At 70.1% G+C, this 42,147-nt stretch carries 35 protein-coding genes (1 of these 35 running past the window's edge); 7 read left to right on the top strand and 28 right to left on the bottom strand.

The genetic code is table 11. The features are described 5' to 3' along the window. Positions 1 to 134 precede the first annotated feature (134 nt). From G5B31_RS16875 to G5B31_RS16800, 16 genes are all read right to left on the bottom strand, one after another. Positions 135 to 3,212 carry an efflux RND transporter permease subunit gene (locus G5B31_RS16875; RefSeq protein ID WP_165019374.1) on the bottom strand — a complete coding sequence of 1,026 codons (3,078 nt, stop codon included), beginning with the start codon at positions 3,210 to 3,212 and terminating at the stop codon, positions 135 to 137. 6 nt (positions 3,213 to 3,218) lie between these two features. Next, the gene (locus tag G5B31_RS16870; RefSeq protein WP_165019373.1) at positions 3,219 to 4,406 is read right to left on the bottom strand and encodes an efflux RND transporter periplasmic adaptor subunit; all 1,188 of its coding nucleotides are present in this window, start codon (positions 4,404 to 4,406) and stop codon (positions 3,219 to 3,221) included. 186 nt (positions 4,407 to 4,592) lie between these two features. After that, the gene (locus G5B31_RS16865; protein ID WP_165019372.1) at positions 4,593 to 5,618 is read right to left on the bottom strand and encodes a siderophore-interacting protein; all 1,026 of its coding nucleotides are present in this window, start codon (positions 5,616 to 5,618) and stop codon (positions 4,593 to 4,595) included. A 3-nt stretch (positions 5,619 to 5,621) separates the two neighbouring features. Further along, on the bottom strand, positions 5,622 to 7,322 hold the full coding sequence (locus tag G5B31_RS16860) for an ABC transporter ATP-binding protein (RefSeq protein WP_165019371.1): 1,701 nt from the start codon (positions 7,320 to 7,322) through the stop codon (positions 5,622 to 5,624). Between the two features lie 31 nt (positions 7,323 to 7,353). Further along, complete coding sequence (locus tag G5B31_RS16855; RefSeq protein WP_165019370.1) at positions 7,354 to 8,133, bottom strand: ABC transporter ATP-binding protein; 780 nt, start codon at positions 8,131 to 8,133, stop codon at positions 7,354 to 7,356. Continuing rightward, complete coding sequence (gene fhuB / locus G5B31_RS16850; RefSeq protein ID WP_165019369.1) at positions 8,130 to 10,094, bottom strand: Fe(3+)-hydroxamate ABC transporter permease FhuB; 1,965 nt, start codon at positions 10,092 to 10,094, stop codon at positions 8,130 to 8,132. Before fhuB ends, G5B31_RS16855 begins: the two co-directional genes overlap by 4 nt. Then, entirely contained in the window at positions 10,091 to 10,939 is an 849-nt protein-coding gene (locus G5B31_RS16845) for an ABC transporter substrate-binding protein (RefSeq protein WP_165019368.1), read from the bottom strand. Before G5B31_RS16845 ends, fhuB begins: the two co-directional genes overlap by 4 nt. Next, entirely contained in the window at positions 10,933 to 13,032 is a 2,100-nt protein-coding gene (locus G5B31_RS16840) for a TonB-dependent siderophore receptor (protein ID WP_165019367.1), read from the bottom strand. Before G5B31_RS16840 ends, G5B31_RS16845 begins: the two co-directional genes overlap by 7 nt. A 54-nt stretch (positions 13,033 to 13,086) precedes the next feature. After that, complete coding sequence (locus G5B31_RS16835) at positions 13,087 to 14,007, bottom strand: helix-turn-helix domain-containing protein (RefSeq protein ID WP_165019366.1); 921 nt, start codon at positions 14,005 to 14,007, stop codon at positions 13,087 to 13,089. Positions 14,008 to 14,128: 121 nt separating this feature from the next. Next, positions 14,129 to 15,028, bottom strand: coding sequence for an RDD family protein (locus tag G5B31_RS16830; protein ID WP_165019365.1), 900 nt, complete (start codon positions 15,026 to 15,028; stop codon positions 14,129 to 14,131). Continuing rightward, entirely contained in the window at positions 15,025 to 16,053 is a 1,029-nt protein-coding gene (locus tag G5B31_RS16825) for a stage II sporulation protein M (RefSeq protein ID WP_165019364.1), read from the bottom strand. Before G5B31_RS16825 ends, G5B31_RS16830 begins: the two co-directional genes overlap by 4 nt. Next, complete coding sequence (locus G5B31_RS16820) at positions 16,050 to 17,357, bottom strand: DUF58 domain-containing protein (RefSeq protein ID WP_165019363.1); 1,308 nt, start codon at positions 17,355 to 17,357, stop codon at positions 16,050 to 16,052. Before G5B31_RS16820 ends, G5B31_RS16825 begins: the two co-directional genes overlap by 4 nt. Next, a complete protein-coding gene (locus G5B31_RS16815) occupies positions 17,357 to 18,346 on the bottom strand; it encodes a MoxR family ATPase (protein WP_240904467.1) in 990 nt (329 codons plus the stop codon). Before G5B31_RS16815 ends, G5B31_RS16820 begins: the two co-directional genes overlap by 1 nt. Further along, a complete protein-coding gene (locus G5B31_RS16810) occupies positions 18,336 to 19,652 on the bottom strand; it encodes a hypothetical protein (RefSeq protein ID WP_165019362.1) in 1,317 nt (438 codons plus the stop codon). Before G5B31_RS16810 ends, G5B31_RS16815 begins: the two co-directional genes overlap by 11 nt. After that, positions 19,645 to 20,409, bottom strand: a complete 765-nt coding sequence (locus G5B31_RS16805) for a hypothetical protein (protein ID WP_165019361.1) — start codon at positions 20,407 to 20,409, stop codon at positions 19,645 to 19,647. The genes G5B31_RS16810 and G5B31_RS16805 overlap by 8 nt, the downstream gene beginning before the upstream one ends. A gap of 134 nt (positions 20,410 to 20,543) precedes the next feature. After that, a complete protein-coding gene (locus G5B31_RS16800) occupies positions 20,544 to 20,984 on the bottom strand; it encodes a DUF805 domain-containing protein (RefSeq protein ID WP_165019360.1) in 441 nt (146 codons plus the stop codon). A gap of 732 nt (positions 20,985 to 21,716) precedes the next feature. On the opposite strand from G5B31_RS16800, the gene G5B31_RS16795 reads away from it, so the two are divergent. The 5 genes from G5B31_RS16795 (at position 21,717) to G5B31_RS16775 (ending at position 29,979) form a co-directional block, all read left to right on the top strand. Next, positions 21,717 to 24,035: a cache domain-containing protein gene (locus G5B31_RS16795; protein WP_165019359.1), complete on the top strand. Its 2,319-nt coding sequence runs from the start codon at positions 21,717 to 21,719 to the stop codon at positions 24,033 to 24,035. 358 nt (positions 24,036 to 24,393) lie between these two features. Beyond that, positions 24,394 to 25,005 carry a response regulator transcription factor gene (locus G5B31_RS16790; RefSeq protein WP_165019358.1) on the top strand — a complete coding sequence of 204 codons (612 nt, stop codon included), beginning with the start codon at positions 24,394 to 24,396 and terminating at the stop codon, positions 25,003 to 25,005. Between the two features lie 370 nt (positions 25,006 to 25,375). Then, the gene (gene acs / locus G5B31_RS16785; RefSeq protein ID WP_240904469.1) at positions 25,376 to 27,313 is read left to right on the top strand and encodes an acetate--CoA ligase; all 1,938 of its coding nucleotides are present in this window, start codon (positions 25,376 to 25,378) and stop codon (positions 27,311 to 27,313) included. A 4-nt stretch (positions 27,314 to 27,317) separates the two neighbouring features. Continuing rightward, entirely contained in the window at positions 27,318 to 27,989 is a 672-nt protein-coding gene (locus G5B31_RS16780) for an adenylate kinase (protein ID WP_165019357.1), read from the top strand. A gap of 211 nt (positions 27,990 to 28,200) precedes the next feature. Beyond that, on the top strand, positions 28,201 to 29,979 hold the full coding sequence (locus G5B31_RS16775; RefSeq protein ID WP_205911992.1) for an MFS transporter: 1,779 nt from the start codon (positions 28,201 to 28,203) through the stop codon (positions 29,977 to 29,979). A gap of 52 nt (positions 29,980 to 30,031) precedes the next feature. On the opposite strand, the gene G5B31_RS16770 is transcribed toward G5B31_RS16775, so the two are convergent. Further along, on the bottom strand, positions 30,032 to 30,316 hold the full coding sequence (locus G5B31_RS16770; RefSeq protein WP_165019356.1) for a hypothetical protein: 285 nt from the start codon (positions 30,314 to 30,316) through the stop codon (positions 30,032 to 30,034). A gap of 81 nt (positions 30,317 to 30,397) precedes the next feature. Here G5B31_RS16770 and G5B31_RS16765 point away from each other — a divergent pair, with 81 nt between their 5' ends. Then, positions 30,398 to 30,781, top strand: coding sequence for a response regulator transcription factor (locus G5B31_RS16765; RefSeq protein ID WP_394352139.1), 384 nt, complete (start codon positions 30,398 to 30,400; stop codon positions 30,779 to 30,781). A 325-nt stretch (positions 30,782 to 31,106) separates the two neighbouring features. On the opposite strand, the gene modC is transcribed toward G5B31_RS16765, so the two are convergent. The 4 genes from modC to G5B31_RS16745 form a co-directional block, all read right to left on the bottom strand. Continuing rightward, complete coding sequence (gene modC, locus G5B31_RS16760; RefSeq protein WP_165019355.1) at positions 31,107 to 32,189, bottom strand: molybdenum ABC transporter ATP-binding protein; 1,083 nt, start codon at positions 32,187 to 32,189, stop codon at positions 31,107 to 31,109. After that, on the bottom strand, positions 32,186 to 32,884 hold the full coding sequence (gene modB, locus G5B31_RS16755; protein WP_165019354.1) for a molybdate ABC transporter permease subunit: 699 nt from the start codon (positions 32,882 to 32,884) through the stop codon (positions 32,186 to 32,188). The genes modC and modB overlap by 4 nt, the downstream gene beginning before the upstream one ends. A gap of 17 nt (positions 32,885 to 32,901) precedes the next feature. After that, entirely contained in the window at positions 32,902 to 33,654 is a 753-nt protein-coding gene (gene modA / locus G5B31_RS16750) for a molybdate ABC transporter substrate-binding protein (RefSeq protein WP_165019353.1), read from the bottom strand. A gap of 64 nt (positions 33,655 to 33,718) precedes the next feature. Further along, positions 33,719 to 34,075 (bottom strand): winged helix-turn-helix domain-containing protein, encoded by a 357-nt coding sequence (locus G5B31_RS16745; protein WP_205911991.1) that lies wholly within the window; start codon positions 34,073 to 34,075, stop codon positions 33,719 to 33,721. Between the two features lie 118 nt (positions 34,076 to 34,193). On the opposite strand from G5B31_RS16745, the gene G5B31_RS16740 reads away from it, so the two are divergent. Beyond that, complete coding sequence (locus G5B31_RS16740) at positions 34,194 to 34,826, top strand: DUF1345 domain-containing protein (RefSeq protein WP_165019352.1); 633 nt, start codon at positions 34,194 to 34,196, stop codon at positions 34,824 to 34,826. Between the two features lie 229 nt (positions 34,827 to 35,055). On the opposite strand, the gene G5B31_RS16735 is transcribed toward G5B31_RS16740, so the two are convergent. The 7 genes from G5B31_RS16735 to G5B31_RS16705 all read right to left on the bottom strand — a co-directional run. After that, a complete protein-coding gene (locus G5B31_RS16735; protein WP_165019351.1) occupies positions 35,056 to 36,198 on the bottom strand; it encodes an iron-containing alcohol dehydrogenase in 1,143 nt (380 codons plus the stop codon). Further along, positions 36,195 to 37,679: a glycerol kinase GlpK gene (glpK, locus tag G5B31_RS16730; protein WP_165019350.1), complete on the bottom strand. Its 1,485-nt coding sequence runs from the start codon at positions 37,677 to 37,679 to the stop codon at positions 36,195 to 36,197. The genes G5B31_RS16735 and glpK overlap by 4 nt, the downstream gene beginning before the upstream one ends. 111 nt (positions 37,680 to 37,790) lie before the next feature. After that, complete coding sequence (locus G5B31_RS16725) at positions 37,791 to 39,512, bottom strand: ABC transporter substrate-binding protein (protein ID WP_165019349.1); 1,722 nt, start codon at positions 39,510 to 39,512, stop codon at positions 37,791 to 37,793. Between the two features lie 104 nt (positions 39,513 to 39,616). Then, positions 39,617 to 40,042, bottom strand: coding sequence for a DUF2160 domain-containing protein (locus G5B31_RS16720; RefSeq protein ID WP_165019348.1), 426 nt, complete (start codon positions 40,040 to 40,042; stop codon positions 39,617 to 39,619). Beyond that, positions 40,042 to 40,845: a carbohydrate ABC transporter permease gene (locus G5B31_RS16715; RefSeq protein WP_165019347.1), complete on the bottom strand. Its 804-nt coding sequence runs from the start codon at positions 40,843 to 40,845 to the stop codon at positions 40,042 to 40,044. Before G5B31_RS16715 ends, G5B31_RS16720 begins: the two co-directional genes overlap by 1 nt. Continuing rightward, positions 40,842 to 41,714, bottom strand: a complete 873-nt coding sequence (locus G5B31_RS16710) for a carbohydrate ABC transporter permease (protein ID WP_165019346.1) — start codon at positions 41,712 to 41,714, stop codon at positions 40,842 to 40,844. Before G5B31_RS16710 ends, G5B31_RS16715 begins: the two co-directional genes overlap by 4 nt. Continuing rightward, positions 41,714 to 42,147: the 3' portion of an ABC transporter ATP-binding protein gene (locus G5B31_RS16705; protein WP_165019345.1), read on the bottom strand. It continues 637 nt past the right edge of the window; only the last 434 of its 1,071 coding nucleotides appear in the window; its start codon lies beyond the right edge, outside the window; it ends in the stop codon at positions 41,714 to 41,716. Before G5B31_RS16705 ends, G5B31_RS16710 begins: the two co-directional genes overlap by 1 nt.

Genomic DNA, 42,147 nt, shown 5'->3' with positions numbered 1-42,147 from the left:
CGAGTTTCCACCCCGCCACGATCATCGCAAGCCTCAGCTTTTCGCGGAGATGCGGGCCGGTGCGCAGCACCACCGCCCGGCCAAAAGAAAAGGGGGCGGAAACCGCCCCCTTTTCCGCCGCCCTTTCCAGACCCTCACGCCGGGCCGAATTCCTTCTCCACCGCCTTGCGGTGCAGGAGCAGCGAGGCGTCGCTGCGGGAGATCAGGGTGTAGAACATCGGCACCACGAAGAGGGTGAAGACCGTCCCGATCAGCAGGCCGGTGAAGATCACCAGACCCATCGCCTGACGCGCGGCGGCGCCGGCGCCCTCGGCCAGGATCAGCGGCACCACCGCCAGCGCCATGGCGGCGGTGGTCATCAGGATCGGCCGCAGCCGGGTCTTCGCCGCCGCGACGATGGCGGCGCGGCGGTTCAGGCCCTTTTCCTCGCGCTGCTGGTTGGCGAATTCCACCATCAGGATGCCGTGCTTGGTGATCAGCCCGATCAGCGTGATCAGCCCGACCTGGGTGTAGATGTTCAGCGTCGACATGCCGAAGAACAGCGGCAGCACCGCGCCGAAGATCGACAGCGGCACCGACATCATGATGATGAACGGGTCGCGGAAGCTTTCGAACTGCGCCGCCAGCACCAGGTAGATCACCACCAGCGCCGCGCCGAAGGCCAGCAGGATGGTGTTGCCTTCCGTCTTCTCCAGCCGCGACTGGCCGGAATAGTCGATGAAGAAGCCGTCGGGCAGGGTTTCCGCGGTGATCCGCTCCAGCTCGGCCAAGGCCTCGCCGGTGGACAGGCCGATCATCGGCATCCCCGACAGGGTGGCGGCGTTCAGCTGGTTGAACTGGCCGATGGAGGCGGCGTTGACGCCCGGGTCGATGGCGACCACCGACGACAGCGGCACCATCTGGCCGGTGGCCGAGCGGACGAAGAACTCGGTCAGCTTCTCGGGATTGTTGCGCCACTCCTGCGGCACCTGGGTGATCACGTCGTAGCTGTTGGAATCGCGGTCGAACTGGGCGACGGCGCCGCCGCCGACCAGGATGCCCAGGGTGGCGCCGATGTCCGACACCGCCACCCCCAGCTCGGCCGCGCGGTCGCGGTCGATGGTGATGGCGACCTGCGGCGCGTCGAAGGCCAGGTCGTTCTGCACCACGATGAACTTGCCCGACTGCATCGCCTTCAGCCGGATCTCCTCGGCCACCTCGAACACCCGGTCGGGCGAGTGGATGGATTGCAGCACCATCGAGATCGGCAGCCCGCCGCCGGCGCCCGGCAGCGAGGGCGGGGCGAAGACATAGCCCTGCAACCCGGGGGAGCCGTCGAGGATGCCCTGCACCTCGGCCTGGATCTCGGCCTGGCTGCGGTCGCGCTCGGCCCAGTCCTTCAGCGCCCAGATGTAGAAGCCGGTCGCTGCCGAGCCGCCCATGCCCGCCACCGAGAACGAGGTCTGCACCTCGGCGATGTCGGCGGTGCGCTTGCCGATCTCGGCCGTGAAGGCGTCGGTATAGTCCAGCGAGGCGTAGCGCGGCGCGTTCAGGATGGCGAAAAGCGCGCCCTGGTCCTCTTCCGGCGCCAGTTCCGACGAGGTGTTGACGAACATGAAGCCGGTGACGCCCAGAAGGACGGCGACCATCAGCAGGGTGACGGGCCGGTAGTCCAGCGAGGACGACACCCGGCGCTCATACCAGTTCGACACGCCGGTCAGCACGCGGTCGACGGTGCGCTGGAACCGGCCGGGCGCGTCGTGGGTCAGCAGGCGCGCCGACATCGTCGGGGTGATGGTCAGCGCCACGATGCCGGAGATGATCACCGATCCCGCCAGCGTCAGCGCGAATTCGGTGAACAGCGATCCGGTCAGGCCGCCGGTGAAGGCCAAGGGCGACAGCACCGCGGCCAGGGTGATGGTCATGGCGACGACCGGGCCGGTGATCTCCTTCATGCCGGCGATGGCGGCGCGGGCGGGCTTCTCGCCATGGTCGATGTGGCGGTGGATGTTCTCCACCACCACGATGGCGTCGTCCACCACCAGGCCGATGGCCAGAACCATCGCCAAGAGCGTCAGCAGGTTGATCGAATAGCCCAAGGCCAGCATGATCGCGCAGACGCCGATCAGCGACAGCGGGATGGTGACGACCGGCATCACCACCGACCGGAAGGAGCCCAGGAACAGAAGGATCACCACCACCACGATGGCGACGGCCTCGGCGATGGTCTTGAACACCTCCTCGATCGAGGCGGCGATGGTCTCGGTCGAGTCGTAGACCAGGGTGATGGTCATGCCCTCGGGCAGGGTGTCGCGCAGGGCGGGCAGGGCGTTCAGCACGTTCTCGGCCACGTCCAGCTGGTTCTCGCCGGGGGCGGGGATGATGCCGATGAAGGTGCCGGGCTGGCCGGCGAAGGTGACGATGGCCTCGGCCGAGCCGGAGGCCAGCTCGATCCGCGCCACGTCGCGCAGCCGCACGGTGCCGTTCGCGCCCTGCACCAGCGGCAGCGCGCCGAAGGCCTCGGCCGATTGCACGGTGGAATCGAGCGTCAGCGAGTAGACGAAATATTCGTTCTCGGTCTTGCCGGGGGCCGAGAGGAAGTTCGACGACCGGATCGCCGCCAGCACGTCCGAGGCGGTCACCCCGCGCGCCGCCATCTGCAGCGGGTCCAGCCAGACCCGCATGGCATATTCGGCGGCGCCCATGATCTGCATCTGCGCCACGCCGCCGATGTTGGTCACCCGCGGGCTGACCACCCGTTCCAGGTATTCGGTCAGCTGCTCGGGCGTCATGTTGGGGTTCTGCACCGCCAGATACATCAGCGCGAAGGTCATGCCGGTGCCCTTGACGATCACCGGGTCCTCGGCATCCGCAGGCAGCTGCCCGCGCACCTGCTGCACCTTGGACATCACTTCGGTCAGGGCGATGTCGGGATCGGCGCCCAGCTTCATCTGCACCGTCACCACCGAGGCCGAGGGGCTGGAGGAGGAGGTGACGTATTCGATGTCCTCGGTCGTCGAGACCGCGGCGGCGATGGGCGAGGTGACGAAGCCCTGGATCAGCTCGGGCGCGGCGCCGGGGTAGATCGTGGTGACGGTCACCACGGTCTCGTCCACTTCCGGGTATTGCCGCACCGGCAGGTTCACCACCGAGGCGAGGCCGAGGAACAGGATCAGCGCCGCAAGCACGGTCGACAGGACCGGCCGGCGGATGAAGATTTCCGAGATGTTCATCCGCGTCTACTCCTTGGCCTCGTCGCCGGGGGCCGGCGCGCCTTCGGCCGGCGCTGCGGGGGCTTCCGGGGCGGCCGCCTCCGGCGCCGTGGCGTTGTCGTCGGGCACCTCGCCGATGGCGACCGAATTGTCGACCTGGACCCGGGCGCCGGGCGTCAGCCGGTTCTGGCCCGAGGTGACGATCTGGTCGCCGGCGGCCAGCCCTTCCACCACCTCGATCCGCCCGCCCGAGCGGCGGCCGACGGTGACGAAGACCTGCTCCACCTTCAGCTCGTCCTCGGCCTCGCCGGGGCGCACGACATAGATCGAATCGCCGTAGAGGGTGGAGCTGACGGCGGTCTGCGGCACCGCGATCACGCCTTCCTCTATCGGCAGGGCGATGCGGACGCGCAGGAACTGGCCGGGGTAAAGCACGCCCGAGGGGTTCTCCACCTCGGCCCGGACCGAGACCATGCGCGAATTGGCGTCCACCCGCGGCTCGATGGCGATGATGCGGCCGGTGGCCGAGAAGCTGCCGACCTCGGTCGCCACGGTGACCGGGCCGCCGAGCGCCAGCGCCTCGATCTGCTGTTCGGGGACCGAGAAGTCGACCCGCATGTTCGACAGGTCCTGCAGGGTGGCATAGATCGTGCCGGCCACGACATATTGGCCGATCTCGATCTGCGGGATGCCGATCACCCCGGCGAAGGGCGCGGTCAGCTTCTTGTGGTCCAGCGCGGTCTGCAGCTGCGCCACCTGGGCCCGGGCGCTTTCCACCTGCGCCTCGGCGGTCTCCACCGTGTTGGCCGCGCCAACGCCGCGTTCGGACAGGGTCTTGGCCCGGTTCGCCTCGGCCACCGCGACCGAGAGCGCGGCCTTGGCGGCCTCCAGCGCGGCGACCTCGCTGGCGTCGTCGATCTGCACCAGTTGCTGGCCCTCGGCGATCTGGTCGTTGCCGGCGAAGGTGATCGCCTGCACCAGCCCGCCGGATTCGATGGCCAGGTCCACGCCCCGCGCCGACAGCGCGGTGCCGATGGCCTCGATCCCGGGCTCCCAGGTCACGGCTTCCAGCGTCTCGGTGGTGACGGGGGTGGGCGGCGGCACCATGCCGCCCAGATACTGGGCGATCATATCGTCGCGGAAATACTTGAACCAGACGATGCCACCGCCGATCAGGCCCAGAAGGATGATTGCGATGATAAGCCGCTTGAACATGGACAGCTCCGGTCGGACGGAAAGGGGAAGGAGCCGGCTCGGCCCCGGATGACCTTGCCTGCGGCAAGAGGAGGGGATCGTCAACACCCGATAGGGTGCGCAGACGGGCAGAGGCTGCGGATTCATGCACGGAAGACGCAGCTTTACGTGGCGTCAGCCCGAAACGGCGGCCGGAGGGCGGTTCGGTCAGGCCGCGGTCCAGTAGGCGCAGATCGCCACGCCGGCCCCGGGGCCGGCCTTCAGCACCGGCCGGATCGCCTGCGCCTCGATCTTCTCGCCGCCGAACAGCACCTCGGCGCCGGGTCCCGCGGCGATGACCGCCTGCGCCGCTTCGGTGAAGGCGGCGCGCAGCGCGGGGGCCTTGCCGCGCAGGTGCCAGTCCAGCCGGACGCCCGGCGGATGGCGGATCGGCTGGATCTCGGCGGCATCGCCCACCTCGATCAGTGCGGCGCCGGTGGTGTCCTCCGCGGCGGTCTCCAGGATGCGGGCGATGACGGGCAGGGCGGTCTCGTCGCCGCCGAGGCAGAGCCGGCGCGACGCCGGCAGCCAGCCGCCGCCGGGGCCGGAGATGCCGACCGGATCGCCGGGCCGCGCCGCCGCGGCCCAGGCACAGGTGGGGCCGCGGCCGTGCAGGTAGACATCCACGTCCAGCCGGCCCGCCGCGGCGTCGATGGCGCGGATGGTGTAGACCGGCATGTGCAGCCGCCCCGGCGCCGGCCAGACCGTGCGGCCGGCGGCCGAGAGCCGCGGCCAGTCCGGGTTCGCCGGGTCGGCGGGCTGCAGGAGCCGCAGGTGCAGCCCGGTGCGGGCCATGAAGCCCAGGTCCTCGGCCAAGAGCCGCAGCCGCAGGAAGCGCGGCGAAAGCCGGGTGACCTCGCCCACCCGCGCCAGCCGGAAGTTCGGCGGCAGCCGGCCCTCCAGCCCGCCCGCGGCCTGCCAGCTCAGCCCCGCGGCCAGTCCCTCCACCGCGCTGTCCAGCAGATGCCCCAGCGTGTCGCGCAGGTTCTGCAACGCTTCCTCGCTGCGCGCCTCCAGCCGCAGGTCGGCCGCGCCGCCGTTGAAGCGCAGCTCGATCGCGCCCGCCTCCATCCGCGTGGTGACCACCCGGTCGGGGGTGACATGCACCTTGCAGAAATCGGACAACAGCCGCGCGAAGGCTTCCAGCGCCGGCCAGTCCACCGGCGCCAGCCGGCCAAGCGCCACCGCCGCCATCGCTCAGCCCGCCAGACGGGTGTAGAGCCCGCCCTTCGACAGCAGCGCCGCATGGCTGCCGGTCTCGCGCACCTCGCCGGCCTCCATGACCACGATGCGGTCGGCGTTGCGGATGGTGCCCAGCCGATGGGCGATCACCAGCGTGGTGCGGCCCTCGGACAAGGCCTCCAGCGCCGCCTGGATCTCGCGTTCCGTCTCTGAGTCCAGCGCCGAGGTGGCCTCGTCCAGGATCAGGATCGGCGGGTTCTTCAGGAAGGCCCGGGCGATGGCGACGCGCTGTTTCTGCCCGCCCGACAGCATCACCCCGCGTTCGCCGCACATCGTGTCCAGCCCCTCGGGCAGGCTGCGGATCAGCGGCCCGAGCTGCGCCTTCTCGGCCGCCGCCATGATCTCGTCGTCGCTGGTGCCGAGCCGGCCGTAACCGATGTTCTCGCGCAGCGAGGTGCCGAACAGGAACACGTCCTGGCTGACGATGCCGATCTGGTTGCGCAGCGATTCCAATGTCATGTCCGCCAGAGGCACCCCGTCCACGGTGATCCGCCCGGCGTCGGGGTCGTAGAACCGCGGCACCAGCGCCAGCAGGGTGGACTTGCCCGCGCCGGAGGGGCCGACGAAGGCCACCGTCTCGCCGGGTTCGACCCGCAGCGAGACATGGCGCAGCACCGGGCGGCTGGCGTCATAGGCGAAGGACACGTCCTCGAAGGCGATCCGGCCCTTCAGCGCCGGCGCGGGCCGGGCGCCGGGGGCATCGGCGATCTCGGGCTCGGTCGCCAGCAGTTCCTGGTAGCGGCGGAAGCCGGCGATGCCGCGGGGATAGGTCTCGATCACCGCGGCGATCTTGTCGAGCGGGCGAAAGAACACGTTCACCAGCAGCAGGAAGCCGACGAAGGCGCCGGTGGTCAGGCTGCCCTGCATCACGAAGCCGGCGCCGAAGACCATCACCACCACCTGCACGAAGCGCAGGCCCATGTAGTGGATGGCCGAGGATTTCGCCATGATCCGATAGGCGTCCAGCTTCGTCGCGCGATAGGCCCGATTGTCCTTTTCGAACAATTTCGCCTCATGCGCCTCGTTGGCGAAGGCCTGCACCACGCGGATGCCGCCGACGGTTTCCTCCAGCCGGACGTTGAAATGGCCGACGCGGGAATAGATCTCCTGCCAGGCCCGGGTCATCCGGGTGCCGTAGACCACCACCAGCCAGACCGTGACCGGCACGATCACCGCCGTGGTCACCGCCAGCAGCGGATGCAGCCAGAGCATCAGCAGGAAGGCCCCGACGAAGGTCATCACCGCGATGAACAGGTCCTCGGGGCCGTGGTGGGCGACCTCGCCGATCTCCTCCAGGTCGCGGGTCACCCGCGCCACCAGCTTGCCGGTGCGGGCATGGTCGAACCAGCGCCAGCTGAGCCGGGTCAGGTGGGCGAAGGCGCGGCGGCGCATCTCGGTCTCGATGTTGATGCCCAGCATGTGACCCCAGTAGATCACCACGATCATCAGCCCGGTGTTCAGCGCGTAGATCGCCAGCAGGCCGAAGGCGGCGGCGATGGTCAGCGACCAGTCGCCGAGCGGCAGCAGGTGGTCGATGAAGGCGGTGATCGCCAGCGGGAAGGACAGCTCCAAGAGGCCCGAGGCGACGGCGCAGCCGAAATCCAGCCAGAACAGGCGCAGGTGCGGGCGGTAATAGGCGAAGAACTGGCGCAGCATCTCTCGTCCTCTGGGTCTTCCTTGGGCGTGGCTATTCGGGCAGGGCGTAAAGCCGTGTGCCCGCCTTGCCTCCTTGTGCCGCAACCTGCATCGGCAGGCCATAGACACGGGCCAGCGCCTCGGGCGTCATCAGCGCGGCCATCGGGCCTTGCAGCACCAGACGGCCGTTGTCCAGCGCCACCACCCGGTCGCAGAAGCGCGCGGCCATGTTCACGTCATGCAGCACGATCACCGCGGACAGGCCGGTCTGGCGGCACATCTGCTGCACCAGCCCCAGCACCTCGACCTGATGCGCCACGTCCAGCGCCGATGTGGGCTCGTCCAGCAGCAGCGTCCGCGCCCCCTGCGCCAGCATCATCGCGATCCATCCGCGCTGGCGTTCCCCGCCCGAGAGGGTGTCGACCAGCCTTTCGGCGAAGGGGCGCAGCCCGCAGCGGTCCAGCGCGATCTCGACGGCGGCATGGTCCTCGGGCCGGAACCGGCCGAGCGCGCCGCGCCAGGGGTAGCGGCCGAGCGCGACCAGCTCGGCCAGCCGCATCCCCTCGGCCGGCGGGGTGACCTGCGGCAGATAGGCGATGGAGCGGGCAAGCTCGCGCGGCGTCCAGTCCTGCAGCGGCCGGCCGGCGTGGGCGATGCTGCCGCTGTCGGGGCGCAGCTGGCCGGCGATCAGCTTCAGCAGGGTGGACTTGCTGGAGCCGTTGCGGCCGACCAGCGCGGTGACCGCGCCCTCGGCGATCTCCAGCGTCAGCCCGTCGATCAGGCGGCGGCCCGGCACGGTCAGGGTCACGCCGTTCAGGGTGAAAAGCGTCATGCTGCGGTTCTCTTCATCAGGGTCAGGAACAGCCAGGGCGCGCCGACCAGCGTGGCGACGAGGCCGAGCGGCAGGTCGTAGGGGAAGGTCGCGGTGCGGGCACCGAAGGCGGCCAGCACCATGAGGAGCGCGCCGATCAGCCAGGTGCCGGCGACGAAGGGCAGGGCGCGGGTCAGGCCCAGGCTGCGGGCGATCTGCGGCGCCATCAGCCCGACGAAGCTGACCGGGCCGACCAGCAGCGTGGCCGCGCCGGTGGCGAGACCGGCGAGCAGGATCAGCGCCAGCCGCGCCTGCGCCATCGGCAGGCCGAGCGCGCGGGCGGTGGCGGGGCCGAGCGGCAGGATCTCCAGCCACCGCGCGGCGGCCAGCAGGGCGGCCAGCAGCGCCAGCGCCAGCGCGGCAAGCGCGGCGGCACCGGCGGGGGTGACGTTGGTGGCGCTGCCCGCCAGCCAGCCGAGGATCACCCAGGCCCGGCGGTCGTCTGAGGCCATGATCGCGCCGAGCACGGCCGAGGCCAGCGCGCCGATGGCGAGGCCGGCCAGCAGCAGCCGCGCCGGGGCGAGGTCGGCGCGCAGGGCATGGGCGGACAGCGCCGCCAGCGCCAAAGCGCCTCCGGCGGCGGTGCAGAGCGCCAGCTCCAGCGGGCCGGGGGCGGGGAACAGGAACACCGCCGCGGCATAGCCGAGCGCCGCGCCGCCGGTGACGCCAAGGACCTCGGGCGCGGCCATCGGGTTGGCGGTCAGCCGTTGCAGCAGCGCGCCCGATCCGGCCAGCAGCGCGCCGGCAGAGAGGGCGGCGAGGATCGCGGTGGCGCGCAGCGGCAGGAAGGTCTCGCGCAGCTCGGGGGCGATCCAGCCCCAGCCCTCCGGCCCCCGCCCGCCGAACAGGGTGAGGGCGGAGAGGGCCAGCACCAGCGCCGCCAGCACCGCCAGAACCCGCGCCGGGCGGCGGGCACGGCGGGCCAGGCCGTCGCCGGCCTCGGCCCGCTGCGGCACATGGGTGGTCATCCGGGGCAGCAGCCACAAGAGCAGCGGCCCGCCGATCAGCCCGGTCAGCGCCCCGGTGGGCAGCGAGGGGCCTTCCATCGCCGCAATGGCCAGCAGCGCGCCATCGGCCAGCGACAGCAGCAGCGCCCCCGCCAGCGGGGCGAGCAGCAGCCGCTGCCGCATCGTCCGCGCGCCGAGGCTGCGGGCGATGGCGGGGGCGGCGAGGCCGACGAAGCCGACCAGCCCGACCTCGGCCGAGACCAGCGCCGACAGGCAGACCGCCAGCAGCAGCGTCCCCATCCGCAAGGGCGCAAGGCCGAGACCGAGGCCGCGCGCGCCCTCCGTCCCCAGCGACAGCACCATCAGCGGCCGGGCCAGCAGGGCGGCCAGCGCCAGCCCCGCCGCCAGCGCCAGCGCCAGATGCGCGGCACCGCTCCAGTCCTGTTGGGTCAGGGACCCGCCGTTCCAGATCACCAGCGACAAGAGGTAATGCCCCTGCGCCAGCGTCAGCGCGGTGGCGACGGCGGAGCACAGCATCCCGGCCAGCATCCCGGCGATGGTGACGGTGACCGGGGCGAAGCCCCTGCGCGCGCCGAGCGCCAGCACCGGCAGGGTGACCGCCGCCGCCCCGGCCAGCGCCACCGGCAGCGCCCCGCCCGCAAGCCAGCCGGGGGCGAAGATGGTGGCCGCCACCAGCGCCAGCTGCGCGCCGGAGGCGGTGCCCAGCGTGGTCGGGTCGGCCAGCGGGTTGCGCAGCACCGCCTGCATCAGCGCCCCGGCGAGGCCGAGGCAGGCCCCCGCCAGCAGCGCCACCGCCCCCCGCGGCATCAGCCCGAAGGCCAGCAGAATCTGCCCGGTCTCCATCCCTTCGGCGCGCCAGGGCAGGGCCGGCCAGGCGGCGAAGGGCAGGGCGGTCAGCGCGGCGAAGGCCCAGAGGGCAAGCGCCAGCAGGGCGGCGGCAAGGATCGGTCTCATGTCGTCTCCAGCGCCGCGACCAGTTCGCGCGCGAAGCGCAGGGCGGAGGGCAGGCCGCCGAAGGCGTTGATCCCGGGCAGGCGGCGGACGTTGCCGCGGCGCACCGGCAGCAGGCCGTTCCACAGCGCGCCGCGGTCCAGCGCGCGCTGCGCCTGCGGGGGGACTTCGCCGATCAGGATCAGCCTTGCCTCGGGGAAGGCGGCCAGCCGCTCGATGGGGACGGGGGCGTAGAAGGCGAAGCGGGTGCCCTCGGCCCAGGGGTTCTCCAGCCCCAGCTTTTCGAGCGCGCCGCCGTAGAGGCTGTCGTGGCCGAAGATGCGGACATGGCGGGCGTCGCCGATCTCCAAGAGCAGGCAGGGGCGGCGGTCCTGCACCCGGCCGGCCAGCGCGGCGAACTCCGCCTCGGCGGAGGCCAGCACCGGGGCGGCGGCCTCGGGAATGCCGAGCGCGGCCGCCAGCTCGGCCAGCAGCTCGGTCACCTTCGGCAGCGGCGGCTCGCCGGGGACATAGAGCGCGCGGCTGAACACCGGGGCGATGCGGGCAAGCTGCGGCTCGGCGAAGGCGTAGTAGCTGGAGGAGAGGATCAGCCCGGGGGCGGAGAGGCTGAGCGCCTCGAGGTTCGGCGCCCCGCGCAGGCCGAGGTCGGCGGTGCTTCCGGGCGGCGGAAGCGGCGCGACCCGGCGGAAGGCGACCAGCTCGGCCAGCGCCTGCGGCGGATGGCCGAGGGCCATGGCGGTTTCGGCCATGGCCCAGTCGATGGCGGCGATCCGGGGCGCGCCGGCCCCGAGCACGGGCCGTGCCCAACCCGCCGCCATGGCGGCAAGAAGGGCGCGCCGCGTCACCATTTGTAAGAGAGGTTCGCCTGGAGGTTGCGGCCGTCGCCGATGTAGCTGGACAAGTAGCCGATCGAGGAGACATAGGCCTCGTCGGTGACGTTGTTCAGGTTCACCCGCAGTTCCATCCCGTTGTCCCATGCGTAGGCCGCGCCGAGGTCGAGCAGCGTCACCGCTTCCAGCTCCTGGGTGTTGGCATCCGAGGACCAGCGCTTGCCGATGTGGCGCAGGCCGCCCGACAGCGTCAAGCCCTGCAGCGCGCCGGCCTGGAATTCATGGGCAAGCCAGAGGCTGGCGGCGTGGCGCGGCGTGTTCGCCAGTTCGTTGCCGTCGTTGTCGCCGCTGATCCTGCTTTCGGCGAAGGTATAGGCCCCCTTCACCGTCCAGCCGTTGCCCAGATCGGCCACGCCTTCCAGCTCCAGCCCGCGGATGTTGGCCTTGCCCAGCTGGAGATAGTCGTTCCAGGCCGGCCCGACCCAAGTGGTGCGGTTGGTCTCGGTCAGATCGTAGAGGGCAGCGGTGAAGAGGCCGTCGAAGCCCGCCGGCTCGTATTTCACCCCCAGTTCCCACTGTTCGCCTTCGGTGGGCTTGAAGGGATTGCCGAGAGCGTCGGGACCAGACAGCGGCAGGAACGAGGTGGCATAGGCGAGATAGGCATGGATGCCGTTGCCGACGTCGTATCCCAGCGAGGCGTGGCCGGTGGTGGCCTGATCCTTGCGGTCGAAGCTGGTCACGGTTCCCGCAACGGTGTTGCCACCGGTCTGCTTGGTCCAGTCGTGGCGCAGGCCGAGCGCTGCGCGCCAGTTGCCCCAGCTCATCTCGTCCAGCGCGTAGATGCCGTATTGCTGCGCATCGACCTTCTTGTCCGCGCGATAGGTCTGGGCGCCGATGACAAGGCCGCCGTGGACCGGGGCGGAATAGTCGATGGGATCGACATCCGAAAACACGGTCGAGGCCGTTTCCGAGAACTTCCGGGCGTCCAGCCCGAAGGTCAGCTTGTGCTCCACGGTGCCGGTCGTGGCCTCGCCCGCCAGGCGCAGGTCGAAGGCGATGCTGTCGAAGTCGTCATGCTGGGTGATGACGCCCCGCTGGACCTCCGACCCGGTATTGCCGCTGATGTAGATGTTCTCGTAGTCCCAGACGAAGTCGGTGTAGAGGAAGGTCCCGCTCAGCTTCCAGCCGTTGTCGAATTCATGCGTCAGCCCGAAGGACAGCGTCGTCATCCTGCGATCCGAGGTGTTGAAGTCCTCGTCGGCGAAGTCGAAGTCGCGCAGGTCGTCCAGGTCGTAGACGCCGATGAAGCCGTTCGGCACCCCGGTGGGCGAGATCGGCGCATCGTCGTGGCGGCTGGCGATGAAGACAAGCTCGGTGCTGTCGCTCAGCGCATAGCTGGCGGAGAGGCCGAGATAGGCGCGTTCGTTGTCGATGCTGTCGACATCGCCCTTGGCGTTCCCGACCTTGCCGACGATGCGATAGGCGAAGCGGTCGTCGACCGCGCGGTTGGCGTCGCCGTAGACCGACCACGATCCGTTGCTGTCGAAGCCGAAGCCCAGTTCGGTGAAATCGCCGTCGGCCTGGGCGCGCTTCTGCACCATGTTCACCAGACCGGCGGGAGAGCCCGCGCCGTAAAGCACCGAAGCGGGGCCGCGCAGCACCTCGACCCGTTCGATGCCGTAAAGCTCGAAGGCGGGCGAACTGGTCGGGGGCTGGGTCGAGCGGATGAACTGCAACCCGTCCAGGAACTTGTCGTTCTCCAGGTTGAAGCCGCGCAGGTAGAGGCTGTCGAAGCGGGGGTCGTTGCCGTAGTTCTCGGCGATGATGCCGGCGGAATAGGTCAGTGCCTCGGCCAGGTTGGTGGAGCCCTGCGCCTCGATCTGCGCCAGCGGCACCACCGAGACCGAGGCCGGGGGCTCGACGATGGGCGTGCCGGTCTTCGTCGTCGCGGCGGCCTCGGCGACCGGGCCTTCCAGCGGCGCGGTCGGGTTCTCGGTGCCTTCCAGCGTGATGATGCCGAGGAAGGTGGTGCGGCTGTCGCCCTCCTGCGCCAGCGCGCCGGTGGCGAGAAGCGCGGTCAGGCTGGCGCCGAGGAGAAGGGGTCTGGTCATGTGCGGCATGGTCGGGTCCCGGGACAATAATTCCCGAGCGTTTAACTGAAGAATTCAGCGCAGGTCTTGAACCAGCCTCTGGGGATTTGTCTCCGGCCCCGGGATTCCCGCCCGCCGCCAGGCCGAGGGCGGCATCCCGTGGGCGGCCCGGAAGGCGCGCGACAGGTGGGCCTGGTCGGCGAAGCCGGTGGCATGGGCGATCTCGGCCAGCGGCAGGGCGGGGTCTTCGATCATCGCCCGCGCCGCCTCCAGCCGCAGCCGGGCCTGCCAGCGCTGCGGGGTCTCGCCGGTCTCCTGCCGGAAGCAATGGGAGAACCAGCTTTCCGACAGGCCGGCCGCCTGCGCCAGTTCCGCCACGCAGACATGGCGGGTCAGGTTGGCGCGCAGGTGACGTTCGACCGCCGCCATCTGCCAGGGGGCGAGGCCGCCGGTCGTCGGCGTCTCGTCCGGCGGGGCGGCGAAGACCTCGCCCAGCATCGCCGCCAGCAGCCCGTCCAGCATCATCTCGCCCCGCCGCGGGGTGGCGACCTCGGCCGCGGCCAGCCGGGCCAGCGTCAGCAGGCCGGGGCTGGCGGCGAAGAGGCGGGGGCGGCCGAGGTCGGCGCGGACGCCGCCGGCCGCCAGCCGCCGCTGAAGCGCCGTGGCGTCGAGGTGGAAATCCAGATGGGTCATGTCGCGGCCCTCGACCATCCGGCTCCACAGCGGCACGCCGGCGGGGATGAACAGGGCCTGCACGCCGCGCTGTTCCGGCGCGGTCTCGGCCAGCCGCAACGCCATCGGCGGCGGGGCCTCGTCAAGGAAGATCACCATCCGCGGGTCGGGGGCGATGTAGAAGCCGCCGCCGCCCGCCTCGCCGTGGACGCGCCAGACATCGGCGATGGCGCCGCCCAGCCGGCGCCACGCCAAGGGCGCCAGCGTCCGCAGCGCGTGGGTGCGCGATTGCATTCTCGGCCGGAATTCGGCGCTGGCCCGCATGTCAGGCAACCTTTCCTCGGGGTCTGGTCCGGCGCGCCTGACATGGATCGGGGGGCGTTGGGGGACGGACGTTTCTCCGTCTTATTCTGACTATTTGTATCAGGATATGCAAGGGGCCCGTTCAGCGCCGCTTGTCCGGCCCTTTTGCGGTGTGGAACTTGTCCTCGCGGGTGTCGCCGAACAGGTTGCGGCTTTCCAGGAACTCGCGCTGCTGGCGGTAGAATTCCATCAGGAAATCCCATTCGCGGTGTTCCGGCAGCTTCTCGTCATAGCCGATGCGGCGGCGGATGGTCTGGGCGACCTCGGAGACATGCTTGCGCGCCTCGGGCGTCTTCGGCGGCGCGCGCAGGATCGATTCCAGCATCTGCAACTCGTAGCGGCCGTAGATGGCCAGGTGTTCGGTCCGGAACTCGTAGCCCATGGCGGCGGCCTGGACCGACAGGTCGGGCAGCAGCTGGGGCTTGGGGTTGTCCACCACGATGGTGCCCGCCACCATGTCGCCGAGGCGCTGCTTCTTGCGGTTGAAGACCGGCACCAGCACCGTGGCCAGCATCCATGCCGCCAGGATCAGCCCCAGCACCCAGCCCAGGCCGGCGCCGCCCATCAGGGTGCCCATCGGCAGGAAGACCTCCACCTCCTTCATCAGGTTGCGGGCGGTGATCTGGTGCGGGGTCAGCCGGCGGCCGTCCAGGCTGATGACGCGGATGCCGAGGATGCGCTTGCCCAGGGTGCGGCCGTTCCAGACCATCTCGGACAGGATGTAATAGGGCACCCGCATGAAGAAGGTGATCAGCGCGTAGAAGGTGATCAGTCCGTTCCACGAGAAGATGCCGGCCCAGGCGACGAGGATGATCAGCAGGAACACCCCGCCATAGGTGAAGGTCAGGTCCAGCAGCTGCGCGCCGAAGCGGGCGCCGATGGAGGACAGGCGGAAGGTGATCGGCACGCTTTCCGGCGGGGTGTGGCGGATCAGGTTCTTCGCCTCCCACAGCGGCACGCCGGTGGCGGTATAGGTCTTCATGCCGGCGCCCCCTGCGGGGCGCGGTCGCGGCCCGCCAGCAGCAGCCAGGCGGCCCAGAGGGCGCCGATGCCCCAGCCGATCGCCAGCCGCGTCTCGGTCGAGGTCACGGTCTGGCGGAAGAAGCCCTCCAGCACCGCCGCGGCGACCAGCATCAGCGCCGCCAGCAGCATCAGCTTCACCGCGTCGCGGCCGCGCCGGCGCAGCGCCTCGCGCCGGGTCAGGTCGCCGGGCAAGAGCATGGCGAGGCCGAGCTGCGCGCCGCCGGCGCAGGCGATGCAGATCGCCGCCAGTTCGGTGACGCCATGGATCGACAGCCAGCCGGTCAGGTCGTAGCCGAGGCCCTTCTCGTCGAACATCCGCCAGAAGGCGCCGAGCAGCAGGCCGTTGTAGAAGGTCAAAAGGAAGCTGGGCAGGGTGAAGAACACGCCCAGCGAGAAGGTCAGGATCGCCACCTGGGTGTTGTGCGAGAACAGGAAGGTGGCGAAGGTGGACAGCTCGTCATGCCCGCCGCCGCCGTCGAAGAGGGTGGAGCGCAGGTATTCCGCGCTGGCCTCCGGCGTGCGGCCGTCGGCCAGGCTGCCGGGGACGAAGGTGTAGAACCAGCTGCGGTCGAGGTCGTAGAGCACCGCGCCGAGCAACCCGCCGAGCGCCATGGCGAGGAAGCCGATCAGCAAGGGCCAGCCAGACCGCCGCACCGCCTGCGGGATGCCCCGCGTCATCAGCCGGGTGAAGAGGCCGCCGAGGCTTTCCTGCGGGGCGTAGACCACCAGATAGGCCCGGGCGCAAAGCGCGTCGAGATAGGTCAGCAGCGCCTTGTCCATCGAGATCGCCCGCGCCACCGACAGCGCGTTCATCGCCTGCCGGTAAAGGCCGGCCAGTTCCAGCGCCTCCTCGTAGCCCAGCGACTTCGCGCCCCGCTTCTCGGCCCGGCGGACCAGATCGTCCAGCCGCTTCCAGCCGGCCTCGCGCTCGGCGCGGAAGCGGGCGGAGCGGATCCGTTCGGCGGGGGCAGCAGGGGCGTTCATATCATCTCCTTCGCCTTGATCTCGATATAGCGCGAGATGAGGGCCGCGGTCAGCTGTCCCGGCGCGGCGTCGAGGCAGAGGATGCCCAAGCGCGCCAGCCGGTCCAGCACCGCCTGCCGCTCCTGCAGGATGCGGGCGGCGGCGATGGCCTGCGCCACGTCGTCCATGCCCGAGGTGGCGGGGCGGATCAGCCCCTGCAGGTCCGGATCGCGCAGGGCGACGTAAAGCACGACATGCTGGCGCTGCATCACCGCGAGGTTCTCCACCAGCAGTTCCGCCGAGGTGCTGTCGACGAAATCCGAGAACACCACCACCAGCGACCGCCGCTTCAGCTTGCCGTTCAGGACCGACAGGCCGAGGGTATGGTTGGTCTCGGCCTCGTCCGGCATCAGTTCGGCGCAGGCGGACTGGATCGGGCCGAAGGCGGCGCGGCCGGGGCGGGGCGGGATCAGCGGCCGGGGCCGGGCGCCGAAGCTGTAGAAACCGACGTTGTCGCCGGCCAGCCCGCTGGCCCAGCAGAGCGCAAGGGCGGCATGGATGGCGTGGTCCAGCCGGGTCAGCCCGGCCAGCCGCTCGGCCATCAGGTGGCCGGTGTCGAGGCAGAGGATGATCTGGTGGTTCCGTTCCACCCGCGTCTCGCGCGCCACCAGGTCGTTGACCCGGGCCGAGCGTTTCCAGTCGATGGACCGCGGGTCCATGCCGGGGGCGAAGTCGCGCAGCTGGTGGAACTCGGACCCCTCGCCCTTCAGGTTCATCACCCGCGCGCCTTCCAGAAGCGGCAGCATCTGCGCCTGGATCGCGCCGGACAGCACCGGCGAGATGTCGGGCAGGACCTGGATCTTCAGGTCCAGCGGCCAGCCCGGCAGGATGTCGAACAGGCCGAGGCGCGAGGGATACATCAGCCGGAGCCGCGTCACCGCCTGCATCCCGCGGTCGCGTAGTGCCAGCGGCAGGCGCAGGGCGGCCTCGGTCGCGCCTTTCGGCAGCTCGGTCGCGGCGGTCTCGGCCGGTTCCAGCCCCGGATCGTGGGTCAGCCGGACCCACAGCTTCGGCGGCAGGCGGCGGCCGCGCAGCGTCAGGTCCAGCATGGCCCGATGCCCGGCGAAGCCGCGCGGCGGCAGGTCGGCCTCGGGCGCGATGCCGCGGGCGGGGACGGTCAGCGCCAGGTCGACGACGGCGGCCAAGAGCAGCGCCGCCCAGGGCCAGGCCAGCAGGCCGGGGTCCTCGGGCCGCCAGACCACCAGCGCCACCGACAGCGCCGCAAGCGCCCCGAGCGCCGCCAGCATGAGCCGCGAGGGACGCATCAGCGCGGCGCGTCCTGCCGGTTGAGGATGGCGGTCAGCACCTCGTCCGCCGTCCGCCCCTCGATCTCGGCGGTGGGGCCGAGGACGATGCGGTGGCGCATGGCGGGGACGAACAGGCTCTGCACATCGTCGGGCAGGGCGTAGTCGCGCCCGTCCAGCGCCGCCCTGGCCCGCACCGCGCCCGCCAGCGCCGCGGCGGCGCGGGTGGAGGCGCCGTGCAGCACCTCGCCGTCCGTCCGCGTGGCGCGGACCAGATCGACGATGTAGCGCAGGATGCTGTCCTCCAGCCGGATCGCATCGACCAGCGCATGGCCGTCGCGTAAGGCGTGGCGGTCCATCACCGGCTGCAGGCCCGCCTTCATCACCCCGGCCGGGCCGCGGGTGCCCTTGGCGAGGATGGAAATCTCGGCATCCCGGTCGGGGAAATCGACCAGCAGCTTGAACAGGAAGCGGTCCAGCTGCGCCTCGGGCAGCGGATAGGTGCCGTGCTGCTCGATCGGGTTCTGGGTGGCGATGACGAAGAACTCCTCGCCCAGCGGGTGGGTCACGCCGTCGATGGTGACCTCGCGCTCGTTCATCGCCTGGAGGAGGGCCGATTGCGTCTTCGGCGGCGCGCGGTTGATCTCGTCCGCCAGCAGGATGTCGGTGAAGACCGGACCGCGGGTCAGGCGGAATTCGCCGGTCTGGAAGTTGAACAGGTTCACCCCCAGCACATCGCCGGGCATCAGGTCGGGGGTGAACTGCACCCGGCCGAAATGCAGCGAGGTCACCTGCGACAGCGTCTGCGCCAGCAGGGTCTTCGCGGTGCCGGGCGGGCCTTCCAGCAGGCAATGGCCGCGGGCGAAGACCGAGACCAGCAGCATCTCGATCAGGGCATCCTGGCCCTGGATGACCTTGCGCACCTCGGCCCGCAGCGCCTCGGCCAGCGCGCGGAAGGCGGAAAGCGTCATCTGCGGCGCGTCGGCGGGGGAGGGGGCGTCATTTGCCATGGGTCAGGGTCTCCAGAAGACGGCGGAAGGCGTCGAGCTGGCGGTGCAGCTCGGCCGGGGAAAGCGGGTGGGTCGTATCGGTCAGGCGCTGCGCCACCGCCTGCAGCTCGGCGGTGCGGGCGGGATCGCGGCGGGACAGGTGGGCGAACAGCCGGGCGATGCCCTGCGGCCCGGCCCCCACGGCGCGGCCGAAGGTGGTCTGCGCCAGATCGGAGAGGTTGGCCTGCACCAGATCGGCCGCCATCCGCGCGTCGTGGCCGGCGATGCGCAGGAGCCGGGCATTGGTGGCGATGGCGGCCAGCTTCGACTGCTCCGGCGTGTCGGCGGCATCCGCCTGCGCCGGCCCGAACCGCCGCGCCCCGCGCCAGAGCGCAAGGCCCAAGAGGATCGCCAGCACCGCCCAGAGGCCGGTCAGCGGCGGGGCGAAGAAACGGGCGAAATCCGTGGCCGAGCGGTCGTAGTCCTGCCGCTGCTCGTCGTAGTTGTAGTAGTCGACCATGTTCTCGGCTTCGGTGTCGATGTAGATCCGCGGCGCCTCCTCGGCCCCGGTGGCGGCGGCGGGCGCCAGCGCCCGGAACAGCCAGGCGGCGACGGCGGCATTGTCGGCCAGCGCCAGCCCGTGGTTGTTCATCAGGTCGGGGTCGGACAGCAGGTAGAGCGGATAGCGGTCGTCCTCGTCGAAGGCGCAGCTGGCGACCAGGATGCCCCGCTCCAGCCCCACCACCGCGCTGCATTGCCCGGGCAGCGCGGCCGGGTCGAACAGCTGCGGGTGGAACAGCGCCACCCGGTCCTGTCCCACCTCCTCGGTGACGAAGCCCTGCTCGGGCCGGATCAGCAGCAGCGACCAGTTGCCGATCTGCCCGGGCAGGCGTCCGGCCTCCTCCAGCGGGATCAGCGCGCTGTCATGCGCCATGGCCGAGGTCACCGTGCCCGCCACCCATTTCGGCAGGATCACCAGCGCCGGCATGTCGTAGAGCCGCCCCTGCAGGTTCCATGCCTCGATGTTGCGCAGGGTGGTGGCGTAATAGGCGTCGCGCGGGGTCTTCGCCTCGGGCGGATCGGCGTAGAGGTCGGTGTCGTAGAGCGGCAGCACCCGGAAGGCCAGCTGCGACCAGGCCGGCCGGAAGCGCGGGTTGGAGCGTTCGACCGCCAGCCCCTCGGCCTTCAGCCAGGTCGCCAGCCCGTCGATGCCGATGACCGAGGCGTCCAGCCGCCGGTCCTCGCGCCCGCCGCCGAGGAAAAGGAGACCGGCAAGGCCGGCCAGCACCAGCACGCCGACCAGGATCATCGGCAGGGCATTACGCATGGCGCGGCCCTTTCAGCAGGATGCCGCGGCCAAGCTCCAGCGTGGCGGCGAACTCGGCCTCGGCCACCGGGCGGCCGCCGTAATGCGCCAGTTCCGCCCGGGTCAGGATGTCGCGCAGCGGGTCCAGCGCCCGCCAGCCCTGCGGCAGGCGGCGGAAGGCGGTGCGCTCGGTATCGGCGCGGGCGAGGCGGGTGTCGGTCTCGCCCGCCGCCGCCAGCAGGCAATGGCGCAGAAGCCGCACCAGCGCCGCGGCCCGGTCGGGCATGGCGGCGATCTGCTCCAGCAGGCGGCGCGGGTCGTCGGTCTGGTCGGCGGCCGAGATGTTCCAGGCCTCGGGCGCGGCGACCGGCTTGCGCTGCGCCTGCGGCGCGCGCGACATCAGCATCCCGGCCCCGCCGAAGCGCAGCCACAAGAGCAGCCCGCCGACCAGCAGCAGCACCACCATCACGGTGGAGACCGAGCCGTTCCGCGGCAGCGGCGCGCGGTCCTCGGGCCTTTTCTCGGGCTGCATCACCTCGGTCCGGCCCTCGGCCAGGTCGCCGGTCATCCGGGTGATGTAGGTCATGCCGGTCTCGGTGCCGTCCAGCGCCAGCGCGCGGGCCACCTCTTCGGAGCGGGCGCCGCGGGGCGGGGGGGCGGTCTCCTCGATCACCGCGGTCTGGGCGGACAGCGGGCCGGTCAGCAGGGCCAGCGCGGCGGCAAGGCGCGCCGCCCGGACAGGGCGCCGCCCTGCGCTGAACCGGAAATCCTGCTGCACCCTGCCACCCTGTCCGCGGAACACCGGAAGGTTGTAGCCGCGCCCCGCAAGCGGTTGCAAGTCGGGCAAACCCTGCCGGAAATGCAAGGCCCGGCGCGGGGCCGGGCCTTGCCTCGTCTGCTGCCGCCTGCGGGTCAGGCGAAGATGTCGGCCCGCGCCGAGGGGCGCAGCGGGTCCGGTCCGAAGCGGTTGTCGCCGTCGGTGCCCTTCAGGCAAAAGATCACCAGCATGGCGATGGAGGCGACGATGCCGACGAAGGGGATCGCGCTGAGCACGATGAAGCCCAGATACCACCAGCCCGACATGTTGCGGTCGTGCAGGCGGCGCACCGCGACAGCGATCGAGGGGATCAGGATCGCCAGATAGAAGACCGCCAGAATGGCGATGATGACATAGCCGAGGCCCGAAATCTGCCCGGTGTTGAAATCCACCGTGGCGAACATCAGCGCCGAAAGGATGCCGGCGACGATGAAGACGAAGAGGGCGAAGAACCAGTATTCGGACCGCGCCGCGCGGCCCTGGAAATTGGCGTAATTCTTCTTGAGAACGCTGTCTATCGCTTCCTTGAAACCCATTTTCCCATGCTCCTTTGCACTGTCCTGTTGCGCCTTTTGGTCTGGCTTCTTGGCTGGCGACAATCTGCCACAAAGAAGGGGGCTTGAACAGCTTCTCCCTGCATCCCGGGGTGGAATGCCTTACCTTGGGGAAAGGCGGGAAGAGGCGGCGTTTTCCGGCGGCGGGGGCTGGGGACGGTGCCTCCCGCCCCGGAAATCCGCCGACTGGCCGGGACTGGGGCCCCGGGCCAGTCGGGCGCGCGAGGCGCGCATCACTCGTTACCGAACACACTCGACCCGGACGCGATCCGGCTCTGGGGGACCGGAAGACGCCCGGGGCACACCCCGTAATACACGGGATATTGTCTGACACGACAGTCAATCGCGGTAAATCCGCGTCTCTGCCTAGGCAAATCTGCCTATGTCGGGGGATGGGTTCGCCCTTGCCGTTCCCCGGCCAAAATGGCGAAGGCGTGTGCCTTCGCCACGGCGCAACGGTTCAACCATCCCGGCCGGGCCCCAAAGGCCCGGCCAGCGCCCGCCCGCCCCTCGGCGGGCGCTTCACGCCCGCCCGGGCGGACGCTGGTCTCTCCGGGTTCAGGGCTGCCAGCGTCTCCGGGTGCAACCGCTGCGCACGGGCGGGGGCGAGGCAGTGCCTCGCCCCCGCCCGAGGACGAGTTGCGGCAACCGCCGATCCGGCCTAGAGATCGACGGCGTCCGCGGCAGGCGGACGAAGGGGATGTGGAGCCGCTGGTGAAGAAATCGCTTGGCCTCCTTCTGGCGGTCTGCCTGGCCGGGCTGCAGTTCCTGGCCGTGCTGGTGGTGGTCTTCTCCTCCTACGTCACCTCGGAACAGGCGCTGATCCGCCATGCGCGCGACCTGCTCAGCGATGTCGGCACCAACACCATCGAACATGCCCGCGGCTTCCTCCGCCCGGCCGAGGGTGCGGCGGAACTGGCCGCGCGGCTGGCGCAGAACCGGGTCATCGCCAGCGACGACCCGCGGCTGCTGGAACAGCTTCTGTTCCAGCAGCTGCTGATCTCGCCGCAATTCGCCGGGGTCTATTACGGCAGCGCCGGCGGCGATTTCGTCATGGTGATGCGGATGCCCGACGGCCCCGCCCCCTTCCGGTCGAAGATCATCACCCACGCGGACGGCGCCCGGAAGGTGGAGCTGTTCTGGCGCACCGCCGACTTCCGGGCGGTGAAGCGGGAAGAGACGCCCGAGGACAGCTACGACCCCCGCACCCGCCCCTGGTATGCCAGGGCCAGCGAAGGGCGGGCGACGATCTGGACCGATCCCTACATCTTCTTCACCTCGCAGCAGCCCGGCATCACCCTCGCCGCGCCGGTGCTGGATTCCGACGGCGCCGGCATCCGCGGGGTGATCGGGGTGGACATCGAGATCAGCCGCATCTCCGACTTCCTCGCCCGGCTGAACATCGGCGAGACCGGCCGGGCGCTGATCATCCACCGCAACGGCGACGTGATCGCCCACCCGCAGCTGGAGCTGCTGAAGGCCAGCAACGACGACGGCACCCTGCGCTTCGCCGATATCCGCGAATTCGACGACCCGATCGCCCGCGACGCCTTCGGCGGCCTGATGAAGGACGGCGAGGTGCGGGTGGCCGAGGAGACGCCGACCCAGTTCACCTACCGCGGCGCCCGCTATGTGGCGACGGTGATGCCGATGGGCAGCGAGAAACTGCCCTGGACCATCGCCGTCTACGCCCCCGAGGACGACTTCACCGGCGTGATCAAGCGCAACCGCGCCGAGAACATCTGGATCGCCGCGCTGGTGGCGGCGCTGACGGGCGTCGCCGGCCTGGTTCTGGCGAACTGGATCCACAAGCCGGTGCGCGCCTTCGCCGTCCGCTCGGCGCTGATCTCGCAGGGCGAGATCGACCCGGCGGAGCCCACGCCCCGCACCTACCGCGAGCTGGAGCGCGCCAACGATGCGCTGATGCAGCAGATCGCGGCGCGGCGCGAGGCCGAGCACGAATACGGCCGCACCTTCGAGCTGTCCTCGCTGGGCATGGCGCAGCTGGCCTCGCATTGCGGGGCATTCCTGCGGGTCAACCCGCGCTTCTGCCAGATCACCGGCTACAGCGCCGAGGATCTGGCGGGCATGGCCATGGCCGACCTCGCCAGCCCCGACCACCCGGTCGCCTGGCCGGTGGAGGCGGACGGCAGGCGCGACTTCGCGGTCAACCGCGAGGTGCGGCTCTTGCGCAAGGACGGGGGGCTGATCTGGGTCTCGGTCAGCGGCAACCTGATCAGCGACAGCGCCGGCCGGGCGCTGCATGTGATGGTCACCATCGACGACATCACCGCCAGCAAGGAGAAGGAAAGCCGCATCGACCAGCTGAACCGCGACCTGTCGCATCTGGCGCGCGGCAACACCATGGGCCAGATGGCCTCGGGCCTGGCGCACGAGCTGAACCAGCCGCTGACCGCCATCGCCCAGAACGCCGACACCGCGCTGCTGGTGCTGGACCAGCAGCCCGCGCCGGACGCCGAGCTGCGCGAGATCTTGCAGGAGATCGAGCGCCAGTCGCTGCGGGCGGGCGAGATCATCCACGCGCTGCGCAGCTTCATCCGCAAGGACGAGGGGGCGAAGGTGGCCTTCGACATCGGCGAGCTGCTGGACGAGACGCTGCACCTCGTCCATGCCGAGGCGGCCGAGGCCGGGGTGACCATCGAGCAGCGGCTGGAGCCGGACCTGCCGCTGGTGCTGGCCAACCGGGTGCAGGTGGCGCAGGTGGTGGTCAACCTGCTGCGCAACGCCATCGAGGCGATGGCCGCCGACCGCGACAACGAGCGCCGGGCGCGGCTGCGGGCAGAGGCGGGCGAAGGCTGCGTCACCGTCTCGGTCGAGGATACCGGCCCGGGCCTCGACCCGGAGATCGCCGCCTTCATGCCGTTCGAAACGACCAAGCGCGGCGGCATGGGGCTTGGCCTGTCGATCTGCAAGTCGATGATCGAGGCCAACGGCGGCAGCATCCGCCACGACGGCGCCCGCGGCCGCGGCGCCTGTTTCAGCTTCACCGTGCCGCTGGCGCGGATGGGTTGAGGAGGGCCCGGCTTCCGACGCGACCTTCCCGGCCTCCTTGGCGAAGGCCATCGCCTTCGCCACAGCGCAACGCTTCCCCTTGTCCCGGCCGGGCCCCCAAGGCCCGGCCAGCGCCCGCCCCGCCCTTGGGCCAGGCTCTTCTCGCCCGCCGGGTCGGGCGCTGGCCCCTCGGGGTCTGGTGCCCCCACCGTCTCCGGGTGCAACCGTCGCGCACGGGCGGGGGCAAGGCAGGGCCTCGCCTTTTCCCGCCCGGTCCAAGGTCTTGGACCCTCCTCGCCCCAATCCCCCCGCCGGCCCCCATTGCGGCTGCGCGCGGAGCGCCTAGACTGGCCGGGTGGAGTATGGGTGCGGGGGGGTGATGACCCAGAACCAGCTGACGGTGTTTCTGGTCGACGACGACGAGGCGATCCGGCTTTCCCTGTCGCGGGCCCTCGCCAAGCGCGGATACCGGGTGGAGGCCCACGCCTCGGCCGCCTCCTTCCTTGCGGCCTGGAGCGAGGAGCGCCGCGGCTGCTTGGTGCTGGACTACGGGATGCCCGGGATGAACGGGCTGGAGTTGCAGGCCCGGCTGAATGCCATGGGCGCGACCCTGCCGGTGATCTTCATCACCGGCCACGGCGGGGTGCCGGAATCGGTGCAGGCGATCAAGGGCGGGGCGCTGGACTTCCTGGAAAAGCCCTTCCGCCAGGCGGCGCTGATCCAGCGCATCGAGGCGGCGCTGGACCTCGCCCGCGGGCAGGAGACAGCCCGGCAGGACGGCCAGCGCCGCCGCGCGCTGTTCGACCGGCTGACCGCCCGCGAGATGGAGATCGTCGAACGCATCGTCGAACGGCCGGCCGAGACCTCAAGCAAGGAGATCGCGCTCTACCTGGGGATCAGTCCGCGCACGGTGGACCATCACCGCGCCCGCATCCTGGAGAAGCTGGGGCTGAAATCCATCGTCGAACTGATCGCCGTCGCCAAGGGCTGACGGCCCCGCCGGCGATTCGCGCCCGTCCGGCGCGAGTCCCCGCGGGCGGACGTCGCGCGGAAGGGCGGCGGAACGGTTTGCCGCCTGCCTTTTTCCGCGCCGGAGGCGGGCGCGGCCTGCCGGTCCGGCAGGCGCTTGGAATTCCAACGAAAATGTGAACGCTGTAAATTGGATTGACATGATTTCGGCCGGTCCCGAAAATAAATTTACAGAATTATGTTTGCGATAAAAGGGGTTATCAAAAAATTGACGCCGCGTTAAAGTGCTGCGCGAGGGATGTGCCCCCTGGTGTCGGGGCGCCTGGGGCGGGCCTGCCGGCCCGTGGTCAAAGAGGGAGAGAGCGATGACGATGCAACCGGACGTCAAGGGCATGTATGCCGCGCCTGCGGATTTCGTGGCCAGGACCCATGTCGATGCCGGGCATTACGCCAGCCTCTACGCCGCCTCCATCGCCGATCCGAACGCCTTTTGGGCCGAGCACGGCCAGCGCATCGACTGGATCAAGCCCTTCACCAAGGTGAAGAACACCAATTTCGATTTCCCCAACGTCGACATCAAGTGGTTCGAGGACGGCACGCTGAACGTCAGCGCCAACTGCATCGACCGCCACATGATCGGGCGCGCCAACCAGACCGCCATCATCTGGGAGCCGGACGATCCCAAGGCCGAGGCGCAGCACATCACCTACGCCAAGCTGCTGGAAGAGACCTCGCGCATGGCGAACGTGCTGAAGTCGCTGGGCGTCGGCCGCGGCGACCGGGTGGTGATCTACCTGCCGATGATCCCCGAGGCCGCCTATGCCATGCTGGCCTGCGCCCGGATCGGCGCCATCCATTCCATCGTCTTTGCCGGCTTCTCGCCCGACGCCCTGGCCAACCGGATCAACGATTCCGAGGCCAAGGTGCTGATCACCGCCGACTTCGCCCCCCGCGGCGGCAAGAAGACCCCGCTGAAGGACAATGCCGACAAGGCGCTGCTGCACTGCTCGGACCGGGTGAAATGCCTGGTGGTCAAGCATACCGGCGACCAGACCTCCTGGGTGGACGGCCGCGACATCGACCTGCGCCAGCAGATGGCCTGGGCCAAGCCCTATTGCCCCTATGTCGAGATGGGGGCCGAGGACCCGCTGTTCATCCTTTATACCTCCGGCTCCACCGGCAAGCCGAAGGGGGTGGTGCATACCTCCGGCGGCTATCTGGTCTATGCCTCGATGACCCAGCAGATCGTCTTCGACTACCATGACGGCGACGTGTTCTGGTGCACCGCGGACGTGGGCTGGGTCACCGGCCACAGCTACATCATCTACGGGCCGCTGGCGAACGGCGCCACCACGCTGATGTTCGAGGGCGTGCCGACCTACCCGGACGCCGGCCGGTTCTGGGCGGTCTGCGAGAAGCACAAGGTCAACCAGTTCTACACCGCCCCCACCGCGATCCGCAGCCTGATCGGCCTCGGCGCGGAATGGGTGGAGAAGCACGACCTGTCGTCCTTGAAGGTGCTGGGAACGGTGGGCGAGCCGATCAACCCCGAGGCCTGGAACTGGTATAACACCCATGTCGGCAAGGGCGCCCGCCCCATCGTCGACACCTGGTGGCAGACCGAGACCGGCGGCCACATGCTGACCCCGCTTCCCGGCGCGATCCCGACCAAGCCCGGCTCGGCCACGCTGCCGTTCTTCGGGGTGAAGCCGGCGGTGCTGGACGCGGCCACCGGCGCGGTGATGGAAGAGACCGAGACCGAGGGCGTCCTCTGCATCGCCGACAGCTGGCCGGGCCAGATGCGCACGGTCTGGGGCGATCACCTGCGCTTCCAGGAAACCTATTTCCAGCAATACAAGGGCTATTACTTCACCGGCGACGGCTGCCGCCGCGATGCCGACGGCTATTACTGGATCACCGGCCGGGTGGACGACGTGATCAACGTCTCCGGCCACCGCATGGGCACCGCCGAGGTCGAATCCGCGCTGGTGGCGCATGAGAAGGTGGCCGAGGCCGCCGTGGTCGGCTACCCGCACGACATCAAGGGCCAGGGCATCTATGCCTATGTCACCCTGATGAAGGGGGTGGAGCCCTCGGACGCGCTGCGCAAGGAGCTGGAGGCCTGGGTCCGCACCGAGATCGGCCCCATCGCCAAGCCCGACCTGATCCAGTGGGCGCCCGGCCTGCCCAAGACCCGCTCGGGCAAGATCATGCGCCGCATCCTGCGCAAGATCGCCGAGAACGACTTCGGCGCGCTCGGCGACACCTCGACGCTGGCCGACCCCTCGGTGGTCGACGAGCTGATCGACAACCGCATGAACCGGGGCTGAGCGGATGGCGTCGCAAGCCCCCGTGCTGATCCTGCTCGGCCCCCCCGGGGCCGGCAAGGGCACCCAGGCCCGGATGCTGGAGGAAGCCTTCGGCCTGGTGCAGCTGTCCACCGGCGACCTGTTGCGCGCCGCCGTCGCCGCCGGGACCGAGGCCGGCCGCGCCGCCCGCGCGGTGATGGAGGCCGGCCAACTGGTCAGCGACGAGATCGTGCTGGCGATCCTGAAGGACCGGATGGTGCAGCCGGATGTCGCCCGCGGCGTCATCCTCGACGGCTTTCCCCGCACCGACGGCCAGGCCGCGGCGCTGGACGCGCTGCTGGCCTCGGCCGGGCAGAGGATCACCGCCGCCGTCAGCCTTGAGGTCGACGACGAGGCGATGGTCGGCCGCGTCTCGGGCCGCTACAGCTGCGGCACCTGCGGCGAAGGCTACCACGACCAGTTCAAGCAGCCCGCGCAGGCGGGCACTTGCGACAAATGCGGCGGCACGGCGATGAAGCGCCGGGCCGACGACACTGCCGAGACGGTGCGCGAAAGGCTGAAGGCCTATCACGCCCAGACGGCGCCGCTGATCGCCTATTACGACGGCAAGGGCGTCTTGACCCGCATCGACGCGATGGGACCCATCGCCGAGGTGCAGGACGCGCTGGCCGGGATCGTGGGGCGGGTGGCGGCCTGAGAAGGCCCGCATCCGGGGCAGGGAGGAAACCCCCCGGGCGCGCGGCAGGAAGACCGGAGGGAAGGGGGCGCGCAAGCGCAGACCCACGGGACGACCGGCGCAAGGGCCTTGCGCCGGGACAATCGAGTCTTGCCTGCCCGATGGGGCGGGCGGGGCCGGGAACGATAGGGAAGGCGCCGCCGCAAGGGCGGGCCGAACAAGGAGGAAACCCATGGCCTATGCAACGCCGGACGTGCGCGACCGCTCGCGTCCCATGACCCGGGAGGAGAAGAAGGTCATCCTTGCTTCTTCCGCGGGCACGATCTTCGAATGGTATGACTTCTACCTCTACGGCTCGCTGGCCGCGACCATCGGCCTGCACTTCTTCACGCCATACCCCGAAGCCACCCGCGGCGTCTTCGCGCTTCTGGCCTTCGCGGCGGGCTTCATCGTGCGCCCGTTCGGCGCGCTGGTCTTCGGGATGCTGGGCGACCTGATCGGCCGGAAATACACCTTCCTGATGACGATCCTGATCATGGGCCTGTCGACCTTCATCGTCGGGATGCTGCCCAGCTACTATTCCTGGGGCATGGCCGCGCCGATCATCCTGATCGCGCTGCGGATGCTGCAGGGCCTCGCGCTCGGCGGGGAATACGGCGGCGCCGCGGTCTATGTGGCCGAGCACGCGCCGCAGAACCAGCGCGGCTATTTCACCTCGTTCATCCAGACCACCGCCACGCTGGGCCTGCTGCTGTCGCTGATCGTGATCCTGGTGGTGCAGGGCTACGTCAACGGCGCCTACGACCCGACCCCGGCGCTGGACGCCGAGGGCCTGCCGAAGATGCTGGCCGATGGCACCCCCGAGATGTGGACGCCGTTCCAGGCCTGGGGCTGGCGGATCCCGTTCCTGGGCTCGATCCTGCTGCTGCTGGTCTCGCTGTATATCCGGCTGCAGATGAACGAATCCCCCGCCTTCAAGAAGATGAAGGAAGAGGGCGCCCAGTCCAAGGCGCCGCTGCGCGAGGCCTTCGGCAACTGGCGCAACGGCAAGATCGCCCTGATCGCGCTGCTCGGCCTCACCGCCGGTCAGGCCGTGGTGTGGTATTCCGGCCAGTTCTACGCGCTGTTCTTCGTGCAGAACGTGATCAAGATCGACAGCTTCTCGGCCAACGTCTTCGTGGCCTGGTCGCTGATCCTGGGCACCTACGGCTTCATCTTCTTCGGCCGCCTCTCCGACAAGATCGGCCGCAAGCCGATCATCCTCGGCGGCTGCCTGCTGGCGGCGATCACCTACTTCCCGGTGTTCGGCCTCCTGACCAAGACCGCCAACCCGATGCTGGCCCATGCGCATGAGACCGCGATCACGGTGACCGCCGATCCGGCCGACTGCTCGTTCCAGTTCAACCCGGTGGGCACCGCGAAGTTCACCACCTCCTGCGACATCGTGAAATCGGCGCTGACCGGCCGTTCGGCCAATTCCGATACGGTGGACGCCGCTGCTGGCACCCTCGCCACGGTGCAGGTCGGCGACACGGTGATCCAGGGCTACGACGGCAAGGCCGAGAACGCCGCGGACGAGAAGAAGCGTTTCGACGCCGAACTGAACGCGGCGCTGACCGAGGCCGGCTATCCGATCAACGCGGCGGACAACACCACCATCGCCAAGGCGAACCACTTCCTCGACATCTTTTCCGCGCAGAAGATCACCATCGTGCTGATCCTGACCTATCTGATCATCCTGGTGACGATGGTCTACGGCCCGATCGCGGCCATGCTGGTCGAACTCTACCCGACCCGCATCCGCTACTCCGGCCTGTCGCTGCCCTATCACATCGGCAACGGCTGGTTCGGCGGCCTGCTGCCCGCGACCGCCTTCGCGATCTCGGCCCAGTCCGGCAACATCTACGCCGGCCTGTGGTATGCGATCGTCGTCGCGGTGATGACGGTGGTGATCGGCACGCTGTTCGTGCCGAACGGGACCCACAAGAAGGACATCTTCGCCGACCAGTGACGGCGGTCCATGACGATGCCGTGCCGGGGGGAGACCTCCGGCACGCGCGCCCCTAGCGGCGGGTAAGGCGGCGGAACGCCTCCCAGGCCGCCAGCACCACGCCGAGAATGACCAGATTCGAGATCAGCCCCGCGCCGAACTGCAGCCAGAACGGCTCGGCCCGCTGGGTGCCGAGGGTCGACGGGATGATCACCGCCACGAACAGCACCCCCGCCGCCAGCGGAACCACGGTTCCGGTCTGCGCCCGCGTGCGGACCATGGTGACGACAAGCCCGATGATCAGCGCGATGCGGAACGGGTCTTCCAGCTGGGCCAGGACAAGCTGTGACAGCGACATGATTTCCCCTTTGCGATTTTGCCCCAGCGATATGCGATCCGCGCGCTCCGGTCTACCGCCCGATGCGGGCCGGAGGGCAGGATGATGCCGGACCGCCCCCGCCGGGTCCTGGTGGTCGAGGACGAGGACAACATCGCGCTGGCGCTGGATTTCCTGATGACGCGCGAGGGCTACGACCACGACCGGGTGGCCGACGGCGATGCCGCGCTGCCGAAGATCCGGGCGATGCGGCCCGACCTGGTGGTGCTGGACGTGATGCTGCCTGGCGTCTCGGGCTACGACATCTGCCGCGAGGTGCGCGGCGACCCGGCGCTGCGCGGGGTGAAGATCCTGATGATGACCGCCCGCGGATCCTCGGTAGAGCGCCGCCGCGGGGTGGAGATCGGCGCCGACGGCTTCATCACCAAGCCCTTCGAGCTGAAGGAACTGCGGCAGGAAGTGCGGCGGCTGCTGGCGGAGGGGTAGGGGGCGTGGCGGGGTGAACCCCGCCCTACGGCGCTCCGCATTCGCTCTTGCCGGGTAGGGCGGGGTTCACCCCGCCGCTCTGCCCGGTCCCCGCTCCCTTGGCGAAGGCCGTCGCCTTCGCCACAGCGCAACGCTTCCCCTTGTCCGGCAGGGCCCCAAAGGCCCGGCCAGCGCCCGCCCCGCCCTCGGCGGGCGCTTCTCGCCCGCCGGGTCGGGCGCTGGCCTCCCGGGATTATGTGCCGCGCCGTCTCCGGTTGATCCGCTGCGCACGGGCGGGGGCGAGGCAGCGCCTCGCCTTATCCCGCCCGGCCAGGCGACGGACTGGCTACCCCCCGGCATTCTCCTGCGCCACCGACACCGCCTTCAGCACGGCGTGCAGCCGCAGCCCCGGCCGCAGCTCCATCGCCCGGGCCGAGCGGCGGGTGATCCGGGCCAGCAGCGCCTCCTCCCCCGCCCGCAGCCGCACCAGCGCCGAGGGGCCGTCGTCTTCCCGCAACTCCTCCACCACCGCGGGCAGGTGGTTCAGCGCCGAGATGCCCTGCGGCACCTCCAGCGCCAGCATCACGTCCTGCGCCAGGATGCGCAGCCGCAGGGCGCGGCCCGGCGCGCCGGCGACCCGCGGCAGCCAGACCGGACCCGCGCCGGTGGCGAGCCTGGTCAGCCCGTCCTCCTCCTGCGCCTCGATCCGCGCCAGAAGCACCGCCCCGGCCTCGCGCGGGGCCAGGCCCTGCGCCGCGCCCGGGTCGGACAGCACCTCGGCCACCGGGCCGGCAGCGGTCACGCGGCCCGCCTCCAGCAGCACCACCGTGGTCGCCAGCCGCGCCACCTCGGCCAGCGCATGGCTGACGTAAAGGATCGGCAGCCCGACCTCGTCGCGCAGCCGCTCCAGATAGGGCAGGATCTCGGCCTTGCGGGCATCGTCCAGCGCCGCAAGCGGCTCGTCCATCAGCAGCATCCGCGGCCCGGACAGGATGGCACGGCCGAGCGCCACCCGCTGCCGCTCGCCCCCCGACAGCGCGCCGGGGCGGCGCGAGAGCAGGGGGCCGATCCCCAGCATCTCGACGATCCGGCCGATCTCGGCCCCGTCGCGCAGCCCGGCCAGCCAGCGGCCGTAGGTCAGGTTCTGCCGCACGGTCAGGTGCGGGAAAAGCCTTGCGTCCTGGAAGACATAGCCGATCCGGCGGCGGTGCGGCGGCAGCCAGACGCCCGCTTCGGTATCCGCCAGCACCTCGCCCTGCACCGCCACCCGGCCGCGGTGGGGGCGCAGGAGGCCTGCCACCGCGTTCACCACCGTGGTCTTGCCCGAGCCCGAACGGCCGAACAGCGCCGTCACCCCCGGCGGCGCCTCGAAGGCGGCCTCCAGCCGGAAGCCCCCGAAGCTGTGCGAGAGGGATACGGAAAGCGTCATGTTCCGGCGATCCTGCGCGCCACCGCCCGGCTGACCCATTCCGATAGCAGCAGCGCCGCCATGGCGATGACGATGGCCACCAGCGCCAGCCGCGCCGCCTGCGCGTCGCCGCCCGGCACCTGCAGGAAGGCGTAGATCGCCGAGGGCAGGGTCTGGGTCTGGCCGGGGATGTTGGAGACGAAGGTGATGGTGGCGCCGAATTCCCCCATCGCCTTGGCGAAGGCGAGGATGGCCCCCGCCACGATCCCCGGCAGGATCAGCGGCAGCGTCACCGTCAGGAACACCAGCGGCCGCGAGGCGCCGAGGGTGGCGGCCGCCTGCTCCAGCTTCGGGTCCACCGCCTCGATCGCCAGCCGGATGGCGCGGACCATCAGCGGGAAGGCCATGACGGCGGCGGCCAGCGCGGCGCCGGTCCAGCGGAAGGCGAAGACGATCCCGAACCACTGGTCCAGAAATTGCCCGACCCAGCCCTTGCGCCCGAAAGTTAGCAGCAGCAGGTAGCCCGTCACCACCGGCGGCAGGATCAAGGGCAGGTGCACCAGCCCGTTCAGCAGCTGCCGCCCCGGGAACCGCCCCCGCGCCAGCGCCAGCGCGACCAGCACGCCGAAGGGCAGGCTGGCCGCCGTCGCCACCGCCGAGACGCGCAGGGAAAGCGCGACCGCGCGCCATTCGTCGGGGGACAGCCACTCCGTCATGGGCCGGGTCTACACGCTCAGTCGAGGATCACGAAGCCCTCTTCGGCGAAGATCGCATCGCCGGCGTCCGAGGTGATCGCCGCGTAGAAGTCGCGGTCGGCCTGGTCCGCCGCCCCGGTCAGCAGCGCGCCGGGATAGGTGATCGGCGGGTGGCTGTCGGCGGGGAAGGTGCCGACCACCGTCACCCCCGGTTCGGCCGCCGCATCGGTGGCATAGACGATGCCGTAGGGCGCCTCGCCCGCCGCCACCAAGGCCAGCGCCGCCCGCACGTTGTCGGCCTGCGCCACCGAAGGCTCCACCGCGCTCCAGATGCCCAGCGATTCCAGCGATGCCTTGCCGTATTGCCCGGCCGGCACCGAATCCACCATCGCCATCGCCAGCTTGCCGTCGCCCAACAGGCCCGCCAGGTCGAAGCCCGGCCCGATCTCGACCGGCGCGGCGTCGCCGGCGGCCACCAGCACCAGCGCGTTGGAGAACATGTCGCGGCGCGTGTCCGCGGCCACCAGCCCGGCCTTCTCCACCTCGTCCATCCAGTTCACCGCCGCCGAGACGAAGATGTCGGCCGGCGCACCCTCGATGATCTGCTTGGCCAGCGCGTTCGACCCGGCATAGCTGATGGTCACGGTATTGCCGGTGGCGGCCTGGAAGTCGGCGGCCATCTTGTCCAGCGCGGTCTTCATCGAGGCGGCGGCGAAGACCACCACCTCCTCGGCGGCGGCGGGGGTGGCAAGGCCGAGCGCCAGGACGGCGGCAAGGATGCGGCGGGACATGATGATTCCTCCGTTCGATATGTCGGGGGAAACATAACAGCCTGCGCCCCGCCCGGCGCAAGCGCTATTTTCCCTTGGACATATCCCTGACCTTCAGCATCCGCTCCAGCGCCGCCACCGGCTCGGCCACCGCCGCCTCGGCCCGCGCCATCACCTCGCGGTAGAGCCGCAGCACCTCGGCCCCGGCCTCGGTCAGCTGCGCGCCGCCGCCGCCGGGGCCGCCGCGCGCGCTGGAGACCAGAGGCGGCTGCCAGGCCGCGTTCATCTCTTCCACCAGCATCCAGGCGCGCTTGTAGCTCATCCCCATCCGCCGCCCGGCCGCGGCGATGGAGCCGGTGTCGCGGATGCCTTCCAGCAGTTCCGCCTTGCCCGGCCCCAGGATCACCTCGGGGAACAGGATACGCAGCTTCAGTCCGGTCATCGGCCTCTCCTTGCCTGTGCGCCCCATGTTCGGCAAAGCCGGGCCGCGCCGCAAGGCCCGGCGGTTGATCGGCGGGCCATCCCGCGGCATCCTGCGGCCCTTGCATCCCGAGGCCGCGATGTCCCCCATCCCCCACCTGCGCTTCCTGATCTTCCTGGCGGTCTTCGCCGCCGCCACGCTGGCGCTGGCGCTGCGCCTGCCGCTGGAAAGCGCGCTGATCCTCGGCTTCGACCTCGGCGCCGCGGTGTTCCTGCTCTCGGCGCTGCCGCTGTGGCGGGCCGACGGGGCGAAGGCCGCCCGCGCCCGCGCCGCCCGCGACGACGGCGGGCGGGCCTTCCTGCTCCTGACCGCGGCGGCGGTGCTGGTGGCGATCCTGCTGGCGATGGCCCGGCTGGCCGGCGAGACGGGCGGCGGCGGTCAGGCGGCGCTGGTCTGGGCGACCTTGGTGCTGGCCTGGCTTTTCGCCAACCTGGTCTTTGCCTTCCACTACGGCCACCTGTTCTACGACCGGGTGGGGGAGAAGGATGCCGGCGGCATCGTCTTTCCCGAAGGCGGTGAGGGGGGCGGCGAGCCGGTCTTCGCCGATTTCGTCTATTTCGCCTTCACCATCGGCATGACCTGCCAGACCGCGGACCTGGCGATCTCCTCCCGCGCCATCCGCCGCGCCGTCACCCTGCACGGGTTGTTCGCCTTCTTCTTCAACCTCGGCGTTCTGGCCTTTGCGGTGAACGTGCTGGCGGGGGTGCTGTAGGGGCGGATTTCCTCTCCTTGGCGAAGGCCATTGCCTTCGCCACCGCGCACCATATCAACCATCCCGGCCGGGCCTCAAAGGTCCGGCCAGCGCCCGCCCCGCCCTCGGCGGGCGCTTCTCGCCCGCCGGGTCGGGCGCTGGCCTCTCGGGTTTTTTGTGACCGCCGCCTCCGGGTGAACCCATCCGCACGGGCGGGGGCGAGGCAGTGCCTCGCCTTCTCCCGCCCGCCTCACGCGGCCTCCAGCACCGCGATCAGGTCCTCCACCGCGGGCTGCACCGGATTGCCCTTCATCGAACTGGACTCCAGCGCCGCCTCCGCCACCTCCCGGTGATCCGCCGCCCGCAGCCCCTGGTTCGCTAGCCCCGGCAAGCCTTCCGCCCGGGCCCAGGCCGCCAGCCGGGCCGGGGCCTCTGCCGCCGGGCCGCCGAGCACGCCGGCGATCAGGCCGCAGACCTCCTCCACCCGCGGTCCCGGGGCCAGCCGCCGGTTCATCGCCAGCACCGGCCCGAGAAGCGCGCCGCAGATCGCACCATGCGCCGCGCCGGTCCGTCCGCCGATCACCCCCGCCAGTCCGTGCACCGCGCCGAGCCCGGCATTCGCCAGCGCCAGCCCGCCGCAGAGCGAGGTCCAGGCCAGCGCATCCCTTGCGCCCGCTTCCTCGCCCTGCATCAGCCGCACCAAAGCCGCCAGCCCCCGGGCGAGGACCGGCCGGGTGATGGCATCGGTCCAGGGCGTGGCCTTGCAACTGACATAGGGCTCGATCACCTGCGTCACCGCGTCGAGGCCGGAGGCCAGCGTCACCGCCCGCGCGCACTGGTCGGTCAGCGCCGGGTCGACGATGGCGATCCGCGCCATCATCCGGTCGTCGCGGAGGCTGACCTTGCGGCCGTGATCGGGGCGGCCGTGACCGGGCAGGCCGATCACCGCATTCTTCGTCACCTCCGAGCCGGTCCCCGCTGTGGTCGGCACCGCGACGAAGGGCAGCGGCGGGGCAGGCAGCGGCAAGCCGGGCCCGGCCACTTCCAGATGATCCATCGGCCCGCCCGGGGCCGGCACCAGCGCCGCCAGCGCCTTGCCCATGTCGAGGACCGAGCCGCCGCCGATGGCCAGCACCCAGTCCGGCGCATGGCCGCGGGCCCGGGCGAGGGCGGCCTCCAGCAAGGCCAGGGTGGGTTCCTGCGCGACGGAGATCGCCAGAAGCCCCGGATTTTCGTCGAAAATCCGCCCGCCCAGGACGGCAACGGCCCGCTCCGGGGAAGCGCCATGCACCACCAGACCGCGCGGGCCGAAGCCCTGCGCCAGCGGCAGCGCCTGCGCCGAAGTCCCCCGGCCGAACAGGATGCGCGGCGGCTGGAGGATCGCGAAGCTCATACCGACATCGTCGCCTGCACCGCCCGCTGCCAGCGGGCATAGCGGCGGTCGCGCTCCTCCGCCGCCATGGCGGGGGCGAAGCGGCGCTCCAGCGCCCAGGCCCTGGCGAAGTCCTCCGGCGGCGGGCAGAGCCCGGCCTGCAGCCCGGCCAGATAGGCGGCGCCGAGGGCGGTGGTCTCGGTCACCACCGGCCGGTCCACCGGCGCGCCCAGGATGTCGGCCAGGAACTGCATGGTCCAGTCGCTGGCCACCATGCCGCCGTCCACCCGCAAGACGCCCTCGGCCGCGGCCCCCCAGTCGGCCCGCATCGCCTCCAGCAGGTCGCGGGTCTGGTAGCCGACGCTTTCCAGTGCCGCCCGGGCGAATTCGGCCGGGCCGGAGTTGCGGGTCAGGCCATAGACCGCGCCGCGGCAGTCGGGCCGCCAGTAGGGCGCGCCGAGGCCGGTGAAGGCGGGGACCAGCACCACCTCCTGCGCGGCCTCGGCCGCCTCGGCCAGCGGTTGGGTTTCCCGCGCCTCGCGGATGATCTTCAGCCCGTCGCGCAGCCATTGCACCACCGCGCCGGCGATGAAGATCGAGCCTTCCAGCGCATAGGTCGTCCGCCCGTCCAGCCGGTAGGCGATGGTGGTCAGGAGCCGGTTCTTCGACGGCACCCGGTCCGCCCCGGTGTTCAGCAGCGCGAAGCAGCCGGTGCCATAGGTGGATTTCATCATCCCCGGCCGGAAGCAGGCCTGTCCGACGGTGGCGGCCTGCTGGTCGCCCGCCACGCCGAGGATCGGGATCTCGCGGCCGAACAGGTCGGGGCGGGTGGCGCCGAAGGCGGCGGCGCAGTCGCGCACCTCGGGCAGGATCTGCATCGGAATGTCGAGCAGGCCGCAGATCTCGGCGTCCCATTCGTTGCTGGCGATGTTGTAGAGCAGCGTCCGCGCGGCGTTGGTGGCGTCGGTGGCATGGACCCGCCCGCCGGTCAGGTTCCAGATCAGCCAGGAATCGACGGTGCCGAAGGCGAGTTCCCCCTGCGCCGCCCTGTCGCGGGCGCCGGGGATGTGGTCCAGCAGCCATTTCACCTTGGTGCCGGAGAAATAGGGGTCGAGCAGCAGGCCGGTGCGGGCGGTGATCATCGGCTCGTGACCGGCGGCGCGCAGGGCCTCGCAGGTGTCGGCGGTGCGGCGGTCCTGCCAGACGATGGCCTTGTGCAGGGGTTGGCCGGTGGTGCGGTCCCACAGGATCGTGGTCTCGCGTTGGTTGGTGATGCCGATGGCGGCGATCCGATCGCTGCCGATGCCGGCCTTCTCGATGGCGGCGCGGGCGGTGGAGGCGACGGTGGACCAGAGGTCCGCCGGATCATGCTCCACCCAGCCGGGCTGCGGGAAATGCTGGGAAAACTCGGCCTGGGCCTGGGCGACGGGGCGCAGGGCCGCATCGAACAGGATCGCGCGCGATGAGGTGGTGCCCTGGTCGATGGCGAGGATATGGGTCATGGCGAGCGGCAGCCCCGGCGGTGAGCGCCAAGAATTCTGGAGAATTCTTGGCAAATTTCTTGGAAGAAATTTGCGGGCGGTCCCGGGAGGAACCGCCCGCAAACCTTGGGCTTACTGCCAGGACTTGATCAGTTCGTCATAGCTGACGGTTTCCGGGGCGGGATCCTCGTTCTCCAGCTTGGCCACCGGCGAGCCCGGCGCGTCCAGCCATTCCTGCGGGTCCTTCTCCTCGTTCAGCTTCGGGCCGATGTCGCCCTGCACGCCGGCGCGTTCCAGCCGCTCCAGCACCTTCTCCTGCTCGGCGCACAGCGCGTCCAGCGCCTCCTGCGGGGTCTTCGCCCCCGACATGGCGTCGCCGATGTTCTGCCACCACAGCTGCGCCAGCTTCGGATAGTCCGGGATGTTGGTGCCGGTCGGCGACCAGGCCACGCGGGCGGGCGAGCGGTAGAACTCGACCAGGCCGCCAAGCTCGGGCGCGCGTTTGGTGAAGCTGTCGTGCTGGATGGTGGATTCGCGCACGAAGGTCAGGCCGACGTGGGATTTCTTCACGTCCACCGTCTTCGAGCTGACGAACTGGGCGTAGAGCCAGGCCGCCTGCGCGCGGTCGACCGGGGTCGACTTCAGGATGGTCCAGGAGCCCACGTCCTGATAGCCGATCTTCGTCCCCTCGGACCAGTAGGCGCCGTGGGGCGAGGGGGCCATGCGCCATTTCGGCGTGCCGTCCTCGTTCATCACCGGCAGGCCGGGCTTCACCATGTCGGCGGTGAAGGCGGTATACCAGAACATCTGCTGGGCGATGTTGCCCTGCGCCGGAACCGGGCCCGCCTCGCCGAAGGTCATGCCCTGCGCCTCGGGCGGGGTGTATTTCTGCAGCCATTCGATGGCCTTGGTGACGGCATAGACCGCGGCCGCATCGTTGGTCGCCCCGCCGCGTGCGACGCAGGAGCCGACGGGGCGGCTGTTCTCGTCCACCCGGATGCCCCATTCGTCCACCGGCAGGCCGTTCGGCTCCCCCTTGTCGCCCATACCGGCCATCGACATCCAGGCATCGGTGTAGCGCCAGCCGAGGCTGGGGTCCTTCTTGCCGTAGTCCATGCTGCCGAAGACGCCGCTGGCCGGGCCGCCCATGTAGCTCATGTCGCGGCCGGTGAAGAATTCGGCGATGTCCTCATAGGCCGACCAGTTGACCGGCACGCCGAGGTCGTAGCCATACTTGGCCTTGAAATCCTCCATGGTCTTCGGATCGGTGAACCAGTCGTAGCGGAACCAGTAGAGGTTGGCGAACTGCTGGTCGGGCAGCTGATACAGCTGGCCGTCCGGCGCGGTGGTGAACTTGATGCCGATGAAGTCGTTCAGGTCCAGCCCCGGGTTGGTGACGGCCGCGCCTTCGCCGGCCATCCAGTCGGTCAGGCTGCGGGCCTGCTGATAGCGCCAGTGGGTGCCGATCAGGTCGCTGTCGTTGATATAGGCGTCGTAGACGTTCTCGCCGGTCTGCATCTGGGTCTGCAGCTTCTCGACCACGTCGCCCTCGCCGATCAGGTCGTGGGTGATCTTGATCCCGGTGATGGCGGTGAAGGCCGGGGCCAGCACCTTGGATTCGTATTCATGGGTGGTGATGGTCTCGGAGACGACCTTGATCTCCATCCCGGCATAGGGGGCGGCGGCGTCGACGAACCATTGCATCTCGGCCTCCTGCCCGGCGCGGTCGAGGCTGGACATGTCGCCGATCTCGGCATCGAGGAAGGCCTTGGCGGCCTCCATGTCGGCCCAGGCGGGCAGGCCGGAAACCATCAGCGCAAGCGCCATGGCGGTTGTGGTCTGGCGGTGTCTCATCTAGTCCTCCCGTGGAATGTGACACTTCGGTTTCGCATTCGTGCCCCGGGGCCGGTGCTGGGGTCGCATCCGTGCGCAGGCCCCGGGGCGCTTCGTTTCCTGTCCTAGACCCAGCGGAACACCGCCGCGGCATAGACGAGGCAGAGCGCGGTGGCGCCCCAGAGGGGCGGTCCCGCGAAGAACAGCCAGGCCAGATGGATGAAGGCCGAGCCCAAGAGGCTGATGAACAGCCGGTCGCCGCGCGTGGTCTCGATCCGAAGAAGGCCGATGCGCGGGGTTTCGGGGAAGCGGATCGCCAGCAGGGTCATGGCGACCAGAAGGCAGGCGATGGTCCAGAAGAACAGGGCGATGGGCAGCGTCCAGGCCATCCAGCCGCCGCGGATCATCGGCGCGAACCAGTCGATGGCGCCGTCCTTCTTCGGGGCCACGAGGAGGAGGGCGATCAGCGCGGCGGCCATGACGGCGGCGGCGGCCAGCGCGATCAGCGTCCAGTTCGGGCGGCGGGGGGCTGCGGTTGCGGCGTCGGTCATCACACCCTCCCCAGGGCGAAGCCCTTGGCGATGTAGTTGCGGACGAACCAGATGACCAGGGCGCCGGGCAGGATGGTCAGGATCCCGGCGGCGGCCAGCACCCCCCAGTCCATGCCGGAGGCGGAGACGGTGCGGGTCATGATGGCGGCGATGGGCTTGGCGTTCACCGCGGTCAGGGTGCGGCTGAGCAGCAGTTCCACCCAGGAGAACATGAAGCAGAAGAAGGCGGCGACGCCGATTCCGCTGGCGATCAGCGGCATGAAGATGCGGATGAAGAAGCGCGGGAAGGAATAGCCGTCGATATAGGCGGTCTCGTCGATCTCCTTCGGCACGCCGCGCATGAAGCCCTCGAGGATCCAGACCGCCAGCGGCACGTTGAAGAGGCAATGCGCCAGCGCCACGGCGATATGGGTGTCGAAGAGGCCGACGCTGGAGTAAAGCTGGAAGAAAGGCAGCGCGAAGACGGCCGGCGGCGCCATGCGGTTGGTCAGCAGCCAGAAGAACAGGTGCTTGTCGCCCATGAAGGTATAGCGGCTGAAGGCATAGGCCGCGGGCAGGGCGACGGTGATGGAAATCACCGTGTTCAGAACCACATAGAGGATGGAGTTCACGTAACCCATATACCATGAGGGATCGGTCAGGATCACCGCGTAGTTCCGCAGGGTGAAGGTCTGCGGCCAGAGCGTGAAGGTCGAGGTGATCTCGGTGTTGGTCTTCAGGCTCATGTTCAGAAGCCAGTAGATCGGCACCATCAGGAAGATCAGGTAGACCGCCATGACCAGCGCGGAGGGGCGTATCTTCATGGCGCATTCTCCCGGTCGAGGTTGGTCATCACGGTGTAGAACACCCAGGACACCAGCAGGATCACCAGGAAATACATCAGGCTGAAGGCCGCGGCGGGGCCGAGGTCGAACTGCCCGACCGCCATCTTCACCAGGTCGATGGAGAGGAAGGTGGTGGAATTGCCGGGGCCGCCGCCGGTGACGACGAAGGGCTCGGTATAGATCATGAAGCTGTCCATGAAGCGCAGCAGGATGGCGATCAGCAGCACGCCCTTCATCTTCGGCAGCTCGATGTAGCGGAAGACGGCCCACCGGCTGGCCTGGTCTATCCGCGCCGCCTGATAATAGGCCTGCGGGATCGACTGCAGCCCGGCATAGGCCAGCAGCGCCACCAGCGAGGTCCAGTGCCAGACATCCATGGTGATGATGGTCACCCAGGCGTCCAGCGCGTCGTTGGTGTAGTTGTAGTCGATGCCGATTGCGGCCAGCGCCCGGCCCAGAAGGCCGATGTCGACCCGGCCGAAGATCTGCCAGATGGTGCCGACCACGTTGAAGGGGATCAAGAGCGGCAGCGCCATGAACACAAGGCAGAAACTGGCCCAGAACCCCTTCTTCGGCATGTTCAGCGCGATGAAGATGCCGAGCGGCACCTCGATGGCCAGGATGATCGCCGAGAACAGGATCTGCCGGCCGAGCGCATCGTGCATCCGCGACGAATTCACCGTGTCCTCGAACCATTCGAAGCCGGCCCAGAAGAACTCGTTGTTGCCGAAGGTGTCGTTGAAGGCGTAGTTGACCACGGTCATCAGCGGGATGACGGCCGAGAAGGCCACGATCACCAGCACCGGCAGCACCAGGAACCAGGCCTTGTTGTTGACGGTCTTGTCCATCAGGCGGCTCCCTCCACGCGCCAGTCGTCGGCGTAGACGCTGATCTTGCCCGGCGCGAAGCTGACATGGGTCAGCTCGGGGCCGAGCGGCATTCCCTCCGGCACCACGATGTTCAGCGGAAGGCCGGCGGTTTCGGCGCGGACAAGGCGGTGGCGGCCCACGTCCTCCACCCGGCGGATGGCGACGGGCAGGCCGGGGCCCGAGGTCAGCACCGCATGTTCGGGCCGGATGCCGATCTGGGTGCGGCCCTGCGCGGCGTAGCGGGCGCCGAGCGCCACCTCGCCGCCGTCGAGGATGGCGCGGTCGCCCTCGATCCGGGCGGGGAACAGGTTCATTCCCGGCGAGCCGATGAAATAGCCGACGAAGGTATGGGCCGGCCGCTCGAACAGCTCCTCCGGCGTGCCCATCTGCACCACCCGGCCGTCATACATCA

This window comes from Rhodobacter sp. SGA-6-6 (assembly GCF_011043545.1).
Classification (GTDB): Bacteria; Pseudomonadota; Alphaproteobacteria; order Rhodobacterales; family Rhodobacteraceae; genus Pseudogemmobacter.
Note: the sequence above shows the minus strand (reverse complement) of the source record. Positions and strands in the feature narration are given on the sequence as shown.

What these genes read in the sequence shown, in the direction of transcription:
- G5B31_RS16875 (WP_165019374.1), bottom strand. Translation starts at nt 3,212, where the DNA reads ATGAACATCTCGGAAATCTTCATCCGCCGGCCGGTCCTGTCGACCGTG.
- G5B31_RS16870 (WP_165019373.1), bottom strand. Translation starts at nt 4,406, where the DNA reads ATGTTCAAGCGGCTTATCATCGCAATCATCCTTCTGGGCCTGATCGGC.
- G5B31_RS16865 (WP_165019372.1), bottom strand. Translation starts at nt 5,618, where the DNA reads ATGGCGGCGGTGGCGCTTGGCCGGCTGGCGCCGGTGGACTGGCCGGCG.
- G5B31_RS16860 (WP_165019371.1), bottom strand. Translation starts at nt 7,322, where the DNA reads ATGCTGCGCCAGTTCTTCGCCTATTACCGCCCGCACCTGCGCCTGTTC.
- G5B31_RS16855 (WP_165019370.1), bottom strand. Translation starts at nt 8,133, where the DNA reads ATGACGCTTTTCACCCTGAACGGCGTGACCCTGACCGTGCCGGGCCGC.
- fhuB (WP_165019369.1), bottom strand. Translation starts at nt 10,094, where the DNA reads ATGAGACCGATCCTTGCCGCCGCCCTGCTGGCGCTTGCCCTCTGGGCC.
- G5B31_RS16845 (WP_165019368.1), bottom strand. Translation starts at nt 10,939, where the DNA reads ATGGTGACGCGGCGCGCCCTTCTTGCCGCCATGGCGGCGGGTTGGGCA.
- G5B31_RS16840 (WP_165019367.1), bottom strand. Translation starts at nt 13,032, where the DNA reads ATGACCAGACCCCTTCTCCTCGGCGCCAGCCTGACCGCGCTTCTCGCC.
- G5B31_RS16835 (WP_165019366.1), bottom strand. Translation starts at nt 14,007, where the DNA reads ATGCGGGCCAGCGCCGAATTCCGGCCGAGAATGCAATCGCGCACCCAC.
- G5B31_RS16830 (WP_165019365.1), bottom strand. Translation starts at nt 15,028, where the DNA reads ATGAAGACCTATACCGCCACCGGCGTGCCGCTGTGGGAGGCGAAGAAC.
- G5B31_RS16825 (WP_165019364.1), bottom strand. Translation starts at nt 16,053, where the DNA reads ATGAACGCCCCTGCTGCCCCCGCCGAACGGATCCGCTCCGCCCGCTTC.
- G5B31_RS16820 (WP_165019363.1), bottom strand. Translation starts at nt 17,357, where the DNA reads ATGCGTCCCTCGCGGCTCATGCTGGCGGCGCTCGGGGCGCTTGCGGCG.
- G5B31_RS16815 (WP_240904467.1), bottom strand. Translation starts at nt 18,346, where the DNA reads ATGGCAAATGACGCCCCCTCCCCCGCCGACGCGCCGCAGATGACGCTT.
- G5B31_RS16810 (WP_165019362.1), bottom strand. Translation starts at nt 19,652, where the DNA reads ATGCGTAATGCCCTGCCGATGATCCTGGTCGGCGTGCTGGTGCTGGCC.
- G5B31_RS16800 (WP_165019360.1), bottom strand. Translation starts at nt 20,984, where the DNA reads ATGGGTTTCAAGGAAGCGATAGACAGCGTTCTCAAGAAGAATTACGCC.
- G5B31_RS16790 (WP_165019358.1), top strand. Translation starts at nt 24,394, where the DNA reads ATGACCCAGAACCAGCTGACGGTGTTTCTGGTCGACGACGACGAGGCG.
- acs (WP_240904469.1), top strand. Translation starts at nt 25,376, where the DNA reads ATGTATGCCGCGCCTGCGGATTTCGTGGCCAGGACCCATGTCGATGCC.
- G5B31_RS16780 (WP_165019357.1), top strand. Translation starts at nt 27,318, where the DNA reads ATGGCGTCGCAAGCCCCCGTGCTGATCCTGCTCGGCCCCCCCGGGGCC.
- G5B31_RS16775 (WP_205911992.1), top strand. Translation starts at nt 28,201, where the DNA reads ATGGCCTATGCAACGCCGGACGTGCGCGACCGCTCGCGTCCCATGACC.
- G5B31_RS16770 (WP_165019356.1), bottom strand. Translation starts at nt 30,316, where the DNA reads ATGTCGCTGTCACAGCTTGTCCTGGCCCAGCTGGAAGACCCGTTCCGC.
- G5B31_RS16765 (WP_394352139.1), top strand. Translation starts at nt 30,398, where the DNA reads ATGATGCCGGACCGCCCCCGCCGGGTCCTGGTGGTCGAGGACGAGGAC.
- modC (WP_165019355.1), bottom strand. Translation starts at nt 32,189, where the DNA reads ATGACGCTTTCCGTATCCCTCTCGCACAGCTTCGGGGGCTTCCGGCTG.
- modB (WP_165019354.1), bottom strand. Translation starts at nt 32,884, where the DNA reads ATGACGGAGTGGCTGTCCCCCGACGAATGGCGCGCGGTCGCGCTTTCC.
- modA (WP_165019353.1), bottom strand. Translation starts at nt 33,654, where the DNA reads ATGTCCCGCCGCATCCTTGCCGCCGTCCTGGCGCTCGGCCTTGCCACC.
- G5B31_RS16745 (WP_205911991.1), bottom strand. Translation starts at nt 34,075, where the DNA reads ATGACCGGACTGAAGCTGCGTATCCTGTTCCCCGAGGTGATCCTGGGG.
- G5B31_RS16740 (WP_165019352.1), top strand. Translation starts at nt 34,194, where the DNA reads ATGTCCCCCATCCCCCACCTGCGCTTCCTGATCTTCCTGGCGGTCTTC.
- G5B31_RS16735 (WP_165019351.1), bottom strand. Translation starts at nt 36,198, where the DNA reads ATGAGCTTCGCGATCCTCCAGCCGCCGCGCATCCTGTTCGGCCGGGGG.
- glpK (WP_165019350.1), bottom strand. Translation starts at nt 37,679, where the DNA reads ATGACCCATATCCTCGCCATCGACCAGGGCACCACCTCATCGCGCGCG.
- G5B31_RS16725 (WP_165019349.1), bottom strand. Translation starts at nt 39,512, where the DNA reads ATGAGACACCGCCAGACCACAACCGCCATGGCGCTTGCGCTGATGGTT.
- G5B31_RS16720 (WP_165019348.1), bottom strand. Translation starts at nt 40,042, where the DNA reads ATGACCGACGCCGCAACCGCAGCCCCCCGCCGCCCGAACTGGACGCTG.
- G5B31_RS16715 (WP_165019347.1), bottom strand. Translation starts at nt 40,845, where the DNA reads ATGAAGATACGCCCCTCCGCGCTGGTCATGGCGGTCTACCTGATCTTC.
- G5B31_RS16710 (WP_165019346.1), bottom strand. Translation starts at nt 41,714, where the DNA reads ATGGACAAGACCGTCAACAACAAGGCCTGGTTCCTGGTGCTGCCGGTG.